The following is a 44,882-nucleotide window of genomic DNA, read 5'->3' on the forward strand; positions in this document are numbered from 1 at the left end:
TGCAGGCTTATTTTTCCCAAACTGTTGTGTAAACAACGCGGTTGATTTCTACACCGCTTAATTTTGAAGACGTAGTAAAGGCACAATATGCAAAATAATCTTGTTCCGTTTATCGAATTTCGCGGCGCAGGCAAGCACTATGACGGCAAATATGCCGTGCGCGATTTGGATTTGACCATTTACCAAGGCGAGTTTTTCGTGTTGGTGGGCGGCTCGGGCAGCGGCAAATCCACCACGCTGCGCATGATTAACGCACTGATTGAACCGACCGACGGCAACGTTTATCTGCACGGCAAGCGGATTAAAAACTACGACATCCGCCAGCTTCGCCACCAAATTGGTTACGTATTGCAGCAAATCGCCCTGTTCCCCACCATGACCGTGGCGGAAAACATCGCGCTCATGCCCGATATTTTGGGCTGGCCGAAAGCAGAACGTAAAACGCGTGTGAATGAATTATTGGAGCTGGTGGAACTTGACCCCGCGCACTACCGCGACCGCTATCCGCACGAACTTTCCGGCGGCGAACAGCAGCGCATCGGCATTTTGCGCGCCATTGCCGCCAAACCCCAAGTACTGCTGATGGACGAACCGTTTTCCGCGCTTGACCCGCTGGTGCGCACCGTGCTGCAAGACCAAATCGCCATGATTCACCAGAAATTCGGCACCACCATTGTGTTTGTGACCCACGATATGCAGGAAGCCCTGAAACTCGCCTGCCGCATCGGCGTGATGCACAACGGCAAACTCGTGCAAATCGGCACGCCCGAGGAAATCAAAAAGCAGCCTGCCAACGATTATGTGCAATCGCTGTTTTCCACCGCCGACGTACCCGATGCCGAACGCATCATCCACCAATTCCTGTGGCTGGACCCAAAGGGGCAGGAGGCGGTGAGACGGGCAGTGTTATGATGGTGAAGGCCGTCTGAAACCTCTTTCAAGGCGCTAACACCTTGCTGTAAAGCAAACATAAACATCTATTATTCAACATACTAACCATAACAATTAAAACTATGTTCTCATCCCTAAACGTTACCCCCACCGAACTCTGGCAAATGCTGCTCACACATTTATGGCTTTCCGGACTGGCTTTGCTCGCGGCCGTGGCCATTGCCGTGCCCGCCGCCGTGTTGTTTGCGCGCAGACAGCGTGCGGCCGAAGCGGTATTGCAGTTCACCAATATATTGCAAACCATCCCGTCTTTGGCGCTGCTGGGATTGCTGATTCCGTTTGTCGGCATCGGTTCGCCGCCCGTCTTGATTGCGCTCACGCTATACGCGCTGTTGCCGATTTTTCAAAATACCTATCTGGGGCTGACCCAAATCGACCAATCGATTCAAGATGCGTACACCGCATTCGGGCTGTCGCGTTGGCAGTCGCTATGGCGGATTGAGCTGCCGATGGCACTGCCTGCCATGATTTCTGGCATCCGCACGGCGGCGGTGCTGATTGTCGGCACGGCAACGCTGGCGGCGTTAATCGGCGCAGGCGGCTTGGGTAACCTGATTCTGCTCGGCATCGACCGCAACAACATGACGATGACGTTTACCGGCGCATTGCTCTCCGCGCTGCTGGCTGTCGGCGTAAGTGGCATTATCGGACTGTTGCAGAAATCGCGGCGCAAGTTGCCGATTATTTTGGCATTGACTGTGGGCTTCGGCGCACTCGGTCTGTCGCAGATTTCATTTACGCCTGCCACGCAAAACGTGGTGATTGCCGGCAAAATGGGGAGCGAGCCTGATATTCTGATTAACATGTATAAATCATTGATTGAACGTGAAAATCCGAATATCAAAGTTACAGTCAAACCCAATTTCGGCAAAACCACCTTCCTGTTTAACGCGCTGAACAGCGGCGAAATCGACATTTACCCCGAATTCACCGGCACCGTGCTGGAAGCCTTAGTACAAGTACCAACTGAACAGAAGAACCGCCATTTATCGCCAGATGAAACCTATCGACTGGGCAAACAATTATTGGCGGAACAATATCAGCTAGAGTTTCTACCACCGATGTCTTATCAGAACACTTATGCGTTGGCCGTCAAAGAAAGCTACGGCGCGGCCCACCAACTGAAGACAATCAGCGACTTAAAGCAGGTTGCGCCCGATATCCGAGCAGGTTTCTCACTGGAGTTTACCGACCGAGCAGACGGCTACAAAGGCATGCAGGCAGCCGGTATCACGCTAAAACATATTGTTAGCTTGGAACCTGCCTTACGCTATACGGCATTGTTGAATGACAAAATCGACTTGGTGGAAGCCTTCTCCACCGACGCCGAATTGAAGCAATACCAGCTGCGCCTGCTAAAAGACGATATCGCCCTGTTCCCCGCCTATCAGGGCGCGCCGCTGATGAAAGCAGAATTTGCCGCAAAAAATCCGCAAATTGTGGCCGCGCTTAACCGACTGGCCGGCAAAATCAGCGAAGCGGAAATGAGCGAGATGAACTACCGCGTAAAAGTGCAAGGTGAAAGCGCGGAAAACGTGGCGCGGGATTATTTAGAGAAACATGGGTTGTTAGGAAAGTGAAATTGGCAGCAGGCTACCTGAAAGCATCAGAAGCAGCCTGCAAGCTCTCTCACAATAAAAACAACTTCTTAGGAAACTTCATGAAAGCCGTAAAAATCTACCAAGCCGGCGGCTTGGAGCAACTGATTTATCAAGACGTGCCAACACCTGATATCAAAGAGGGTTGGTCACTGGTGAAAATCAAAGGCTTCGGCATCAACCATTCCGAGATTTTCACACGTGAAGGCAAATCGCCGTCTGTCCAATTTCCGCGCATTTTGGGCATTGAATGTGTGGGCGAAGTGGCGCAAAGTTCCACGCCCGCGCTGCCGGTCGGACAAAAGGTCGTCTCTATTATGGGCGAAATGGGGCGCGCCTTTAACGGCAGCTACGCCGAATATGTGTTGCTGCCCAACGAGCAAATTTACCCCGTTCATACCGATTTGGATTGGACAACCCTTGCCGCAATTCCCGAAACCTACTACACCGCATTCGGCTCATTGCAGCAGCTTCGTATCGCGCCGCAAGATCGTGTGCTGGTGCGTGGTGCAGGCAGCGGCGTGGGCATAGCCTTTGCACAGCTGCTTAAAGCGCAGTTTCCGCACATTGTGCTGCACGGTTCAACGCGTAATCCTGCCAAAGCTACCCGTTTGCAGGCGGTTGGATTTGACGAAGTGATTACTGAAGCCGATGGCAAAATACAAACCGACCAAAGCTATGACAAAATTCTGGAATTGGTAGGGCCGGCAACTTTGCGTGATTCTTTCTCCCACATCAACGAACACGGCATCGTCTGCAATACAGGGCAGCTTGGCAACGTCTGGGGCGTGAACGATTTTGATCCGATTATCGAACTCAAAAACAACAGCTATCTCACCGCCTTTTATTCGGGCAATGTGTCGCAAGCCAAGCTGGATGAGATGTTTGACTATATCCGGCAGTTTAATGTGAAAATCTTAATTGAACGCGTGTTTGCATTGGAACAAGTTCCCGAAGCACACCGCTTTTTGCAAAGCGCGGACGGATTTGGGAAAGTGGTGGTGGTAAACGAATAGGCTGCCTGAAACCCATCACCGCATCACATTCGCCCAATCCTGCTCAAAATACGCCACCAATTTCTGATTATTCAAATAATTCGGCTCTACTTCGCGTCGCGCCATATCGGCGGGGAAGCGGAACATTTGCGCCATTTCCGCCGCGTTCAAAAAGCGAGTGGGCACATCCACGCGATTCGGCAGCCTGAAATCGGCTGCTGCGCCCGCCAACACATAGCCCCATTCGCCGAAGCTGGGCACATACACATGATACGGCGCGGTTTTCAGCCCCGCCGCTTCCAGCGTCGCCACCACCGACCAATAAGCGTTGGGCGCAAAATAAGGCGACGTGGATTGCACCACCACCCTGCCGCCCGCCGCCAAATGTCGCGCCACAAGACGATACATCGGCACAGAATACAGCTTGCCCAGCGAAAAATTGGACGGGTCGGGCAGGTCAATAATCATCACGTCAAACTGCTCCGCCGTGTGTTGCAGCCATTGCGCCGCGTCGTCGTTAATCACGCGCAGCTTGGGGTGGTTGAGCGCGTTTTGGTTTAGGGCGACGAGCTGGGCGGCGGTTTGAAAGGTGCGCGTCATGGTGGGGTCTAAATCCACCAGCGTAACCTGTTGAACTTTGGGGTATTTCAGCACTTCTCGCGCTGCCAAGCCATCGCCGCCGCCCAAAATCAACACGCGGCTGTGTTGTGCGGCGGCTTGCATGGCGGGGATAACCAAGGCTTCGTGATAACGGGCTTCGTCGCGCGATGAAAATTGCAAATTGCCGTTAATATACAATCGGGTATCGTCTTTCCATTGCGTTACCACCAGCCGCTGATAGGGCGAATGGCTTTCAAACACCACGGGGTCGCCAAAATAGCGTTGTTCGGCTTGGAACACCCAGCGGTTCGCAAAAATAAAGGCAATCAGCAACAGCAGCAAAACGGCTTGGCTGCGCCATTTCAGGCTGCGATAGCGTGGCAGATGCAGCCTGAAAACGCGGGCGGTGAGCAGGGCAACGGCGGCGTTGAGCAAGCCAAACAGCAGCGCGGAGCGTGCCATGCCGAGCTTGGGGGCAAGAATCAGCGGAAACAGCAGCGAAACGGCGAGCGCGCCCATGTAGTCAAAGGTGAGCACGCGGGCAACGGTGTCTTTAAATTCAAGCTGTTGCTCGTTGAGCACACGCATCACCAGTGGGATTTCCATACCTACGATGATGCCGATGATGGCAACCAGCGCATACAGCAGCGTGCGAAACGGCGCGGCGGCGATGCCAAACGCGATAAACAAAAACAGCGCGGAAATGCCGCCAATCAGCCCCACCAGCAGTTCAATTTCTATAAAGCGGTGCAGCACGTCTTTATCGGCGATGTAGCGCGTTAGGTGTGCGCCGATGCCCATGGCAAACAGGTACAGCCCGATGATGAGCGAATATTGGAAGATGCTGTCGCCAAGCAAATAGCTGGCGAGCGCGGCGGTGATGAGTTCATACGCCAAGCCGCAACTGGCAACGATGAATACGGAGATGATAAGGGTGCGATGGGGTTTCATGGGGCAGCCTGAAAAGGAATGGGTGCGTGATTAGGGTTTTAACGTTTCAGGCTGCCTTTGGGGCGATGGCGTAGCCAAAGGCAGTCTGAAATTTATGCGAAACTTGCAACCGATGGAGCGTCGGCGACTCGCCGACATTCTTCCAAGCAGTAACGCCCTGTTGAACAAAGCATTGGGCGACGAGCCGTCGCCGCTCCATTTTAAGTTTCAGGCTGCCTTTGGATGGACAACAAAGGCAGCCTGAAATCACTCGGGCAAACTATGCGCGTGCACGCCGTGTTCGTCTAGCAGCAAATAGCCACCTTTGCCGTCATACCAATCTTGCAGCACATAGCGGGCAATTTCGCGCTGGTTAAACGTGTGCACATGAACAGCGGGGCGGTGGGTGTGTCCGTGGATGATGATTTGCGCTTGCGGATGGCGATTTAAGGCAGCCTGAACGCCTTGCTCGGTTACATCAGCGATGGCGTAGTTTTCAGGCTGCCTTTTGCGCGCGCTGCTGGTGGTGCGCAGCTTGGCGGCGATGTTTTTGCGGGTGCGAAACGGCAGCGCGAGCAGGATTTTTTGCACGATGGGGTTGCGCATGATTTTGCGGTAGCGCAGATAGCCCACATCATCGGTGCACATTTCGTCGCCGTGGGTGAGCAAGATGGTTTTGCCAAAATATTCAACGATTTGGTTTTCGGGCAACAGCGTCATGCCGCATTGGGCGGCGTAGCGTTTGCCCAGCAGAAAATCGCGGTTGCCTGCGATGAAATACACGGGCGCGTGGGCGGCAAAGGCGGCAAGCTGCTGCGCCACTTCGACGGCGGTGGTGCTGTCGTCATCATCGCCTGTCCATGCGTCAAACAGGTCGCCCAAAATATACAGCGCGGCGGCTTTGCCCTGCCAATCGCGCAGAAACTGGGCAAACAGCGCGTTTAGGCTGGGGGTGTGGTCGGAGAGATGCAAATCGGCGATGAAGAGAATGGGCATAGTTTCAGGCTGCCTTTGGGGGGGATGAACTATTAGGCAGCCTGAAACAGCGTGGCATAAACATCCGCATCAAAGCCCACGTTTATCCGCTCGCCGTAAACCAACACGGGGCGTTTAATCACGCTGGGCTGCGCCATCATCAACGCGATTGCGCCGTCTTCGCTGTTGGCTTGGGCTTGCTGCTCCGGCGTGAGTTTGCGCCATGTGGTGCCGCGTTTGTTGAGCAGGGTGTTCAGTTCCACCTGTTTTAGGCAGCCTGAAAGCCAGTCGCGCGTGGGGGCTTGGGTTTTGAAATTGATAAATTGGTAGGCGATGTGGTGTTCATCCAGCCATGCGCGGGCTTTTTTGACGGTGGCGCAGTTGGGGATGCCGTAGAGTTGGATGGTCATGTTTACATTTCCTTGCAAATAATGCGACATTGTACGAAATCATGCCAATTTTGTCTTGTCGCAGGCGGGTTTTGCCGTTATCCTTGCTGCTTTCGCAAACTTTTGTAAACACGGAGTGAATTATGAAAAAAATATTGGTGTTGAGCAGCGTTTTGTTATTGGCGGCTTGCGGCGGTGGCGACAAATTGTCTAAATCTGCCGTGCAAAAAGCGGTGAATGCATCGGTAAAATTTCATTCGGTGTGCGTGCCGTTTCAGCTTACCGTGGATACGCGCAAAGAGGGCGATAACCCTGTGCTGGGCTCGCCCGAAGTGAAGCTGGTGAAACGCCAAGACAATGGCAAACGCGCCAATTTAACCGCGATTGGCCAAATGGAAGTGCTCACCGATGCGGGCTTGTATCGCCGCGATAAGGAACAACGCGAGGGCGAGGGCGATGCCGCCATTCGCTATATGGTTTACTCACTCACGGCAAAAGGCGAACAAGCATTCCAGCCCTTGCCCAACCAAGAAGCCTTGATGTGCATTGGCAACGAAAAAGTGGAAAAAATCAATTATTTCACCGCGCCCACGCCCAGCAACGGCATAACCGTTACCCAAGTGTCTTACGAAGCGAAAATCAACACAGAACGCTGGGCGAAAAAATTGCTCAAAGACAGCCCTTACTACAACGGGCTCAACCAAACGCAAACCAAACACGCCACGCTGATGAAAACCAACGATGGCTGGCGCGATATTATGGATTTGCGTAATCGTTAATTTAATCAATCTGTTAAGGCAGCCTGAAAACTGGATTACGGTTTCAGGCTGCATCTTTTGTTTTTATTCATCAGGCAGCCTGAAACAGAGTGCAACCGCCAACCCATTTTCAGGCTGCCTAATTGCTACCCCAAGGAACACCATGCTTGACTACACCCTTATCACCGTCCCGCTGCGCATCATCGGCATCCAACAACGCACCACGCTAGACAAAGCCCACGAAACGCTGGGCGAAATGTGGCAGCAATGGGAAGGCAACCACAAAGCCAACCGCCTGCCATCGTTCACCATGACCATTTACTGCGTGTACCAATATTTTGACGACGCGCCCGACGATGTAGTCATCACCATCGGGCGCATCACCGCCACCGATTTCCCGCTGCCCAGCTTCGCAGGCGAAACCCACATCCCGCCGCAAGACTACGCCCGCTTTATCGTGCCCGAGCCAAACGCGCAAAGCGTGTACCAAACATGGGGCGAAATTGAAGATAACAGCAGCCTGAACCGCACGTTTACCACCGATTTTGAAACCTATATGCTGGATGGCTTGCCGCGTATTTATGTCGGCTGCGAGCCGCCCAAGGCAGCCTGAAAATGAAGCTGGCTAAATTTCTGCGCCAAGCCGCATCCGTGTTGCGCCGCCTAGACGCATGGCTGCCGCCCGAAGCTATCGCCCCCGATTGGCAACACAGCATCGCCTATCGCTGGACAAAAGCAGGCACCGCAGGCGTGCTGCAAGGCTTGCCACGCCCGCACACCTTTCCGCTAGCCCGCCTTGCCGCCGTAAACAGCCAAATGGCGCGGCTGGTGCGCAATACCGAGCAATTTTTAGCAGGGCGACCCGCCAACAACGCCTTGCTCACAGGCGCGCGTGGCACAGGCAAATCATCGCTGGTAAAAGCCCTGCTGCACGAATACGCCGAACGCGGCTTGCGCCTGATAGAAGTAGATAAAAACGACTTGGCAACACTGCCCGCGCTGCTGATTTTGCTGGAAAGCCGTCCCGAAAAATTCATCGTGTTCTGCGACGATTTATCGTTTGAAGAAGGCGAAGACGGCTACAAAGCTCTGAAAACCGCGCTGGATGGCAGCTTATCGCGCCGCGCGGACAACGTGCTGGTGTACGCCACATCCAACCGCCGCCACCTGATGCCCGAATACATGGACGACAACGCCAACACGCACACAGGGCGCGGCGGCGAAATCCACGCCAAAGAAGCGGTGGAAGAAAAAATATCGCTGTCCGACCGCTTTGGCTTGTGGTTGAGCTTTTATCCGTTTGACCAAAACGAATATTTGGCGGCGGTAGAAAACTGGCTAACGGATTTCAGGCTGCCTTTGGATGAAACCGCGCGACACGCCGCCTTGAACTGGGCGCAAATGCGCGGCAGCCGCTCGGGGCGCACCGCGTATCAGTTTGCTTGCGATTGGGCGGGCAGGTTGCCTGATGAGCGGCGGGTGTTTGAGTAGATTGGGATGGTGGGGATGGAGAAAGGCAGCCTGAAAACGTGTTATGCGGTTTCAGGCTGCTTTTGCTGGTAGGGTGTGCCGCTTGGCTGCGCACGCGGTTGGGGATTTTTTGCTTTCAGGCTGCCTTGATGATTGCTGCAAATGGTTCATGCTACGGCGGGGTGCAGGGGCTTGCCCCTGCTCGTGGTAGGCGGCGAAACGCCTGCTCTGGCAAAAAATAAATAAAGGGAAAGGCAGCCTGAAACGCGGCATTAGGCATTGCTATACGGTGCATAAACAAGTTTGCACAACCTACACGCTGATGGACTACACGCTGATGGATGGGATGTTTCTTGATTTGTGCTGTTATGTTTTTCAGGCTGCCTTTAACGCTTCAAGGCAGCCTGAAATCGTTTGCCAGCCATGTGGTGGGTTTAAACCAGCCGCAGCCGTTGTAGTTCGCTTTCTATTTCGTGGCGTGTCCAGCCGTTGGCGGCGGCGAGCATCATTAGGGCGGTGGCGGTTTCTAGGTTGCAGTATCCGCCGTTGATTGCGCCTGATTGGCGCAGGGCGTTGCCTTGGGCGTAGCGTGCGGTGGCGTTGCCGTGTGGCACTTGGCTGATGTTGATGAGTGGTTTGCCTGCTTGGGTGTAGCGTTGGATGGCGGCAAGCAGCGCGGGGTGGGCGGGGGCGTTGCCGTGTCCGTAGCCGAGTAGGATGGCGGCATCGCTTTCGTTGGGGTTGAGTTGGGCGGCGGCGTTGTCCAGCATATTGCTGGGGGTTAGGATGATGGGAACAACGCGGGTGTGGGGGTTGAAGTGGCGTTTCAGGCTGCTGTTATAGGGGGCGGGGGTGGTTTCAGGCTGCCTATTTTCAATTTGCCATGTGCCGAAGTGTGGGTTGGCGAAGCCGTCGTGGTGTTCGGTGGTGGTTTTGCTGCTGCCGATGGGAGGGATGAGTTTGCCGTTGAAGGCGAGCAGTACGCCGTGTACATCGGGACGTTGGATGGCGGTAAGGGCGGTGTGTAGGTTGGCGGGAGCATCGCTGTGGGCTGCGCCGTAGGGTTGTTGCGAGCCGGTTAGGATGATGGGTTTGCCTTGTGGGTTGAGCGCAAGGGCGAGCAGGTTGGCGGTGTAGGCTAGGGTGTCGGTGCCGTGCAGGATGAGAATGGCATCGTGTTGGGCGATGGCGGTGTGCAGTAGGGCGAGCCAGTTTGCCCAGTCTGTTGGGGCGAGCGCGGAGCTGTCGATGAGTGGGTCGCAGATGTGCCATGTGAGTTTCAGGCTGCCTGTGTAGGGTTGCAGGGCGGTGGCGACGATTTGGCGGCTGGGTTGCAAGCCTTGCGGGGTGGGGGTCATGCCGATGGTTCCGCCTGTGTATAGGATGTAAAGGGATTTCATGGAGTGGGGTAAAAAGATGGGGTTGGGATGAATAAGGCAGCCTGAAACTATGCTTCACTCGTTTTCAGGCTGCCTTGATGGCGATGATGCTGATGCGCTGGTGAATAGGGGTGCTCACACCTTTCCCGCCAATTTGCGTTTGCGGCGGCGTTGCCATTCCCATGCGTAGCCGCCGATGATGGGCAAGGCAATCAGCACGGCTTTGAATGTCCATGTGGCGTACCACGGTTTGTTGAGCACGATGACGCTGGTGGCATCCACGGCAACGGTGTGGCGCAGGGCGAACCAGTCTAGCCACGGACACCAGCAGGCAACAAACAAGCCGAGCAACACGGGGTAGCACAAAAAGGCTTTTTCGTGTGCCCACAGCCAAAAGAAGGCTGCCAGCCAAAGCAGCTTGCCGCCTGTAATCATCAGCGTGTATTTGAGCGATGCGGCGGTTGCCCAGCCTGCGAGAAAGTAGGTGATGGCAAGGAATGCGATGCCAACTAGGATAAGGAGAATTTCTTCGGGGCGTTTGAACATGGGGATTCCTTTGTGGTGGGGGGGTGGTTAGGCAGCCTGAAAACTTTGCAAAACCTGTAACCAATGGAGCGTCGGCAGCTCGCCGACATTTTGTTAATCAATTAAACCATTTTGAATCAACCATTTGGCGACGAGCCGTCGCCGCTCCATTTTAGATTTCAGGCTGCCGTTAAGGTTTTGCAAAGGTTTCAGCCTGAAAGTGGGCGGGATGGTTGGTGGGCAACGAGTTGCCCACCCTACGGGTTGGGCGCGGGCATGAATATTAGGCAGCCTGAAAAGGGGTTGCGCGTGGGGTGCAGGGGCTTGCCCCTGCTCGTGGTAGGCGGCGAAACGCCTGCTCTGGCAAAAAATAGGTAATGCGCGGGCATGATGAAATAAACCACCGCCCTACTCTGCGCCTTGCCCAACGCCTGTTTCAGGCTGCCCCAAATCTCGCGCCAGCGTTTCCAGTTTCGCCAAATGCTCGGGGAACTCGCGTGCCAACTCGCGTTCGCTGCGCGTGGCGGACATGGCAAAGCGCACATCGCCATCGCGGTCAAACAGCAGCCAAGCGCGTTTTTCGCGCACATAAAACATAAAAATCGTGCCCAACACCAGCAGCACCGAGCCGATGTAAACCAAGCTTGCCCCTGGCGATTTGGTCATCTGCAAGCCCGACATATTCACCTGCTTAAATGTGTCCATTTGCAGCAGCACGGGCGATTGAAATTTGGTCAGCGCGGTGTAGCCATCCATGCTGTTCAAAATAAAGCGATTGCGCACCTCGCCCGCAGCCATAGTCGGCAGCCTGAAATCGTTTAACGCCTGCGTCAGCGCCACATCCATGCTGCTATACAAAATCTGATACATGATTTCGCCCGTTTTTTGCTGCGCTTCGGCGGGCACATTTTGCTGAATATGCTCGTTAATCGCCACATAGCCGCCCTCGGCAAACTGGCGCAGCAGGTTCTCCACCGCCAGCTTAAAATCGCCGCGCATATTTTCGTTCACATTCGCAACCGCCGTTTGCACAATCTGCGCGCGCTTTTCAGGCTGCATCAGCGTGGCGCGCAACGCCATAAAGCCATCCAGCTTGTTTTGCCCATCGGCAGGCAGCATCAGCCAGCGATACGGCGCGTTGATGTCGCTGCGCTCGCCTGTGGCAAAAAACTTCGCGCCTTCGCGCTCCAAGGGCAGCATATAGTTCACATATTCATGCGCTTGCCCCGCCGCATCGCGCAGTTTAAACATAATCGTTGGTCCGACATTTTGAAACTGCTTGGGCTGCGCCACGCTGCGCACATCGTGCTGGGCAGCTTCGCCCGCCGCCGTGTTTTCCACGTTAAACACGCGCAATTCGCCCAGCTCAAACTGATATTTTTCCTTACCCAAATCCAACGGAAACGTGCGTTGCGACACCACATCCAGCATCGCAGGCGGGTTTGCGCCGCGCAAATTCCAGCTTTGGAAACGCACATCCGAGCCGCCATCGCCATAGGTGGATTGGTAAATCGTGATGCCGTTGATGGTGAGCGGATGGTTCACGCGAATGGTCTGCGCCACGCGGTTGCCGCTGGCTTTATCGGTTACCACAATGTCGCTGGCAAAATCTTTGGGCATCCCCGTGTTGTAAAAATCAATGTGAAACTTTTTCAATTCCAGCGTAAACGGCAACTCTTGCAGCAGCAAGCCCTTGTCGGCATTGATAAACGCCGCTTCTATCGTTTGCCCTTCCACCACTTCGGCATTGGCGCGAAACGATAAATTGCTCGCCGACAAGCGCGATGCAGCCTGAAAATCACGCGCGTATTGGCTGCTGGTATCGGGCACAATTTTGCCCGTGAGCATGCCGATTTTCAGCAGCAGATTGCTGTCCACCAAGCCGCCCAAGCAAATCACGATAATCGCCGCGTGGGCAAAAATATAGCCCCATTTGTTCATCGCGCCTTTTTTTGCCGATAGCAACACGCTGCCATCTTCGCGCGGCGTGATGCGCGTTTGAAAGCCGTTTACCTGCCAATATTTTGCTGCGATTTCCGTTTTCAGGCTGCCTAAACTGCTGGGCAACAGCGCGGTGTGTTTCATGTGCGCGAGCGATTTGGCGGTGGTTTGCGTGCGAAACGAGCGCATTTCGCGCAAAAACGGCGGCACATTGCGCCACATACACAAGCCCGTGCTCAACACCAAAAACAGCATAATCAGCGTGAACCACGCCGAAGCATACACGTCAAACAAGCCCAAAAATTCAAAGATTTCCGTCCAAAACGCGCCAAATTTGACCACATAATTTTGCTTGGGCTGATTTTGCTGCAACACCGTGCCAACCACCGAAGCAATCGCCAGCACCGACAACAACGCCACCGCAAAACGCATGGAGCTGAAAAAAGCAAACCACGGGCGGCGGATTAACGGGATTTTTTGCGAAGACGATTGGGGCATGGCGGGGGGATGTTTACAAAGTTAAGATGGGGAAAACCAGATGAAAACGCGGATTATTAGGCAGCCTGAAATCCAAAATGGAGCGGCGACGGCTTGCCGCCGAATGGCTGGTTAAACATTGCATTGCTGATTTGCCATGATGTCGGCGAGCCGCCGACGCTCCATCGGTTGTAGATTTTGCAAAAATTTCAGCCTGAAAAGGCGTTGCAAAGCATAACAAAATACATTTCAGGCTGCCTAACTAAAACCACATTAGGCAGCCTGAAAGCCTTAATCGCCCTTACTTCAAGCCTTGAATATAAGTGCTCACCGCGCGGATGTCGTCTTCGCCCATGCGCGAAGCGATGTCTTCCATGATGCTGTTGGGCGATTTGCGCTCGCCTTTGGCATACAAGCGAAGCTGGTCGGCAACATAGCCTTCATGCTGCCCGCTCACGCGCGGAAAGCCTGAAAACGCTGTGCCACCCGCAGGATAGCCCGCGCCCGCAGGCCCGTGGCAAGACATACACGCAGGCACGCTTTTGCTTGGTAAGCCCGCGCGGAAAATGGTTTTGCCCAAATCGGGATTGGCTTTGGGGTTGGCTTCGCCCGCTTTGGCTTGCTGCGTGGCGTAATAAGCGGCGATGTTGCGCATATCTTCTTCGCTCATGTTTTGCACGATGGGTGCCATCACCGCCGAATTGCCCGTTTTGCGCTCGCCTTTTTTGATGTCTAGCATTTGTTTGAAAACATAATCGGCGTGCTGCCCTGCGATTTTGGGATACATGGCGATGGTGCTGTTGCCATCTACCATGTGGCAGCCTGAACAAACCATAGCCGCTTGCTTGCCTTTGCTTACATCAGGGGCTGCCGAAGCCAAGCCACAAGCAGCGAAAAGTGCCAACAGTGTTAAACGTTTCATGGATAAAGTGCTCCTGAATTTTTTAGTATTGTGTCTGCGGTTATAAAACCGAGTGTGCTTCAAACGTGGTATTCTATACCAAATTCACAAATCTTTACAGCCATGAACAATCTATTTCAAAACGCCAAATTTTTCACCACCGTAAACCAACTAAAAGACCTGCCCGACACCCCCGCCGAAATCGCCTTTGTGGGGCGCAGCAATGCGGGCAAATCCAGCGCAATCAACACCTTATGCAGCCATATGCGCTTGGCTTATGTGTCCAAAACCCCCGGCCGCACGCAGCACATCAATTTTTTTGAGCTGGCAAACGGCAATTTTATGGTGGATTTACCAGGCTACGGCTATGCACAAGTGCCCGAAGCCATCCGCGCCCATTGGGTGAAGCTGCTGGGCGATTATTTGCAAACGCGCCCGCAGCTGATTGGCTTGGTGCTGATTATGGATGTGCGCCATCCAATGAAGCCGTTGGACATTCAAATGCTGGATTTTTTCGCGCTCACGGGGCGACCTGTGCATATTCTGTTGTCCAAAGCCGATAAGCTCTCCAAAAACGAGCAAATCAAAGCCCTTGCGGCGGTGAAAAAAGCCTTAAAGCCGTTTATGGAACGGCAAACCGTGTCGGTGCAACTGTTTTCCAGCCTGAAAAAACAAGGTGTGGATGAAGTGAATAGCGTAGTATCGGGCTGGTTTGACGACTTTAGCTCCGCTCGTTTTCAGGCTGCCGATAATGGTGCGGATGATGCCGCAGACGATGCCGCCGCCGAATAATTCCCCCGCCCGCCAACGCGCGTATTTTGCCCAATAACCGAGCACGGCAGCTTTTAGGCAGCCTGAAAATGCTTTAAAATCCGCCCCGTCATTCAATCATTCAACCGCAGCCTGAACCCTTTTCAGGCTGCCTTTTATTGGAAACCTTAATGAACGCTTTATTACAAGACTTGCAAACACGCGGCCTAATCGCGCAAAGCACCGACCTAAACGAACTCTCCAAGCTGCTAGACAGCGAAAAAATCACCCTCTACTGCGGCTTTGACCCCACCGCCGACAGCCTACACATCGGGCATTTGCTGCCCGTGTTGGTGTTGCGCCGTTTTCAAAACGCGGGGCACACGCCCGTGGCACTCGTGGGTGGCGCAACAGGCATGATTGGCGACCCCAGCTTCAAAGCGGTAGAACGCAGCCTGAACACGCCCGAAACGGTAAAAGGCTGGGTGGAAAGCATCAAAAACCAGCTCACGCCGTTTCTTAAATTTGACGGCGCAAACCCCGCCATCATGGAAAACAACGCCAACTGGTTCGCCAACATGAATTGCTTGGATTTTCTGCGCGACATCGGCAAACATTTTTCCGTGAACGCCATGCTGGCAAAAGAATCAGTGCGCCAACGCATTGAGCGCGAAGACCAAGGCATCTCGTTCACCGAGTTTGCCTACGCGCTGCTGCAAGGCTACGACTTCGCCCAGCTCAACACGCGCCACAACGTGCAATTGGAAATCGGCGGTTCCGACCAATGGGGCAACATCACTTGGGGCACGGAAACCACGCGCCGCCTAAACGGCAAAACAGTACACGGCATGACCTTGCCGCTGGTTACCAAAGCCGACGGCACCAAATTCGGCAAAACCGAAGGCGGCGCAGTGTGGCTGGACGCGAAAAAAACCTCGCCCTACCAGTTCTACCAATTCTGGCTCAAAGTAGCCGATGCCGATGTGTATAAATTCTTGAAATATTTTACTTTCTTAACCCTAGAACAAATTGACGCGATTGAAGCGGCAGATAAAGCCAGCAGCACCAAGCCCGAAGCGCAACGCATCCTAGCCGAAGAAATGACGCGCTTGATTCACGGCGAAGCCGCGCTGGAAGCCGCGCAACGCATCACGCAAAGCCTGTTTTCGGGCGATGAAAGCGGCTTGACCGAGCAAGATTATGCCCAATTGGCGCTGGATGGTTTGCCTGCGCTGCACGTTGCGAATTCAGGCAGCCTGAATGTGGTGGAAGCCTTAGTGCAAGCGGGTTTAGCTAAATCCAACAAAGAAGCGCGCGGCTTTGTGCAAAGCAATGCGGTGTTGATTAACGGCAGCCCCGCCGAAGCCAACAACCCCAACCACACCGCCGAGAAGCCCGATGATGTGTATTTGCTTACCGATGCGCACAAACGCTTTGGTAAATACACGATTATCAAACGTGGCAAGCGCAATCATGCGCTGCTGGTGTGGGCGTAAACCGTTGTGAAGTCGGGATAATGCGCCCGACTTTTTGTTGCCGCCCAGTTTGAGAGACATAGGCAGCCTGAAAATAACAAACTATTGTTCATCAGTAGGTCGGGCATTTATGCCCGACAAACCCTGACCTATTTATCTTAATCCGCCATAAATTTCAGCCTGAAACGGTGTAACAGCCCAATGGCGCATTCCCCCCTTTTCAGGCTGCCCCAACCTTCCCCACCTTTATTTGCCCCCCATGAACCCACCCAAACTCCCGCCCCACATCATTCTCATCGCGCTCAACGTCGCCATCTTTCTGCTGCAAGCATCAGGCTTTGATTGGCGGCTAGAAGGCGCGTTATGGCAGCCTGAAAACCCCAATTACCATATCTGGCAATGGTTTACCCATCTGTTTCTGCACGAAAGCCTGATGCACTTGGGCTTTAATATGTTTGCGCTGGGCTCGTTTATGCCGCATCTGTTGCGCGTGTGGACAGCCAAGCGCGTGTGGGCGTTGTATTTTGCTTCGGGCTTGGCGGGCGCGGCGGCGTATTTGCCGTTTATGGCGAGCAACGGCTCTATGCTCGGCGCATCGGGCGCGGTGTTTGGCGTGCTGGCGGCGTTTTCGGCGGTGTATCCCAAAGCCCCGCTGTCGCTGATGTTTATCCCCGTGCCTGTGCAGGCGCGGTATCTGGTGGGCGGCTTGGTGTTATACGAAGTGTTTGCGCAGATTTCGGGCGTTTCGCTGTTTGGCGACAACATCGCCCACATGGCACACGGCGGTGGTGCGTTGATGGGCTGGGCGTTTGCTTGGCAATGGCAACGGCAGATGCAACGTTGAGATACTAAAAGGCAGCCTGAAACGAGAAAATGCCGTTTCAGGCTGCCTACACCCCGCCCCATCCCTCCGCCGCCAACTGTTAAATGCTGTAAAGCAGCCTGAAAACACGCTATAATCGCCCCCGTTTTTCAGCCCATCAAAAGAGATAAAACCATGAATCTGCTCATTATTGACCACCCCCTTGTGCGCCATAAACTCACCCTGATGCGCGAAGCCGATTGCAGCACAGGCAAATTTCGTACGCTCACCAAAGAACTCGCCCGCCTGATGACCTACGAAGCCACGCGCGATTTTGAAACCGAACAATGCGAGATTGACGGCTGGTGCGGCAAAATCCAAGGCGAGCGCATCAAAGGCAAAACCGTAACCGTGGTGCCCATTTTGCGCGCAGGCCTGGGCATGCTGGATGGCGTGTTAGACCTAATTCCGGGGGCAAAAGTGAGCGTAGTTGGCTTGCAGCGCGATGAAGAAACGCTGCAACCCGTGCCCTATTTTGAAAAACTGGTAGACAAAATGGACGAACGCCCCGCGTTGATTATTGACCCCATGCTGGCAACAGGCGGCTCTATGGTCGCCACGATAGACCTGCTCAAACAAAAAGGCTGCCGCAACATCAAAGCCTTGGTGCTGGTTGCCGCGCCCGAAGGCGTGCAAGCCGTGAACGCCGCCCATCCCGATGTGAAAATCTACACCGCCGCGCTCGATAGCCATCTCAACGAAAACGGCTACATCATTCCGGGGCTGGGCGATGCGGGCGATAAAATCTTCGGCACAAAGCATTAAATTCAACCGTGCAAAAGGCAGCCTGAAACCCCAACCCCGCTTTCAGGCTGCCTAAACCATCCCACTCTCACAAAGGAACAACCATGTCATTCCAACAAAATCTCGCCCAAATGCCCAGCATAGACCACTTAAGCGGCTTAAACGTTTGCGATGCCGCTGGCAACGTGGTGCATCACATCCCCGCCGTGGAAGGCAAATTAGGCAGCCTGAAACTGTACAACGCGCTGGCTGCCGAATTTAACGGCGAACTGAACCGCTACGCCGCCGAGCAAGGCTTGATTTGGTTTGACGAACACGTGTTAGACGCGCAAAAACACGCAGGCAAACATCCCAACATAGACCTGCTGTTTAAAGTGCAAGACGAAAATTTAAACTACACGCTCAAACCGCTTATCAAATAATCCGCCCATTATTCAGCACGTTAAGGCAGCCTGAAAACGCATCCACAGCCTTTCAGGCTGCCTGTCATCGCCCCAGCCGAAAGCGCAACCATGAACATCCTTTTTATCGCCGACCCGCTGCACACTTTTAAAACCTACAAAGACACCACCTACGCCATGATGCGCGAAGCCGCCGCGCGTGGGCATCAGCTTCATCACACCCTTGCCAGCGAATTATCCGTTCTAGGCAGCGTGGTTCACGCCCGCGCCACGCCCGTGCAATTTCTCGGCGAACAAACCAACGGCAGCGCATGGTATCAACAGGGCGATCCATTTCAGGCTGCCTTGCGCGATTTTGATGCCATCATCATGCGCACCGACCCGCCGTTTAATATGCAATATTTATACGCCACCCAACTGCTCACGCTTGCCGCCGAGCAAGGCGCAAACGTATTCAACAGCGGGCAAGCCATGCGCGACTACAATGAAAAACTCGCCATCTTAAACTACCCCCAATTCACATCGCCCACCATCGTGACCACCCGCGCCGCCGACGTGCGCGCCTTTCTAGCCGAGCACGGCGACATCATTGTCAAACCGCTCGACGGCATGGGCGGCATGGGCATTTTCCGCCTCACCGAGCGCGACCCGAACATCGGCAGCATCCTCGAAACCCTGATGCGGCTGGACACGCGCACCATCATGGCGCAACGCTACATCCCCGAAATCGTGCACGGCGACAAACGCATCCTCGTGATTGACGGCGAAGTCGTGCCCTTTGCCCTGGCCCGCATTCCGCAGCAGGGCGAAACGCGCGGCAATTTAGCCGCAGGCGGGCGCGGCGTGGCACAGGAATTGAGCGAACGCGACCGCGAAATCGCCGAAACCCTCGCCCCCGAACTGAAACGGCGCGGCATTTTGCTCGCCGGTTTGGACGTGATTGGCAGCTATTTAACCGAAGTGAACGTCACCAGCCCCACCGGTTTCCAAGAAATCACCAAACAAAAAGGCTTTGATGTGGCGGCGAAATTCATTGACGCAGTGGAACGGAACGCGGCATAGCGTTCAGGCAGCCTGCACATTCAATCGGACGGGAAGTATGTAGGGTGGGCGCTTGCTGCCCACGCGTTGCGCATCCGAAGGCAGCCTGAAAACGCGTGGGCAACGAGTGCCCACCCTACGGCAGCTTGCATCATCAGAAACAGAATCCAAATGGACCAATTATTGAGCTTCCTCGTAGTAAGCATTCTTTGAGTAATAAAAAACAACATCCATTTGGGAATCAAAAAGGAAAGGGTGTTGGATCTGGAAAAAATAGGCATGATTTTGATCTTTGGCGTGTAGAGTATTGGAAGTTTAGAGCAGAGGAAGAACTTGGTAAAAGAAATATTAAGCCTGGAAAGATATGCTGCAATTAACAATAGTAAGGAATAATAATGATTTATGGAAATTTTTTTAAAGAATTAACTGATTACTTTGATAATAATCCTATTCTAAGAGGTATTGCCACAACCGAACAAGAACTACACTTAATAGCTTAATAGAAAAAGAATTGAATGTAAGTATTGATGATGATTTTAAATTTTTCACTACAATATTTGGTGGCTGCTTAATAAAAAATTCACAAGTATATGGATTTCATAATAGTGTTTTTTAGGAGACGATAGCATTATTGATCTAAATATTGGATTTTCTTGTTTTTTAGAAAATTATAAAAATACTATAATTATCGGTACAGATGGATGGGGTAACCCAGTATTTATTAATCATGAATACAAAGTACTTGTACTCATGTTTGATCATGATGAAAATGAAGAAGTTCTGATAGCAGACTCTTTCTCACTATATTTGGAAAAATGTTTGCGTGGCGAAGGTTGTCAGACCTAAACCAACATAGCAAGCGTAGCCCGCTTGTGTAGTGTGTGTGCGTCCCGCACGCACGCGGTTTCAGCTTTCAGGTAGCCCATTCCCCCTTCAGGCTACCTGAAAAACACAGCCCCAACGCAGTCAAAAAAGTGTAGGCTGCTTTTCAACAGCTTCAACACCCCAACAGACAGCCTGCAAACCCAATCAACCCACCAATAGAAGGACGAAGCATGAAACTGGCCGAAGCCCTGATTGACCGCGCCGATTTGCAGAGGCATCTGGCGCAACAGCAAGCCCGCCTGCTGCAAAACGCGCAATACCAAGAAGGCGAAAGCCCCGCCGAAGACCCCGCCGCGCTGCTGGACGAATACCGCCGCGCCAACGAAGCCCTGTACCACCTGATTGTGCAAATCAACCTTGCCAACCAGCGCGCCGTGCTGGCGGACGGCACGGGCATGGTGGCCGCGCTGGCCGAACGCGAACGCCTGAAAGCCGAACACGCCGTGCTGACCAAGCTCGCCGATGCCGCCACGCCCGAACAGTCGCGTTACAGCCGCAGCGAAATCAAAATGCTCGCCGCCGTGGACATTAAAGAACTGCGCCGCCGTGCCGCCGCGCCGACGACACCGCCAAAGCCTGCCGCCTGCTCGACATCCAAATCCAGCAGGCCAACTGGGCGGAAGATTTGTAATCGCGGATGAAAAGGGCAACGATACGGCGTTGCCAACGCGCTTATGTACGCTCCGTACACGGCGCGCGTTGCTGCCTTGCCCCATTTTTATATTCATCCGCCATAACCACGTTCAGACAACGTTTCAGGCAGCCTGCACGTTTCAGGTAGCCGTGGTCAAAAGCGGGTGCGGCCTTGTTTTCCCTACAACGGAACAGATAGGCGGAGGGCAGCCTGCGGGAAACCCCGCGTGTACCGCCCAGCCCCGTAACGGGTAAAACATACTTTGTACACAGTACGACTCACCACCAACGCACCGGTTTGATACGGCGAGGGCGGGCGGATGCGGGAAACCGCAGGCTGCCTGAAACAGACAAAACCACCTGCAGGCTGCCTAAAAACCCAAAAAGCAGCCTGCAAAGAAAGGACATCATGAAACAATACTTAGATTTATTGCAGCACGTTTTGGACAACGGCACCGACAAATCCGACCGCACAGGCACAGGCACGCGCTCCGTATTCGGCTACCAAATGCGCTTTGATTTAGCCCAAGGCTTCCCCGCGCTCACCACCAAAAAACTGCATCTCAAATCCATTATCCACGAGCTATTGTGGTTTCTATCAGGCGACACCAACATCCGCTATCTCAAAGAAAACGGCGTGCGCATCTGGGACGAATGGGCAGACGAAAATGGCGACCTGGGGCGCGTATATGGCGCACAATGGCGCAGTTGGCGCGGCGCAAACGGCGAAACCATAGACCAAATCCGCAACCTTGTGCAGCAAATCCAAACCAACCCCAACAGCCGCCGCCTAATCGTCTCCGCATGGAATCCCGCCGAAATGGACAGCATGGCACTCCCCCCCTGCCACGCCCTATTCCAGTTCTACGTTGCCAACGGCAAACTCTCCTGCCAGCTTTACCAGCGCAGCGCCGATATTTTCCTTGGCGTGCCGTTCAACATCGCCAGCTACGCCCTGCTCACCATGATGCTCGCCCAAGTCTGCGACCTGCAAGCAGGCGAATTTATCCACACACTTGGCGACGCGCATTTGTATAACAACCATCTAGAACAAGCCCAGTTGCAGCTCACCCGCGAACCGCGCAAACTGCCTACCATGCGCATCAACCCCGCCGTGCGCGATATTTTCGCCTTTAAATTTGACGATTTTGAATTGCAAGACTACGACCCGCACCCGCATATTAAAGCGCAAGTGTCGGTATAATCGCCCCGCGCAACCCAAAGGCAGCCTGAAACAACGTTTGATAACCGTTTCAGGCTGCCTTTTAGCATGATTAACACCAGTACACGGCTTGCCAGCAAGCCGTAGGAGCGCGTGGACAGTTTTCAGGCTGCATCATCAACCATCACACCCGCGTTTAAGCATCGGGTGGGCATTTTCAGGCTGCCTTAACGTATATAGGGTGAGTAACTCGTTTGCCCACCACTGGTGGATAGCTTTAACGTTTTGGTGGCAAGTGAATTGCCCCCTACCATTTGGCGTTTTCAGGCTGCCCCAATCATCCCAAAGGCAGCCTGAAAATGGCGTGTCGGCAGTTCGCCGACATTTTGGCTGATGATGCAACATTGCTCTATTTCATCCGCCATTTGGCTACGAGCCGTCGCCGCTCCATTGGCTGCTTGGTTTTCCGTGCGTGTTTGTCGGGCATCAATGCCCGACCTACTTTGCTATAAATTGAACGCGGGCGCAGATGTTGGGCAGCCTGAAAACTGTCCCCGCGCTCCCTACGGCTTGCTTGCAAGCCGTGCGCTGGCTATGAGGGTGGTGGGCTATTTGGGGATTTCAGGCTGCTGCTATTATGCTTGGATGTTTCAAGGCAGCCTGAAACGGGTAAACGGTTTTCAGGCTGCCTTTGGTTTGGCGGGGTTGGGTTAAAAGCGGGGCTAGGTCAAATTGCCATTTTCAGGCTGCCATGCGGGGGGAAGTTGGGCGACGTTGAGCGCGGTTAGGATTTCGCGTTCTACAAGGCGCACGAGTGAATCCAGCGGTAGGTTGTTGTCTTGTCGCCCGAATGGGTCTTCTAACTGCCCGCTGAGCATATCTAGCCCGAGAAACATATACACCAGCCATGCCACCATCAGCGGTGTCCACAGCCCGAGCGCGGCTTCTAGCCCAAAGGGGAGCATGATGCAGAAGCTATGGATGGCGCGGTGCAGCAGCACGGAGTAGGCAAAGGGCACGGGGGTGCTGGCGATGCGGTCGCAGCCTGCTTGTATCATGCCGAGTGTGTTGAGATGTGTGGTGAGATGGGTGTAGGTGATGTCGCTGATTTCTTGTTGGCGGTGGGCTTGGATAAGGTCGTATTGGATGTGTTCTAAGGCGTATTGGGGTGGGTTGATGTGGGTGGCGAAGGCTTCTATTTGGTCGGCTTGCATTTGCCCGTATTCTAGGAATAGCTCGGGGTGGGCGGTTTGGTAGCGCAGGCGGTCGCGCAGTAGGTGGGTGAACACGATGATTTGGCGCAACACCAGTTCGCGGCGGGCGTTGGGCAGGATTTGGCTTTCGCGTATCAGGTGGCGTTGGGTGGCGATGAGTTGCCCCCAGAGTTTGCGCCCTTCCCACCATCGGTCGTAGCTGGCGTTGTTGCGAAAGCCGAGAAACAGCGACAGGATGATACCGAAGATGGTGAAGCCGAGCACGGGCGGGGTGGGCAGGTGAAACCAGTGGTAGTGCGCACCGATGCCCAGCAGCAGAGAGACGCTGGATAGCAGCAGCATGGCGGGCAGGACTTTGGGGAAAATGGTGCCGCGCCATGCGAATAGAAGGGCTAGGGTGTTGGATTTTTTGCGGATTATCATGGGGTGGGTTGTGGGATGGTTTTCAGGCTGCCTTGGCTGTTTGGTGGGCAGCGCGTAGGGGGGCAATGGGGTTGTCCGCCGTGGTTAATAATATTTGCGTTTCAGGCTGCCTTTGGGATAACGGCATCAAACTGTGTACGCAGCGAAACGGCACACGCTACACGCGCTATAAAAATGGGTTTCAGGCTGCCTTTACCGTTGCATTAAGGCAGCCTTGCCCCTTTGTCCAAATCTTTGATTTGGGTATTAAGTGAGCATCTAAATCTTTGATTTAGCTATGCGAACTTATGCAAAGCTCAGGGTATGCCGAAGTGCAACGCACAAGGCTGAAAACGTGTTTACACGCTTTGCATCAAGCCTAATCAATGGCGGCGGTTTTTATTATGATGCCGTTGGTCGGTTTGGTCGGAATAGCTGCCGTCTTTGGTGCGCCCGCGGGCGGTGCTGGGCGTGCTGCTGGCGTTGGGGGTAAGTTCTTTGCCGTAGTCGCGGAAGGCCTGCACTTTGCGGTCTATGTTTTCTTTGACCACTTCGCTGTCGTCGCGGTCGTCATAGCTGCCTTTTAGGCGGCGGATTTGCGCTTCGGGTGAGTTTTTGTCTATGTCTATGCCTTGCTTGGCGGCGGTGCGGTTCACCAGCGTGCGCACGGCGGGAATTTGGTACACGCCAAATAGGGCGATGGCGATTAACACGAGCCAGATTAGGGTTTTGATTTTTTGTGGGATGTACACTGGGTTTCCTTTTTGGGGGTGGGGGATGTTGTATAGGGTGGATAGGGTTTCAGGCTGCCTATTTCGCGCTATCCAAGGCAGCCTGAAACCATCCGCCGTTATATCGCCAAGCTGTGCCGCGTTGTTCGCTGTGTTATTGGGCGACGAGCCATCGCCACTCCATAGCGTTTTCAGGCTGCCTGAATGCGAATCGGCGGCTGTGGCGTTTGCCTTTGCGCGCGGTCTAGTTGGCGATGCAGCGCGGTGTAACACTCGGGCAGCAGTTCGCGCATCATGCTGAGCTGGCGGGTGAGCACTTGCGCTTGGGTGATGTGGCTGCTGGGGTCGCTTTGGCTTTGGGCTTCGGCTTGGGCGTGCAGTTGCGCTAATTGCTCATCCAGCGTGTTTAAGGCAGCCTGAAAATGGCTTTCGCTGCTGTCGGCGATGTGTTGCAGCAGTTGGGCGACTTGGCTGGCGGCGGGGTAAAACGTGGCGAGAAATTGTTGCTCGGCTTCGCTGTCGGCTTGGATTTTGTCGCGGTATGCGCCCAGCGCGGCGATGTAGCTAATCAGCGAGTAGTTGATTTTTAACAGCATAAAGCCGTCTTCCAGCTTATCGCGGTGCTTATCGGCTTCGCTGGACATATCGGACAACACGCTGGATAGCGCGGCGGCTTTGTCGTGGCTGGTGCGGCGGGCGGCGCGGTAGGCAATGTCTTCGCGGATGCCGTGTTGCAGCTCGTCTAACACGGCGGTTAGGTAGCCTGCGTTGCTTTGGATGGCTTCGGTGCTGGTTTTTTCCAGCGAGATGTATTTCCAGTCGGGCCACAGGTAATACACGGCGATGCCCGAAATCAACGCGCCCAGTATGGTGTCGATGATGCGCGGCACAAAAAAGCCCGCCACATCAAAGCCCATAATGGCAAAGTTCATCATGGCTTGGATGGTGATGAAAAAGATGGAATAGCTGTATTTGTTGGTACGCGAGTAGAAAAACAGGCTCACAAAAATCACCGCGATGGCGAGCTTGTCCACCAGCGTGAGCGCGAACACGGGCAAAATAGAACCCACCAACACGCCGCCGAGCGTGCCCACAATGCGATGCAGCAAGCGACTTTTGGTGGCGGAATAGTTGGGCTGGCACACAAACACGGCGGTGAGCAATATCCAATAGCCTAGGCTTAAATCGTTGTCGTTCAGGTGTTGGCTGTTGATGATGCGCACCACGATGCAGCACACGCAGGCAATTATCGCCATGCGCACGGCGTGGCGGAACACGGGCGATTTGAGCGTGAGCTGTTGCTTGAAAATTTGCCATGCGGTTTTGAAGTTGTTGTTATCAAGGGCTTGGATGCGGGTTTGCTCGCTGGGCGTGGTCAGGTTTTGAATATCGGGGTTGCCGAGCTGGGCAAATTGTTGGCTGATGCGGGCTAGGTTATCCAGCAGGCGTTGCACGCTGTATGGCGATGCGCCGTTGCCCGTATCGTGCGCGGCGTAGTAATCCAGCGATTGCATTACGCCTTGGGTGGCGCGGGCGAGCTTGGGAAAATCGGCGTATTCGGTGTTTTGGCGCAGGTTGTGGGCAAACTGGCGGCAGGCTTGCGCTTGCAGGCGAATCAGGCGTTGGATGCGGTAGATTAAATCGGTGTGGCTCATTTGCTGCGTGAAAGTTTGGTAGTGCATATGGCTGGCGGACATCCGCTCGTGGATGTCTTGGGCGATGAAGTAATAGCGCAGCATTTTGGCGGTGCGCGGGTGGCGATGTTGCCCGCGCATTCGGTAAAACAGGGCGTTGCGGCAAAGGTTGAAGCTGCTGATGACGCGGCTGTTGGTCATGGCAAGCTGGATTTGCTGTTGGTCGTGTTCGGCGATTTCATCGGGGTCAAAAAAGCTGGCTTTGCTGTTCAGATAATCGGCAAGGGCATCATAGGCTTGGGCGATGTTTTCTTGCACGGGGCGATGCGGGAACACGATGTGCGCCAGCAGAGTGAACAAGGTGTACAGCAGCGTGCCGATGATAATCAGTAGCGTGTTGAGATAGGGCGCGGCGTGCGGGTCGTGGGTGAGCGTGGTGTAGATGGCGACGGCGAGCGTGCCAAAGGATACGGTGCGATAGCGCGTGCCCGCCGCGCCCAATAGGGTGAACACAAAGGCGATGGCGGTAAACGCGATGGGCAGCGCGACAGGGTTGTTAAAGGTGAACTGCACGGCAAGCGAGCTGATGGCAAACGCCAGCACGGCAAACATCACGTTTTTAAACTTGCCCGTGAGCCCGTTGTCCAAATCCACCAAGCCGCCTGCGATGATGCCGAGAATGAGCGCGGCGAAGTATTGCTCCTTGTTGAACCGCCAAACAAAATAGGCGCACAGGCTGGCACTGATTAACACGGGCAGGGTGTTGATGATTTTTGTGTTAATAGCGGGGGTTTTCATGATGCGGATGCGTGTTAAGAAAGGTGAACATTTTAACGCTAAACAACGCAACTAGGCAGCCTGAAACGCGCAAAACAAACGCCGCGCCCTTGCACCGAGCCAAACCGCGTCAAGGCTTTTTCAGGCTGCCCGTTTGATTTAGCGCAGCGCAGGCGGTTTTAGGCAGCCTGAAAACCGCCGCTTCCTTTAAAATCAAATTTTTACTCCCAGCGCAAAGGAAACCCCATGCCCGACACTTCCACCCGCATCGCAGGACGCGCCTTTGATAACTGCATCATGAACGCGGCAGGCGTGTGCGACTACACCCGCGCCGATTTGGACGCGATGCAAAATTCATCCGCCGCCAGCTTCGTTACCAAATCCGCCACCGTGCAACCGCGCGAGGGCAACCCCGAACCGCGCTACCGCGACACCGCTTGGGCAGCATCAATTCCATGGGTCTGCCCAATTTCGGACTGCCCTATTATTTGAGCTACGTTTCGCAAGCGCAGCAAGAGCAGCCTGAAAAAACCTATTTCGTATCCATTTCGGGGTTTAGCGCGGAAGACGACGTGGCACTGCTAAACCAGATTTACCAATCCGACTTCAACGGCATCATCGAGCTGAACTTATCCTGTCCCAACGTGGTTGGCAAACCGCAAACGGCCTACGACTTTGAAACCGTGTCGCGCGTGCTGGACACCGTATTCGCCCAATTCACGCGCCTGCCTTTGGGCGTGAAGCTGCCGCCGTATTTTGATTTGGTGCATTTTGGCCAAATGGCGGCGATTTTGAACCGCTATCCGCTGGCGTATGTCAACTCGGTGAACAGCATCGGCAACGGCTTGCTGGTGAACCCGCACAGCGAAACGGTGTTGATTAAGCCCAAGCACGGCTTTGGCGGCATTGGCGGCGCGTATTTGAAGCCCACCGCGCTGGCGAATGTGTTTGCCTTTCGCCAACGGCTGAACGCCAGCATCCAAATCATCGGCACAGGCGGCGTGCAAAGCGGCGTGGACGTGTTTGAGCATATTTTGTGCGGCGCGGATATGGTGCAAGTGGGCACCATCTTGCATCAAGAAGGCGTGGCGGTGTTTGAGCGTTTGACCCGCGAGTTGCAAAACATTATGGCAAGCAAGGAGTACAACAAGATTGATGATTTTAAAGGGAAATTGAAAGTATTGGATTGATGTGGCGTGTATTTAGGCAGCCTGAAAGAGTATTTTCGTTTCAGGCTGCCTGCGTATTTTTAGAACCTGTATTCACTATTTCCATAGGCAGATTTGATGAAATAAAAGCGCGGATACAAGGCAAAAAGCGCAGTAAGGTTGGACACCTTGCGAGCATTTTTAACGCAGTAGCCGCGTTTTTAGGGCATAAAAGATGCCTATGAGAATAGTGAATACAGGTTCTTAGTCAGCGCACGGCTTGCCAGCAAGCCGTAAGGGCGCGGGGCAAGTGTTTCAGGCTGCCTAACCATCGCGCCCGCGTTTAGGCGTAGGGTGGGCAACTCGTTTGCCCACCATGGTTCGCGCACCACATTTTGGTGGGCAAGCCAATTGCCCACCCTACGATTTGACGTTTCAGGCTGCCTAACCCCTTGTCGCATGGTAAAATCGCGCCCTTTCGTTTAACCCTTTTTTGAACCCACTCGTTGCCCAAATGTCGCAAGTCACCATCACCCCCAGCCAAACCCAATTTGAAACCCAAGCCGATGAAACCATCCTAGAAGCCGCGCTGCGCCAAGGCTACAACCTGCCCAACGCCTGCCAAAGCGGGATGTGCGGCACCTGCATTGCCCAAGTGGTGTCGGGCGAAGTGGCGCTGGGCGATTATGACGACTGTGCGCTCACCGATGAAGACGCGGCGGCGGGCATGGTGCTGCTGTGCGCCTGCCAGCCCAAGGGCGATGTGGTGCTGGATTTGCCTGCCTACGAAGGCGCGAAAGCGATTGCGCCGCGTACCATGCACGCGCGGGTGGCGCACGTGGACATTCGCGGCAACATGGCTCTGCTGCGGCTGGCGTTGCCCAAATCGCCGCCGTTTAAATTCTACGCGGGGCAGTATGCCGACATTTTGTATAAAGGCACGGTGCGCAGCTATTCGCTTGCCAACGCGCCCAGCGACAACGGCGTGATGGAGTTTCATGTGCGCCTGCGCGAAGGCGGTGTGTTTTCGCCCGCGCTGTTTTCAGGCAGCCTGAAAGTGGGCGACGTGCTGCGCGTGCGTGCGCCGCTGGGCGCGTTTACGCTCCACAACAACAGCCATAAACCCTTGATTTTTATCGCCACAGGCACAGGCTTTGCGCCGATTAAATCGCTGCTGCACCACCTGCGCGACACCGACCCCAGCCGCAGCGTGCACATCTACCACGGCGCGCAAACCGCCGATGGTTTGTATGACGAAGCCGCCCTGCGCGAGCTGCTGTATCTGCTGCCCAATGCGCGTTATACGCCCGTGCTGTCCCGCGCCGATGACGCTTGGCAAGGCGCGCGCGGCTACATTACCGAACACGTTTTGCACGATTACGCCGATTTGTCGGGCTACGAAGTGTACGCTTGCGGTTCAATAGACATGATTCGCGCCAGCAAGCAAGCGTTTACCGCGCAACGCGGGCTGCCTGAAACGGCGTTTTACAGCGATGCGTTTACGCCGTATGTGGCACGAGCGGCAGCCTGAAAACGGTTGTTCCTGCTGGTTACTCGTTTTCAGGCTGCCTTGAATGTTGACGAGAATTTAAGCAGCCTGAAAACATCCGTAGGGTGTGTGGCTTTGCCACGCACGCGGTTTGCAAGTTTCCGCGTGCGTGCCTGCGGCACACACCCTACGCCATGTTGCAACACGTTTCAGGCTGCATAGGGTGGGCAACTCGTTTGCCCACCGTGGCAGATAACCTTAACGTTGGTGGGCAAGTCAATTGCCCACCCTACTGTTTGGCGTTTTCAGGCTGCCTTGTATCGCCCAAAGGCAGCCTGAAACAGCAAAAAACACCATTCCCCGCTTTCAGCCCAACTGAAAGCCTTTTTTATCCCCCCCTGCTCCACCCTATCCCCCAAGCCCATCACCCATGCTTACCAAAAAAACCGCCATCCACATCGCCTATCTGCGCGTGCTTGCCTTTGCCATCGCCGCCTTTGTGGTCAATACCACCGAGTTCATCCCCGTTGCCATGCTCACCGACATCGGCAAGGGCTTCAACCTGCCCGCATCGCAAACGGGCATCATGATTACCGTGTACGCATGGGTGGTGTCGCTCGCATCGCTGCCGCTGATGCTGCTGTTGGCAAAAATGGAACGGCGCAGGCTGCTGATGGGCTTGTTTACCCTTTTTATCGCGGGGCACGCACTGTCGGTGGCGGCGTGGAATTTCCCCGTGCTGCTGGTGTCGCGCGTGATGATTGCGCTCACCCACGCCGTGTTTTGGTCAATTACCGCCGTGCTGGTGATGCGCGTTGCGCCGCGTGGCAAACGCCAGCAAGCCTTGGGCTGGATGTCGCTTGGCTCGGCGATGGCAACGGTGTTGGGGCTGCCGCTGGGGCGCATCATTGGGCAGGCGTTGGGCTGGCGTGCCACTTTTGCGCTGATTGGCGTGCTGGCTATCGGCGTGATGCTGCTGTTGATGAAAATCCTGCCGCGCTTGGAAAGCAAAAATTCAGGCTCGCTCACCAGCCTGCCGCAGCTTGCCAAACGCCCGCGCCTGCTGGGTTTATACGCGCTCTGCATCATCATGGTAACCGCGCATTTCACCGCATACAGCTACATTGAACCCTACGCGCTCACCATCACGCAGCTTTCAGAGCAAATGACCACTTGGGTGCTGCTGGTGTTTGGCGTGTCGGGCATGGCGGCGAGTATGCTGTTTGCCCGCTTTTATCCGCGCCACCCCAACCCCACGCTGCTGATTTCGGGCGCGGTGGTGCTGCTGTCGCTGCTGTTGCTTAAACCGCTGGGGCAGCAGCCCGCCGCGCTGTTTGCGCTGATTTTTGCGTGGGGCATCGGCATCGCCTGCATCAGCCTGAGCATGATTGGACACGTGATGAGCTACGCGCCCGATGCCGCCGATGTCGCCAATGCCATCTATTCGGCGTGCTACAACATTGGCATTGGCGGCGGCGCGCTGCTCGGCGGCTTGGTGATGCGCGCGCCCGCGCTGGGGCTGGCGAATGTGGGCTGGGTGGGCGCGGCTTTGGCTGCGTTGGCATTGACGGTGTTTGTGTGGACGCAAAAGCGTTTTCAGGCTGCATCGGATGTTGAAAGCAGCAAGGCAGCCTGAAACGAAGTAACACAATGAAAATCATCAGCAAATTTAAAGATTTCTACGATTTCAACGTCGCCAAATACGGCACAGACCCGCTTTTAATATTTGACCGCCGCGCCCGCGCCGATTTGCCCGCGCCCAAGCATTTGCCCGCGCCGCATCCCGAGTGGACGCAGAAATTTGGCGCAAGCGTTGCCCTTTCGTGGCTGTATGTGGGCAACGCCAAAGTCGCGTTATTCAACAGCGGCGAGCGCGTGTACAGCGCGTTTGATATGGATGGCGAAGCATCCGCGTTAGACCATATCCGTTTTCACGACGGCAGCGAATTTCCGCTGGCAGGTTTTTACGACTATTACGGCGATGTTGATGATTTTCAGGTGCACGATGCCACGCCAGAAAGACGGCGCGACAAGCTGCGCCCGTATCACGACATCCCGCTGCTGCTGGCGTGCGAAACCGATGCCCTTGCAGGCGAGCGCGGGCAAACAAGCAGATGGGAAACCACCTATGCCGCCAACCCGCAACTCTCCGCGCTGGGCATCTACCTAGACCCCGATTTTGTGTGGCAGAAAATCGTGGAATATCTGTCGCAGCTCAAAAGCGAAAACGAAGCCCGCCCTCAGCCGATGCCTGACAACATCAAAATCGCCAGCAAAGGCTTTGATGCCAAGCATTCGTTTCGCCCGAAGATGAAAAAATAAGCCACAAGGCAGCCTGAAAGCCGCGTAAAAACTTTTCAGGCTGCCTATCCCACGCAACAATAGGCAGCCTGAAAAAAAAGCCGCCCATCACAGGCAGCTTTGTTTACCCCATCGCTCATTCGCAATTCAACTTCTGCGCGATATTTTTCACAAAATTCTTATCCGCATACACGCACATCTCATCGCGCTGCTTTTGCGTGGCATCGTGCAGCGAATGCTTCAACACCATCGTGTTGGTCGCATAAAACGAAGAAGCCGTCTCGCCCGCTTTGGCAAAACACGCATCCGCGCGTTTAAAATACGCCTCGCAGCTGGAGGGCAAATTGCTCAAATTATGCCCACCGTGTTCATGCTCATGCCCCTCGTGCGCCCAAGCCGCAGCCGTTGCCAAAGACAAAACAGCCGCCATTAAAGATAACGTTTTCATTGTGAACACTCCATTTGTCGTTAAAAAAATGCCAAACCTCAAACAAGCATCATCCAAAATTTAGCCGCACCATCATAAAGAAACCCACCCGTATTGTAAAGTAATCCCTTGATTACTATACAAAATAACTAGCAAACCTAAAACCGAGTGCTTACCCATGATAGACCTCCACACCCATTCCACCATATCCGATGGTGCGCTCACGCCTACGCAACTGGTGCAAGCTGCCGCGCAAAACGGCTGCCGCCTGCTCGCGCTCACCGACCACGACCACACAGGCGGACTAGCCGAAGCCCGCGCCGAAGCCGCGCGGCACGGCATCCAGTTCATCAACGGCGCAGAAATCTCGGTAACATGGCGGCATCGCACCATCCACATCGTTGCGCTGGATTTTGACGAACACTACAGCAGCCTGCAAACCCTGCTCGCCCAAGTACGGCAAGGGCGCATAGAACGCCTGCACCAAATCGCCGCCAAGCTCGCCAAACGCGGCATCGCAGGCGCAGCCGAAGGCGCGCTCGCGCTCGCTGCCAACCCCGAAATGGTCTCGCGCACGCACATTGCCGATTGGCTGGTGCAACAAGGGCACGCCCGCAACAAGCAACAAGCGTTTACCCGCTATCTGGGCGACGGCAAAAGCGCGTCCGTGCGCCACCAATGGGCAGAACTGCCCGCCGCCATCGCCGCCATCAACGAAGCAGGCGGCATCGCCATCATCGCCCACCCCATGCGCTACGACCTATCCGCCACCGCGCGGCACAACCTGTTTGACGAATTTCGCGCGTTAGGCGGGCGCGGCATGGAAGTGCACAGCGGCGCGTGCAGCCTGAACGACCGCCTAAACTACGTCCAAGCCGCCTCCCGCCACGGCTTGCTCGCCAGCGCAGGCAGCGACTTCCACCGCCCACACGATTACAGCGGCGGCGTGCTGGGCGCGTGCCCCGAATTGCCCAGCATCTGCCAACCCGTTTGGGCGCACTTCAAACAGCCGTTTAGGCAGCCTGAAAACGCAGAATAAAGAGACAACGGCTCATCGCCCAAAACCCAATCACGCATAAAACCAATCCTACACGCCAGCGCACGGCTTGCAAGCAAGCCGTAGGGAACGCGGGGCAACCATTTCAGGCTGCCCTATCAGCCGCCCCCGCACCCCAAGCCCCGCATCACGTTTCAGGCTGCCCCATCCAAAGGCAGCCTGAAAACCGTAAGGTGGGCAACTCGTTGCCCACGCTGTTCGCCCATCCCTTGCAAAAGCCCATAGGCAGCCTGAAACACAAGAAATGCCGTCATTCCCGCGTAGGCGGGAATCTTGTTTAACATTCAAAAAATTACAAAAAAACAAGCCATTGTGTAAATTTAACCAAGATTCCCGCCTACGCGGGAATGACGGAGAATTGACTATTTCTTGTGGTGTTTTAGGTTTTGCAAAGGTTTCAGGCTGCCTAACGCTTCACAAATGTTTAATGCTACTACTGCCCATTCCCCTACGTCCAGCCGAACGGAGCGTCCTTTTTTCGGGAAAAAGCGTGCGCTTGTTCGACGACGCACGAAGTGCGGCTAGTTCGCACGCGCCGCGATAAGGCGCAAAGCCAAACGCATCAGAAACATTAACCGAAGCACGCCGTTTGCCGAAACCCTTGCACAGCCCATAGGCAGCCTGAAACCCAAAATGGAGCGGCGGCGGCTCGCCACCAAATGGCTACAAACGGCATTTGCTGCGTTGTCAAAATGTCGGCGAGCCACTGACGCTCCATCGGTTGCGGGTTTTGCAAAGATTTCAGGCTGCCACCCTATCCCCATACCCACCGCATCCCCCACAAATAGGCAGCCTGAAACCCCCAAACACGCTAAAATCCCCCCCGTTCTCAACCCATCCCACAGAAAGCCCCACCATGTCCCCAACCCAAACCGTCAAACACCTAACCGATTACCGTCCCCTTGCCCACCGCATCCACGAAGTCCAACTCACCTTCACCCTATCGCCCACCGCCACCATCGTTGAAGCCGAGCTACACATCGTCCCCCAGCCCAACGCTCCGCAAAGTCTCACGCTAGACGGCAGCGCAACCCTGCTCGCCCTATCGCTCAACGGCGAAACGCAGCCTGAAACCGCCTACACCCAAACCGCCGAAAGTCTCACGCTCCACCGCGTGCCAGCCGAGCCGTTTGTTCTCCACATCACCACCCAAATCAACCCTGAAGCCAACCAAACGCTCAACGGCCTATACGCATCAGGCGGCAATCTCTACACCCAATGCGAGCCCGAAGGCTTTCGCACCATGACTTACTACCTAGACCGCCCCGACAACATGGCGGTGTTTACCACCAAAATCATCGCCGATGCCGCGCAATACCCCGTGTTGCTGTCCAACGGCAATCTGGTGGATTCAGGCAGACTGAAAAACGGGCAACACTACGCCGTGTGGCACGACCCCTTTGCCAAGCCATCCTATTTATTCGCGCTGGTGGCAGGCGATTTAGCCGTCAACCGCAGCAGCTTCACCACCCAAAGCGGGCGCAAAGTCGCCATCCAGTTCTACACCCGCGCCGAAGATGCCCACAAAGTCGCCCACGCTATGCAATCGCTCAAACACGCGATGCGATGGGACGAAACCCGCTTTGGCTTGGAATACGATTTAGACGTGTTTATGGTCGTTGCCGTGGGCGATTTCAACATGGGCGCAATGGAAAACAAAGGCTTAAACATCTTCAACACCAAATATGTGCTGGCAGACGCGCACACCGCCACCGATGCCGATTTTGAAGGCGTAGAAAGCGTGATTGGACACGAATACTTCCACAACTGGACAGGCAACCGCGTAACCTGCCGCGACTGGTTTCAGCTCTCGCTCAAAGAAGGCTTAACCGTGTTCCGCGACCAAGAATTTTCGGGCGACCGAGCCAGCAGAGCCGTGCGCCGCATAGAAAACGTGCAAACCCTGCGCCAATTCCAGTTTGCCGAAGATGCCAGCCCAATGGCACACCCCGTGCGCCCCGCCAGCTATGTGGAAATGAACAATTTTTACACCGCCACCGTGTATGAAAAAGGCGCAGAAGTGGTGCGGATGTATCACACCCTATTGGGCGAAGCAGGCTTCCAGCGCGGCATGAAGCTCTATTTTGCACGCCACGACGGGCAAGCCGTAACCTGCGATGATTTTCGCGCCGCAATGGCGGATGCCAACGGCGTAAACCTAGACCAATTTGCCCTGTGGTACAGCCAAGCAGGCACGCCCACGCTGGATGTTTCAAGCAGCCTGAAAACCAACGGCGACTACGTTCTCCACATCAAACAAACCCTGCCCGACACCCCCGATATGCCCGCCCACGCCAAACAGCCGATGATGATACCCATCAAAATCGCCCTGTTGAACGAACACGGCGAGCAAATCGCATTTAGGCAGCCTGAAAGCGGGTGTAACGAGCTTCCACCCAGCCAAACCGAAACCGTGTTGGTGCTCACCCAAGCCGAGCAAACCTTTACCCTGCAACCCGAAGCCCCCGCCCAAGCCATCACCCCATCGCTGCTGCGCGGCTTCTCCGCCCCCGTGCTCCTTAATTTTGACTACACCGACCCCCAACTTGCCCTGCTGCTCGCCCACGACACCGACCCCTACGCCCGCTGGGAAGCCGCGCAAACCCTATACCGCCGCGCCATTGCCGCCAACGAAACCGCGCTCGCCCACGGCGCAACCCCCGCGCAGCCCATCGCCCTAATCAACGCCCTGCGCCAAGCCATCAACGATGCCGCGCTAGACCCCGCGTTCAAAGCCCTGCTGCTCAAAGTCCCCGCCGAAAGCGAACTATGGAGCGAGCGCGACCACATCAACCCCGTGCAAACCACCGCCGCCCGCGAAGCCCTGCTAGACGCGCTTACCCAAGCCCTGCACGGCGAACTGTTCGCCGCCGCGCTCAACGCCCGCGAAGCCGAGCAAGCCGACAAACGCGGCAAGCAAATCCAAGTGTACGAATACTCCCCCGAAGATGCCGCCCAACGCACCCTGCAATACGCCAGCTTCAACCTTATCTGCCGCTATGACGAACAAGCCACCATAGAGCAAGTGTTTGAACATTATGACGAAATGGCACGCAAAAACATGACCCACGAATGGGGTATACTCTCCGCCATCAACCACAACCCTGACGACAAACGCAACCAACTGCTCGCCCGCTTCGCCGCCAAATTCGCCGACCAGCCCCTAGTGATGGACAAATATTTCAGCCTAATCGCATCCAGCCGCCGCAGCGACACGCTCGCCCAAGTTCAGGCTGCCCTGCACCACCCGCAATTTGCCCTAACCAACCCCAACAAAGTGCGCGCCCTAATCGGCACATTCGCCCGCAACACCCCGCATTTTCACGCCGCCGATGGTTCGGGCTACGCCTTTGTCGCGCAAAAAATCTGCGAAATCAACACTTTCAACCCACAAATCGCCGCAGGGCTCGCCCGCGCGTTTAACCTGATGAAACGCCTAGAACCGCACCGTCAAAGCCTGATGCGCAACGAGCTTACCCAACTCGCCGCGCTGAGCAGCCTATCCAAAGACGTGCGCGAGATTGTGGAAAAGATTTTGGGATAGGCAGCCTGAAACGCAATTCAGCGTAGCCAAAATGGAACGTTGGCAGCTTGCCAACAAATATAGTTGTTTCAATTAAGACTTAGAACCTGTATTCATTATTTGCATAGGTAGATTTTATGGCATAAAAGCGCGGATACAAGGCAAAAAGCGCAGCAAGGTTGGACACCTTGCGAGCATTTTTAACGCAGTAGCCGCGTTTTTAGGACATAAAAGATGCCTATGAAAATAGTGAATACAGGTTCTTATACAAGGCGGCGAGCCGCAGATAGTACAAGTAGTACAGCAAAACTGGCTTTGTCCAAATCTCTGATTTGGCAATAAACCATTTCGCCCGTGGTGGGCGAGCCAACGCCGTATAAGGTTTAATTGGGACGACTATACAAATAAAGGCAGCCTGAAAACCATCACAGCGTGTTAGCTTGCTTGTTTTCAGGCTGCCTTAAATGTAGAAATAAACCACCGCATCCTGTTCAAAATACCACCACTCAACAATACGCCCCCTTAAAAATGTCCACCCAAACCACCGCCCTTATCACCGCCCTTGTCCTAAGCAACATCGGCACAATTGCCTATTTTGCCGCACACAAGTAGGCAGCCTGAAACCTTTACAAAACCCCTAACAGCAGCCTGAAACACAAGAAATGTCGTCATTCCCGCGTAGGCGGGAATCTTGTTTGATATTCAAAAAATTACGCAAAAACAAACCATTGTGTAAATTTAACCAAGATTCCCACCTGCGCGGGAATGACGGAGAATTGACTATTTCTTGTTGTGTTTTGGGTTTTGCAAAGATTTCAGCCTGAAAACCATCCCCCAACAAAAAACCGTTTGGCTTCATACCAACCGGTTTTTGTTTTTCAGGCTGCCTAAACGCGGGCGGGATGCTTGGGCAGCCTGAAAATGTCCCCGCGCTTCTACGGCTTGCTTGCAAGCCGTGCGCTTGCATCAAAATTACACGCATTTTGGTTATGCCGAACTGGGTTTCAGGCTGCCTAATGCCGCGCTTTACGGCTCTGCTGCGCTCGCTCTCGTTTCGTCAAACTTGGGCGTGAACATCGCAGCGTTGCCTGTTTTCGGCTGCCATTTGCTTTCCACGCGCCATTTGCCTTGGGTGTCTTCCAGCCGCAGATACCAATGCACGGCGGGTGGCAGGGCGTTGAAGGTGGCGGTGTATTCGGTTTTGTCGCCCGATTGTGGCGCGTTGCTGGCTTTGAGCGGCACGGTTTGGTCGTAGGCTTTTTTGGCGGGGTGCAGCAGCAAAAGTTGTATCGGCGTGTTTTTGTCAAAATCGCCGCTGATGAAGATTTTGGCGGTGGTGCCTTCTGGGTTGAAAAACATTTGCGCTTGGATGTGGCGTTTTGCGGCGGCTTCGTCGCGCTCAATTTGCATATTGATGTATTTGCCTTCTTTGTAGTAGTCGTCGGTTACCATTTCGTCGGCGTGGGTTTTGGCAAGATAAAAGGTGTAAAACCCTGCCACGACTACGGCGGCAGGCCCGCTCATCAATATCCACGGCCAGCGGTGTTTGTACCACGGCACGGGTTTAGGGTTAGGCTGTGTGCTCATGTTATTCTCCGATAAAGATAGATTTTTCTTGCAGCTCGCGCGCTTCGTTTTCAGGCTGCCCTTCTACGCGGTATTTGAAGGTGAACTGGATGGGGTGGCTGCCTTTTTCGGCGTATTCGGGCTGGGTGGCAACTTGCACGGGCACGGTGATGATGTCGCCGCCTTTCACGCTGATGCCGTTTTCAGGCAGCCCTGTGAGACGGATGTCTTCCAGCCCCGACACGCTGGCTTGGATGATTTGCGTTTGTTCGCTGGCGTTGCTGATGCTTAGGTTGTAGGTGTTTTCCAGCAAGCCTTCTTTGTTTTCGCGCACCATCACGCCACGGTCTTTAATCACATCAATTTGCACGGTGGCGCGGGTGGCGAGCCCCACCAGCAGCCCCACCACCGCAATCAGCAGCACCACGCCATAGCCCACCACTTTGGGGCGCAACAGGCGTTTTTTTACATCGGCATCGGTGTATTCGTGTTTGAGCACGGCTTCGGTGGTGTAACGGATTAAGCCGCGCGGGTAGCCCATTTTGTCCATGATTTCATCGCATGCATCAATGCAGGCGGCGCAGCCAATGCATTGATATTGCAAGCCATCGCGGATGTCTATGCCTGTGGGGCAAACTTGCACGCACATGGTGCAGTTGATGCAATCGCCCAGTTGGGTTTCTTCTTTGTTGGCGTTTTTTTTGCGCGCACCGCGTGGTTCGCCACGTTCCACATCGTAGGAAATCACCAGCGTGTCGTGGTCAAACATCGCGCTTTGGAAGCGGGCATAGGGGCACATATGCAGGCACACTTTTTCGCGCAAAATATGCCCAAACAGCCATGTTACAAAGCCATAAAAAGCGGCGGTGCCCAGCGCAACGCTGCCCGCTGTGCCCATGAAAATGGCGGGCACAAATTGGCGAATCGGCACAAACCAGCCTGCAAAGGTAATCCCCGTCCACACGGCAACGATGAAGATAAGCAGATATTTCAAGGCTTTGATGCGGATTTTGTGAAAATGCCACGGCTCTTTGTCCAGTTTCAAGCGTTTGTTGCGGTCGCCTTCAACCAAGTGGTCAATCCACAGCATGATTTCGGTATAGACAGTTTGCGGGCAAGAATAGCCGCACCAAATGCGCCCTGCGATGGTTGTCCACCAAAACAGCCCAAAGGCGGAAACAATCATTAAACCTGCCAAATAAAGCATATCGGCAGGTTCTAGCACCATGCTGAACACATAAAAATGGCGTTCTTCAATATTGAACAACATGGCTTGCCGCCCGTGCCACATTATCCACGGCATCACATAGAAAAAAAGCTGGGTGGCGATAATCATCCAGATGCGCAGGTTGGCAAATTTGCCGATGGCGCGTTTGGGGTGGATGCGTTTGTTGCTGTGAAATTGGATGACTTGTTCTTTTACGGCGGGCTTGCTGGCGGGTTTGTTGGCAGATTGGGGCGCGGGTTGCGCGGCGGGTTGCGGGTTTTCAGGCTGCCCTTGCGATTGGGATGGCATGGTGTGTTCCTTTTGGCGTTTTTGGTGGTTTTATTTGGCTTTTGATTATACGGGGAAACGTGATTGATGGGGTTTGGGCGATAAATAGTTTTTGGCAAAAGGCGGGCTGAAATAAGGGGATGGATAAGGTTTCAGGCTGCCTTTGATGTTGGGGGATTAAGGCAGCCTGAAAAATAGAGTAAGCCGAAATAAAAACAGCACGCGTAGGGTGTGTGGTTTTGCCACGCACCATTACATTAAGCATTGCTAAACGGTGCGTGAACAAGTTCACATCCCCTACACGCTGGGCAGTTTACATAGCACAAACAGTTTTCAGGCTGCCTATGGGTAACTCCAATAGGCAGCCTGAAAAGATTGAGCGAATGGTTTACAGCATTTGCAGCCGTGCGATGCGGTTGTCTAGGCTGGGGTGGGTGCTGAGCAGCGAATCTTTGGCTTCGCTGGCGATGCCCATGGCGGTCATGTCTTTGGGCAGTTCGCTGGTGTAGCCTTTTAGGCGTTGCAGGGCGGCAATCATTTTGGGTGCGCCCACCAGTTTGGCTGCGCCTGCGTCAGCGCGGTATTCGCGTTGGCGGCTGAACCACATCACGATAAAGCTCGCCAAAAAGCCAAACAGCAGTTGCAACACAAAGTTTACTGCCAGATAGATGCCGTTGTTGCTGGATTCGCTGTCGCCGCGCCCTTGTGCCACCGCGCTGGCGATGATGCGGGCGAAGAATACGACAAAAGTGTTCACGACGCCTTGAATCAGCGTGAGCGTTACCATGTCGCCGTTGCCAACGTGTGCCATTTCGTGCGCCAACACGGCTTCCACTTCATCGCGCGTCATGCTGTTGAGCAAGCCTGTGGACACGGCTACCAGCGAGCTGTTGCGGGTTGCGCCTGTGGCGAAGGCGTTGGGCTCGGGCGAGTTGTAGATGGCAACTTCGGGGGTTTTCAAGTTCCATTGGTGGGCTTGGTTTTGCACGGTTTGCAGCAGCCATGCTTCTATTTCGCTGCTTGGACTGGTGATGACTTGCGCGCCTACGGAATGTTTGGCGATGGTTTTAGATAGCAACAGCGAGATGATGGAGCCTGTGAAGCCGACCACGGCGGCGTAGGCGAGCATTTGTCCCATGCCGCCGCTGCGGGAGTTGATGCCCAGCACGCTTAACACGATGCTGATAACGATGATAACGGCGAAGTTGGTAGCGAGAAAAAGGGCGATGCGTTTCATGTGTGTTCCTTTGTAGGTTGGGTTGTTTTCAGGCTGCCTTTGCAGGCAGTTGTGGCATGGCATGAAAGGGGCGGATAGTAATGGATATGTGGTGTTTATCAAAGTGGGGGGATGTGAAAAACTATGCAAAGGGCGGGGAGATTGATGCAGCCTGAAATGGTTGCCCCGCGCCCCTTACGGCTTGCTTGCAAGCCGTGCGCTGGCGAAAGCTGGGGGTGATTAGCTGCGTTGAATTTTGTTTCAGGCTGCCTGAAAGGTTTCCAGCCATGCGCTGTGCAGCATCGCGCCTTGTAAACAGGCATCGGAGCGGATGTTGGCAATGGCGATGCAGTGGTTTTGGCTGTTGGCGATAATCGCCCAATGGTGGCGCAATTCGGGCGGGATGCCGTGTTCTTGCAGCAGTTGGAACACGTTTTTATGCCCGCTGGCGATGGCGATGCGGTCGTGTTTGTTGGCGCATCGTAGGCAGCCTGAAAGCGTGCGCACGGCGTGGTTTTCAGGCTGCCATGTTAAGCCTGCTTGCTGGGCAAGGGTTTTCAGGCTGCCTATTTGCGCTTGCTGCCATGCAAGGCTGTTTAACGCGCGATTGGGCAGGGGGAACAGAATTTGGCGGTGCAACAGGGCTTTGCCGCGCGGCAGTTGCCATGTGGCGCGGTGGGCGGCTTGGTCTAGCACGCGGGCGAAGTCGGCAAGGTTGCGTTTGCTGGGCGTGCCCAATTCGTGCGCGTGGGCGAAGCGGTGCAGCATTTGGCGGCGGCGCAGCGGGCTCAGTTGCTGCCACGCGGGGCGCGAGAATTGGTTGCGCGGCGTGTGGATGCGTTGCCAGTCTTCAGCGATGATTTCGTTTAACAGCGCGTGTTCGTCTTGCAGCGTGGCAATGGTGGTTTGGATGTGCGCAGCGGCATCAGGCAGCCTGAAAACGAGTTGCGGCAGCATTTGATGGCGCAGCCAGTTGCGCAACAGGCTGGGGTCTTGGTTGCTGCTGTCGTGCACATGGTTTAAGCCGTGCGCGGCGGCGTAGGCTTCAATTTGGGCGCGGCTATAAGCCAGCAGCGGGCGCAGCAGGGTTTTGCCTTGCCACACGCGGCTAGGCGGCATGGCGGATAAGGCGCGGATGCCGCCACCGCGCAGCGCGGCAAGGAAAAAGGTTTCTATTTGGTCGTCTTGATGATGCGCCAGCGCGATGGCATCGCAGGGCTGCGCGGCGAACACGGCATAGCGGGCGGCGCGGGCGGCGGCTTCCACGCCCTGCCCTTTCGGCTCAACGCGCACGCGCTCGGCGGCAAAGGGGACGTTTAACCGAACGCAAGCATCGCGGCAAAAGTCTAGCCATTGGTCGGCATCGGGGTTTAAGCCGTGGTGAACATGAACCGCCGATAGCGTGAACGGATGACTGTGGCGCAGGCTGGCGAGCAGATGCAGCAGCACAATGGAATCCACGCCGCCGCTTAGAGCCAAGCAAATGCGTTGGTACGCGGGGATATGGGGGGTGATGGCTTGGGGGGTGAGTGGCATGGTTGATGGTTGGGTTGAATGGGGTTAGGCAGCCTGAAAACGGGTTGGCGATGGTTTTAGCTACGCTGAACTTCGTTTCAGGCTGCTTCTATGCTGTGTTCCAGCATCTGCGCAATCGCAGTCGCCTGCGCAGCATAAGGCTGCTGATATTTGATGACCACCGCGCTGGCGTAAACATGGTCAAAGCGCACCCAGCCACCGATAGCGTGCAGCGCGTATTGGAGTTGCGCTTCGCTGGCAAGCTGGGCATCGGGCGCATAGCGGGCAAGAAAGGCGGTTTGCAAGGCTGGCATGGTTTGCTGGCGGCGGCGGTTGCCTTGTATCCGCGCAGGGATTTCTAGGCTGTGCCACGCCGCTTGATGATGGCTGTCAAAATAAATCGGCGACAGCGCATAACATTGCACATAATAATCAAACAGTTGATTAAGCTGCGAAAACACAATGGGCTGGTTGTTGTGGCGCGGCAGCAACACGATGGGCGCGGGCGCGTGGGCAATGGCGAGAATAATATCGCCGTCTATGCTTTGGGCAAACTGTGTGCCAGCAAGGGCAACATCCGCGCTGATGGCGTGCCATTGCCACAAATCCATGTCGTCCGCAAAATTATTTGCCATGAAATCGGGTTCAGGTTCGCTGAATATGAGCAACCCGCAAAAATCGCCGTAGCCGTAGCATTGCAAAAATTGGGCGTAGTCGGGCGGCAGTTGCCACGCTTGGGTTTGCTTGGGCGATAGGGGGGGCGAGTGTGCCGATGGTGTCAAGGTGGTTTGGCATGGTAGGCAGCCTGAAAATGGTGTTAGGCGTAAAGTTGGCTAGGCGATGTTTAATTGTTTGCTTTAACAAGTTGGTAGTGTCCTAAAAAGTATGCTGCCTATTTTTTAATCATCACACATAACCATTAGGTGGTGTCCTAAAAAGTATGCTGGCTTAATTATTGTTGATAGAAAGCAGTATTGGTTAGAAATTCTGCAAAGTGCAGCATACTTTTTAGGACACCACCAACAAGTTCAACTTGCTGCGGTTGCAACACAGGCAAAATCAATGCTTTATCTTCATCAAATTCAATCATCAAGCCGAATTGGGGTTGATGGAAAATTTCCACCACCGTGCCCATCGTGCCCGCAGGCAAAATTTTCCCCGATAGGCTAATCGGTTCCAGCGTGCGGATGGTGTCAAACAGTTGGTAAGGGGTCATTTCAGGCTGCCTTATGATAAGAACCTGTATTCATTATTTTCATAGTCATCTTTTATGCCCTAAAAACGCGGCTACTGCGTTAAAAATGCTCGCAAGGTGTCCAACCTTGCTGTGCTTTTTGCCTTGTATCCACGCTTTTATATCATCAAATCTGCCTATGAAAATAGTGAATACAGGTTCTAAAAATATTTCGTTGAATTGTGCCAAACGTCAAACCCAGAACGCTAAAACAGTTGGCAGTTGCACAAATTTTCAGCAAGCAAAATTTATCGCGTGAGAACAAAAAATTACCCCAGTTATCCACACGTTGTACACGCAGTTTTCAGGCTGCCTTTGGTATAACTGGCAACCTAAGGCAGCCTGAAATCCCGTTCAACACAACCTCAATCAAGCCCCATTCAACGCCTGCCACACATTCAACGCATCGCGCGTTTCCTTCACATCGTGCACGCGCACAATCTTCGCCCCCTGTTGCACGGCAAACAGCGCAACAGCAATACTGCCCGCCACGCGCTCGGCAGGCACTTCGCGCCCCGTGATTGCGCCAATCATGCTCTTGCGCGACACGCCCACCAGCTGTGGCAAATCGTGCTGCAACGGCAAGCGGTTCAGCTGCTGCATCAGCGCGATATTGTGCGCCAGCGTTTTGCCAAAGCCAAAGCCCACGTCCAACACCAGCCGCTCGGCAGCGATGCCCGCCGCAAGGCAAGCCGCCGCTCGTGCATCCAAATACTGCGCCACTTCCGCCGCAATGTCGCCATATTGCGGATTATTTTGCATATTTTCAGGCAGCCCTTTCATGTGCATCAAGCACACGCCCGCCCGCGATTGCGCCACCGCTTCCACCGCGCCCGCATCTTCCAAGCCCTGTACATCGTTAATCACATCCGCCCAGCCGCGCTCCAACGCCGAGCGCATCACGCTGGCGCGGCGCGTGTCCAAGCTAATCGGCACGTCCCAACGCGCCAATTCCGCCAAAATCGGCTGCACGCGTTGCCATTCAGCTTCAGGCGAGACAAAATCCGCATTCGGACGCGTGGATTCGCCGCCAACGTCCAACATATCCGCGCCATCTTTCAGCAGCTGCTCGGCGTGCTTTAAGGCAGCCCGAAAACTGCGCGAATACGTCCCCCCATCCGAAAACGAATCAGGTGTCAGGTTAATAATGCCCATGATTTTGGGCGTGGATAAATCCAGCGCAAAACGCGCCGTTTGCCAAATGGTCTGCATAATTGTTCCTTAAAAAAACAGGAATGATAACTCAAGAAAGATAGTTTTTGGGGCTGTCCTAGATAACTCAGGAAATTCACATTAAGTTAGAATTTCCCC

Annotated in this window: 51 protein-coding genes and 2 pseudogenes; 30 read left to right on the top strand and 23 right to left on the bottom strand. The window is 54.6% G+C overall.

All coding sequences use genetic code 11. The features are described 5' to 3' along the window. The first annotated feature begins 87 nt into the window (after positions 1-87). From Q4A85_RS07870 to Q4A85_RS07880, 3 genes are all read left to right on the top strand, one after another. Positions 88-912 carry an ABC transporter ATP-binding protein gene (locus tag Q4A85_RS07870; protein ID WP_303109208.1) on the top strand — a complete coding sequence of 275 codons (825 nt, stop codon included), beginning with the start codon at positions 88-90 and terminating at the stop codon, positions 910-912. 101 nt (positions 913-1,013) lie between these two features. Further along, positions 1,014-2,531 carry an ABC transporter permease/substrate-binding protein gene (locus Q4A85_RS07875; RefSeq protein ID WP_303109210.1) on the top strand — a complete coding sequence of 506 codons (1,518 nt, stop codon included), beginning with the start codon at positions 1,014-1,016 and terminating at the stop codon, positions 2,529-2,531. Between the two features lie 80 nt (positions 2,532-2,611). Then, on the top strand, positions 2,612-3,565 hold the full coding sequence (locus Q4A85_RS07880) for a zinc-binding alcohol dehydrogenase family protein (RefSeq protein ID WP_303109212.1): 954 nt from the start codon (positions 2,612-2,614) through the stop codon (positions 3,563-3,565). A gap of 15 nt (positions 3,566-3,580) precedes the next feature. Here the strand turns inward: Q4A85_RS07880 and Q4A85_RS07885 are convergent, their stop codons facing one another. Then, on the bottom strand, positions 3,581-5,095 hold the full coding sequence (locus Q4A85_RS07885; protein WP_303109214.1) for a polyamine aminopropyltransferase: 1,515 nt from the start codon (positions 5,093-5,095) through the stop codon (positions 3,581-3,583). 112 nt (positions 5,096-5,207) lie between these two features. On the opposite strand from Q4A85_RS07885, the gene Q4A85_RS07890 reads away from it, so the two are divergent. Continuing rightward, complete coding sequence (locus Q4A85_RS07890; protein ID WP_303109216.1) at positions 5,208-5,339, top strand: hypothetical protein; 132 nt, start codon at positions 5,208-5,210, stop codon at positions 5,337-5,339. A 2-nt stretch (positions 5,340-5,341) separates the two neighbouring features. On the opposite strand, the gene Q4A85_RS07895 is transcribed toward Q4A85_RS07890, so the two are convergent. Together Q4A85_RS07895 and Q4A85_RS07900 are read right to left on the bottom strand one after the other, a co-directional pair. Continuing rightward, positions 5,342-6,070: a UDP-2,3-diacylglucosamine diphosphatase gene (locus Q4A85_RS07895; RefSeq protein ID WP_303109218.1), complete on the bottom strand. Its 729-nt coding sequence runs from the start codon at positions 6,068-6,070 to the stop codon at positions 5,342-5,344. A 32-nt stretch (positions 6,071-6,102) separates the two neighbouring features. Further along, on the bottom strand, positions 6,103-6,459 hold the full coding sequence (locus tag Q4A85_RS07900; RefSeq protein WP_303109220.1) for an arsenate reductase: 357 nt from the start codon (positions 6,457-6,459) through the stop codon (positions 6,103-6,105). 122 nt (positions 6,460-6,581) lie between these two features. Here Q4A85_RS07900 and Q4A85_RS07905 point away from each other — a divergent pair, with 122 nt between their 5' ends. Genes Q4A85_RS07905 through Q4A85_RS07915 form a run of 3 tightly spaced genes read left to right on the top strand, consistent with a single transcriptional unit; the run spans position 6,582 to position 8,687 of the window. Continuing rightward, complete coding sequence (locus Q4A85_RS07905; protein WP_303109222.1) at positions 6,582-7,217, top strand: hypothetical protein; 636 nt, start codon at positions 6,582-6,584, stop codon at positions 7,215-7,217. Continuing rightward, positions 7,180-7,809: a GyrI-like domain-containing protein gene (locus Q4A85_RS07910; protein ID WP_303109223.1), complete on the top strand. Its 630-nt coding sequence runs from the start codon at positions 7,180-7,182 to the stop codon at positions 7,807-7,809. The genes Q4A85_RS07905 and Q4A85_RS07910 overlap by 38 nt, the downstream gene beginning before the upstream one ends. A gap of 2 nt (positions 7,810-7,811) precedes the next feature. Further along, a complete protein-coding gene (locus Q4A85_RS07915; protein ID WP_303109225.1) occupies positions 7,812-8,687 on the top strand; it encodes an ATP-binding protein in 876 nt (291 codons plus the stop codon). Between the two features lie 413 nt (positions 8,688-9,100). Here the strand turns inward: Q4A85_RS07915 and Q4A85_RS07920 are convergent, their stop codons facing one another. Together Q4A85_RS07920 and Q4A85_RS07925 are read right to left on the bottom strand one after the other, a co-directional pair. Continuing rightward, positions 9,101-10,066, bottom strand: a complete 966-nt coding sequence (locus Q4A85_RS07920; RefSeq protein WP_303109227.1) for an asparaginase — start codon at positions 10,064-10,066, stop codon at positions 9,101-9,103. A 114-nt stretch (positions 10,067-10,180) separates the two neighbouring features. Next, positions 10,181-10,591, bottom strand: a complete 411-nt coding sequence (locus Q4A85_RS07925; protein ID WP_303109229.1) for a hypothetical protein — start codon at positions 10,589-10,591, stop codon at positions 10,181-10,183. 111 nt (positions 10,592-10,702) lie between these two features. Here Q4A85_RS07925 and Q4A85_RS07930 point away from each other — a divergent pair, with 111 nt between their 5' ends. Then, a complete protein-coding gene (locus Q4A85_RS07930) occupies positions 10,703-10,948 on the top strand; it encodes a hypothetical protein (RefSeq protein ID WP_303109231.1) in 246 nt (81 codons plus the stop codon). Positions 10,949-10,978: 30 nt separating this feature from the next. Here Q4A85_RS07930 and Q4A85_RS07935 read toward each other — a convergent pair whose 3' ends face one another. Both Q4A85_RS07935 and Q4A85_RS07940 read right to left on the bottom strand, forming a co-directional pair. Further along, the gene (locus Q4A85_RS07935; protein WP_303109232.1) at positions 10,979-13,009 is read right to left on the bottom strand and encodes a cytochrome c biogenesis protein ResB; all 2,031 of its coding nucleotides are present in this window, start codon (positions 13,007-13,009) and stop codon (positions 10,979-10,981) included. Between the two features lie 280 nt (positions 13,010-13,289). Beyond that, entirely contained in the window at positions 13,290-13,910 is a 621-nt protein-coding gene (locus Q4A85_RS07940) for a cytochrome c (protein ID WP_303109233.1), read from the bottom strand. Between the two features lie 102 nt (positions 13,911-14,012). On the opposite strand from Q4A85_RS07940, the gene yihA reads away from it, so the two are divergent. After that, positions 14,013-14,681 (top strand): ribosome biogenesis GTP-binding protein YihA/YsxC, encoded by a 669-nt coding sequence (gene yihA / locus Q4A85_RS07945; protein WP_303109235.1) that lies wholly within the window; start codon positions 14,013-14,015, stop codon positions 14,679-14,681. 149 nt (positions 14,682-14,830) lie between these two features. Further along, on the top strand, positions 14,831-16,135 hold the full coding sequence (tyrS, locus tag Q4A85_RS07950) for a tyrosine--tRNA ligase (protein WP_303109237.1): 1,305 nt from the start codon (positions 14,831-14,833) through the stop codon (positions 16,133-16,135). Here tyrS and Q4A85_RS07955 read toward each other — a convergent pair. After that, positions 16,111-16,242, bottom strand: a complete 132-nt coding sequence (locus Q4A85_RS07955) for a hypothetical protein (RefSeq protein ID WP_303109239.1) — start codon at positions 16,240-16,242, stop codon at positions 16,111-16,113. The two genes, tyrS and Q4A85_RS07955, sit on opposite strands and share 25 nt — an antisense overlap. 131 nt (positions 16,243-16,373) lie before the next feature. On the opposite strand from Q4A85_RS07955, the gene Q4A85_RS07960 reads away from it, so the two are divergent. The 11 genes and pseudogenes from Q4A85_RS07960 to Q4A85_RS08005 all read left to right on the top strand — a co-directional run bounded on the left by Q4A85_RS07960 (position 16,374) and on the right by Q4A85_RS08005 (position 22,556). Continuing rightward, positions 16,374-16,958, top strand: coding sequence for a rhomboid family intramembrane serine protease (locus tag Q4A85_RS07960; RefSeq protein ID WP_303109240.1), 585 nt, complete (start codon positions 16,374-16,376; stop codon positions 16,956-16,958). Positions 16,959-17,111: 153 nt separating this feature from the next. Further along, positions 17,112-17,741 carry a uracil phosphoribosyltransferase gene (upp, locus tag Q4A85_RS07965; RefSeq protein WP_303109241.1) on the top strand — a complete coding sequence of 210 codons (630 nt, stop codon included), beginning with the start codon at positions 17,112-17,114 and terminating at the stop codon, positions 17,739-17,741. Positions 17,742-17,824: 83 nt separating this feature from the next. Continuing rightward, on the top strand, positions 17,825-18,142 hold the full coding sequence (locus tag Q4A85_RS07970) for a DUF2322 family protein (protein WP_303109243.1): 318 nt from the start codon (positions 17,825-17,827) through the stop codon (positions 18,140-18,142). Between the two features lie 90 nt (positions 18,143-18,232). Then, positions 18,233-19,183 carry a glutathione synthase gene (gene gshB, locus Q4A85_RS07975; RefSeq protein WP_303109245.1) on the top strand — a complete coding sequence of 317 codons (951 nt, stop codon included), beginning with the start codon at positions 18,233-18,235 and terminating at the stop codon, positions 19,181-19,183. Positions 19,184-19,308: 125 nt separating this feature from the next. After that, positions 19,309-19,539, top strand: coding sequence for an HNH/ENDO VII family nuclease (locus Q4A85_RS07980; protein ID WP_303109247.1), 231 nt, complete (start codon positions 19,309-19,311; stop codon positions 19,537-19,539). Between the two features lie 678 nt (positions 19,540-20,217). After that, positions 20,218-20,538 (top strand): annotated as a pseudogene (locus Q4A85_RS07985) (DIP1984 family protein); the annotation flags it as partial. A gap of 92 nt (positions 20,539-20,630) precedes the next feature. Next, positions 20,631-20,678 carry a hypothetical protein gene (locus tag Q4A85_RS13245; protein ID WP_368500200.1) on the top strand — a complete coding sequence of 16 codons (48 nt, stop codon included), beginning with the start codon at positions 20,631-20,633 and terminating at the stop codon, positions 20,676-20,678. Between the two features lie 411 nt (positions 20,679-21,089). Further along, positions 21,090-21,884, top strand: a complete 795-nt coding sequence (locus Q4A85_RS07990) for a thymidylate synthase (RefSeq protein ID WP_303109251.1) — start codon at positions 21,090-21,092, stop codon at positions 21,882-21,884. A gap of 88 nt (positions 21,885-21,972) precedes the next feature. Further along, complete coding sequence (locus Q4A85_RS07995) at positions 21,973-22,236, top strand: hypothetical protein (protein WP_303109253.1); 264 nt, start codon at positions 21,973-21,975, stop codon at positions 22,234-22,236. Further along, a complete protein-coding gene (locus Q4A85_RS08000; protein WP_303109255.1) occupies positions 22,202-22,354 on the top strand; it encodes a hypothetical protein in 153 nt (50 codons plus the stop codon). The genes Q4A85_RS07995 and Q4A85_RS08000 overlap by 35 nt, the downstream gene beginning before the upstream one ends. Beyond that, positions 22,332-22,556: a hypothetical protein gene (locus tag Q4A85_RS08005; protein WP_303109257.1), complete on the top strand. Its 225-nt coding sequence runs from the start codon at positions 22,332-22,334 to the stop codon at positions 22,554-22,556. Before Q4A85_RS08000 ends, Q4A85_RS08005 begins: the two co-directional genes overlap by 23 nt. An 8-nt stretch (positions 22,557-22,564) precedes the next feature. Here Q4A85_RS08005 and Q4A85_RS08010 read toward each other — a convergent pair whose 3' ends face one another. Continuing rightward, entirely contained in the window at positions 22,565-23,479 is a 915-nt protein-coding gene (locus tag Q4A85_RS08010) for a bestrophin family protein (protein WP_368500201.1), read from the bottom strand. A 65-nt stretch (positions 23,480-23,544) separates the two neighbouring features. On the opposite strand from Q4A85_RS08010, the gene Q4A85_RS08015 reads away from it, so the two are divergent. Continuing rightward, positions 23,545-23,733: a hypothetical protein gene (locus tag Q4A85_RS08015; RefSeq protein ID WP_303109260.1), complete on the top strand. Its 189-nt coding sequence runs from the start codon at positions 23,545-23,547 to the stop codon at positions 23,731-23,733. A gap of 108 nt (positions 23,734-23,841) precedes the next feature. Here the strand turns inward: Q4A85_RS08015 and Q4A85_RS08020 are convergent, their stop codons facing one another. Together Q4A85_RS08020 and yccS are read right to left on the bottom strand one after the other, a co-directional pair. Further along, positions 23,842-24,462 (bottom strand): hypothetical protein, encoded by a 621-nt coding sequence (locus tag Q4A85_RS08020; RefSeq protein ID WP_303109262.1) that lies wholly within the window; start codon positions 24,460-24,462, stop codon positions 23,842-23,844. Further along, on the bottom strand, positions 24,381-26,621 hold the full coding sequence (gene yccS / locus Q4A85_RS08025) for a YccS family putative transporter (protein ID WP_303109263.1): 2,241 nt from the start codon (positions 26,619-26,621) through the stop codon (positions 24,381-24,383). Before yccS ends, Q4A85_RS08020 begins: the two co-directional genes overlap by 82 nt. 276 nt (positions 26,622-26,897) lie before the next feature. On the opposite strand from yccS, the pseudogene Q4A85_RS08030 reads away from it, so the two are divergent. Continuing rightward, positions 26,898-27,790, top strand: a pseudogene (locus Q4A85_RS08030) (dihydroorotate oxidase). Between the two features lie 197 nt (positions 27,791-27,987). Here the strand turns inward: Q4A85_RS08030 and Q4A85_RS08035 are convergent. Then, positions 27,988-28,209 (bottom strand): hypothetical protein, encoded by a 222-nt coding sequence (locus Q4A85_RS08035; RefSeq protein ID WP_303109264.1) that lies wholly within the window; start codon positions 28,207-28,209, stop codon positions 27,988-27,990. Positions 28,210-28,262: 53 nt separating this feature from the next. Between Q4A85_RS08035 and Q4A85_RS08040 the strand changes: the two genes are divergently transcribed. The 4 genes from Q4A85_RS08040 to Q4A85_RS08055 all read left to right on the top strand — a co-directional run bounded on the left by Q4A85_RS08040 (position 28,263) and on the right by Q4A85_RS08055 (position 31,559). Next, a complete protein-coding gene (locus Q4A85_RS08040; RefSeq protein ID WP_303109265.1) occupies positions 28,263-29,279 on the top strand; it encodes a 2Fe-2S iron-sulfur cluster-binding protein in 1,017 nt (338 codons plus the stop codon). A gap of 6 nt (positions 29,280-29,285) precedes the next feature. Then, entirely contained in the window at positions 29,286-29,459 is a 174-nt protein-coding gene (locus Q4A85_RS08045; RefSeq protein WP_303109267.1) for a hypothetical protein, read from the top strand. Between the two features lie 208 nt (positions 29,460-29,667). Beyond that, a complete protein-coding gene (locus Q4A85_RS08050) occupies positions 29,668-30,873 on the top strand; it encodes a sugar transporter (protein WP_303109268.1) in 1,206 nt (401 codons plus the stop codon). A 14-nt stretch (positions 30,874-30,887) separates the two neighbouring features. Next, positions 30,888-31,559, top strand: coding sequence for a hypothetical protein (locus tag Q4A85_RS08055; RefSeq protein WP_303109269.1), 672 nt, complete (start codon positions 30,888-30,890; stop codon positions 31,557-31,559). Between the two features lie 115 nt (positions 31,560-31,674). Here Q4A85_RS08055 and Q4A85_RS08060 read toward each other — a convergent pair whose 3' ends face one another. Beyond that, positions 31,675-31,986: a hypothetical protein gene (locus tag Q4A85_RS08060; protein ID WP_303109270.1), complete on the bottom strand. Its 312-nt coding sequence runs from the start codon at positions 31,984-31,986 to the stop codon at positions 31,675-31,677. 157 nt (positions 31,987-32,143) lie between these two features. Between Q4A85_RS08060 and Q4A85_RS08065 the strand changes: the two genes are divergently transcribed. Continuing rightward, positions 32,144-33,004: a PHP domain-containing protein gene (locus Q4A85_RS08065; RefSeq protein ID WP_303109272.1), complete on the top strand. Its 861-nt coding sequence runs from the start codon at positions 32,144-32,146 to the stop codon at positions 33,002-33,004. Positions 33,005-33,384: 380 nt separating this feature from the next. Here the strand turns inward: Q4A85_RS08065 and Q4A85_RS08070 are convergent, their stop codons facing one another. Next, positions 33,385-33,534: a hypothetical protein gene (locus Q4A85_RS08070; RefSeq protein WP_303109273.1), complete on the bottom strand. Its 150-nt coding sequence runs from the start codon at positions 33,532-33,534 to the stop codon at positions 33,385-33,387. A gap of 59 nt (positions 33,535-33,593) precedes the next feature. Beyond that, the gene (locus Q4A85_RS08075; protein WP_303109274.1) at positions 33,594-33,740 is read right to left on the bottom strand and encodes a hypothetical protein; all 147 of its coding nucleotides are present in this window, start codon (positions 33,738-33,740) and stop codon (positions 33,594-33,596) included. Positions 33,741-33,878: 138 nt separating this feature from the next. On the opposite strand from Q4A85_RS08075, the gene pepN reads away from it, so the two are divergent. Together pepN and Q4A85_RS08085 are read left to right on the top strand one after the other, a co-directional pair. Next, positions 33,879-36,566, top strand: a complete 2,688-nt coding sequence (pepN, locus tag Q4A85_RS08080; protein ID WP_303109275.1) for an aminopeptidase N — start codon at positions 33,879-33,881, stop codon at positions 36,564-36,566. A 411-nt stretch (positions 36,567-36,977) separates the two neighbouring features. Beyond that, positions 36,978-37,157 (top strand): hypothetical protein, encoded by a 180-nt coding sequence (locus tag Q4A85_RS08085; RefSeq protein ID WP_303109277.1) that lies wholly within the window; start codon positions 36,978-36,980, stop codon positions 37,155-37,157. 25 nt (positions 37,158-37,182) lie between these two features. Here the strand turns inward: Q4A85_RS08085 and Q4A85_RS08090 are convergent, their stop codons facing one another. From Q4A85_RS08090 to folP, 8 genes are all read right to left on the bottom strand, one after another. After that, positions 37,183-37,527, bottom strand: coding sequence for a hypothetical protein (locus tag Q4A85_RS08090; RefSeq protein ID WP_303109279.1), 345 nt, complete (start codon positions 37,525-37,527; stop codon positions 37,183-37,185). Positions 37,528-37,571: 44 nt separating this feature from the next. After that, positions 37,572-38,132, bottom strand: coding sequence for a FixH family protein (locus Q4A85_RS08095; RefSeq protein WP_303109281.1), 561 nt, complete (start codon positions 38,130-38,132; stop codon positions 37,572-37,574). Between the two features lies 1 nt (position 38,133). Next, positions 38,134-39,627 carry a cytochrome c oxidase accessory protein CcoG gene (ccoG, locus tag Q4A85_RS08100; protein ID WP_303109283.1) on the bottom strand — a complete coding sequence of 498 codons (1,494 nt, stop codon included), beginning with the start codon at positions 39,625-39,627 and terminating at the stop codon, positions 38,134-38,136. Between the two features lie 367 nt (positions 39,628-39,994). Beyond that, positions 39,995-40,843 carry a protease HtpX gene (gene htpX / locus Q4A85_RS08105; RefSeq protein ID WP_303109291.1) on the bottom strand — a complete coding sequence of 283 codons (849 nt, stop codon included), beginning with the start codon at positions 40,841-40,843 and terminating at the stop codon, positions 39,995-39,997. A gap of 240 nt (positions 40,844-41,083) precedes the next feature. Beyond that, complete coding sequence (tilS, locus tag Q4A85_RS08110) at positions 41,084-42,358, bottom strand: tRNA lysidine(34) synthetase TilS (protein ID WP_303109285.1); 1,275 nt, start codon at positions 42,356-42,358, stop codon at positions 41,084-41,086. Positions 42,359-42,435: 77 nt separating this feature from the next. Beyond that, the gene (locus Q4A85_RS08115; protein WP_303109287.1) at positions 42,436-43,119 is read right to left on the bottom strand and encodes a hypothetical protein; all 684 of its coding nucleotides are present in this window, start codon (positions 43,117-43,119) and stop codon (positions 42,436-42,438) included. A 170-nt stretch (positions 43,120-43,289) separates the two neighbouring features. Continuing rightward, positions 43,290-43,553, bottom strand: a complete 264-nt coding sequence (locus Q4A85_RS08120) for a hypothetical protein (RefSeq protein ID WP_303109289.1) — start codon at positions 43,551-43,553, stop codon at positions 43,290-43,292. A gap of 387 nt (positions 43,554-43,940) precedes the next feature. Next, positions 43,941-44,786 (bottom strand): dihydropteroate synthase, encoded by an 846-nt coding sequence (gene folP / locus Q4A85_RS08125; RefSeq protein WP_303109293.1) that lies wholly within the window; start codon positions 44,784-44,786, stop codon positions 43,941-43,943. Between the last annotated feature and the right edge of the window lie 96 nt (positions 44,787-44,882).

This window comes from Kingella sp. (in: b-proteobacteria) (assembly GCF_030527935.1).
Taxonomy (GTDB): domain Bacteria; phylum Pseudomonadota; class Gammaproteobacteria; order Burkholderiales; family Neisseriaceae; genus Kingella_B.

Coding starts and splice junctions, on each gene's coding strand:
- tilS (WP_303109285.1), bottom strand. CDS start 42,358: ATGCCACTCACCCCCCAAGCCATCACCCCCCATATCCCCGCGTACCAA.
- gshB (WP_303109245.1), top strand. CDS start 18,233: ATGAACATCCTTTTTATCGCCGACCCGCTGCACACTTTTAAAACCTAC.
- yccS (WP_303109263.1), bottom strand. CDS start 26,621: ATGAAAACCCCCGCTATTAACACAAAAATCATCAACACCCTGCCCGTG.
- Q4A85_RS07885 (WP_303109214.1), bottom strand. CDS start 5,095: ATGAAACCCCATCGCACCCTTATCATCTCCGTATTCATCGTTGCCAGT.
- Q4A85_RS07990 (WP_303109251.1), top strand. CDS start 21,090: ATGAAACAATACTTAGATTTATTGCAGCACGTTTTGGACAACGGCACC.
- Q4A85_RS07900 (WP_303109220.1), bottom strand. CDS start 6,459: ATGACCATCCAACTCTACGGCATCCCCAACTGCGCCACCGTCAAAAAA.
- Q4A85_RS07920 (WP_303109227.1), bottom strand. CDS start 10,066: ATGAAATCCCTTTACATCCTATACACAGGCGGAACCATCGGCATGACC.
- Q4A85_RS08095 (WP_303109281.1), bottom strand. CDS start 38,132: ATGAGCACACAGCCTAACCCTAAACCCGTGCCGTGGTACAAACACCGC.
- htpX (WP_303109291.1), bottom strand. CDS start 40,843: ATGAAACGCATCGCCCTTTTTCTCGCTACCAACTTCGCCGTTATCATC.
- Q4A85_RS08035 (WP_303109264.1), bottom strand. CDS start 28,209: ATGCGACAAGGGGTTAGGCAGCCTGAAACGTCAAATCGTAGGGTGGGC.
- yihA (WP_303109235.1), top strand. CDS start 14,013: ATGAACAATCTATTTCAAAACGCCAAATTTTTCACCACCGTAAACCAA.
- Q4A85_RS08075 (WP_303109274.1), bottom strand. CDS start 33,740: ATGGAGCGTCAGTGGCTCGCCGACATTTTGACAACGCAGCAAATGCCG.
- Q4A85_RS08120 (WP_303109289.1), bottom strand. CDS start 43,553: ATGACCCCTTACCAACTGTTTGACACCATCCGCACGCTGGAACCGATT.
- ccoG (WP_303109283.1), bottom strand. CDS start 39,627: ATGCCATCCCAATCGCAAGGGCAGCCTGAAAACCCGCAACCCGCCGCG.
- tyrS (WP_303109237.1), top strand. CDS start 14,831: ATGAACGCTTTATTACAAGACTTGCAAACACGCGGCCTAATCGCGCAA.
- Q4A85_RS07905 (WP_303109222.1), top strand. CDS start 6,582: ATGAAAAAAATATTGGTGTTGAGCAGCGTTTTGTTATTGGCGGCTTGC.
- Q4A85_RS07910 (WP_303109223.1), top strand. CDS start 7,180: ATGGCTGGCGCGATATTATGGATTTGCGTAATCGTTAATTTAATCAAT.
- Q4A85_RS07915 (WP_303109225.1), top strand. CDS start 7,812: ATGAAGCTGGCTAAATTTCTGCGCCAAGCCGCATCCGTGTTGCGCCGC.
- Q4A85_RS07925 (WP_303109229.1), bottom strand. CDS start 10,591: ATGTTCAAACGCCCCGAAGAAATTCTCCTTATCCTAGTTGGCATCGCA.
- Q4A85_RS07970 (WP_303109243.1), top strand. CDS start 17,825: ATGTCATTCCAACAAAATCTCGCCCAAATGCCCAGCATAGACCACTTA.
- Q4A85_RS08060 (WP_303109270.1), bottom strand. CDS start 31,986: ATGAAAACGTTATCTTTAATGGCGGCTGTTTTGTCTTTGGCAACGGCT.
- Q4A85_RS08005 (WP_303109257.1), top strand. CDS start 22,332: ATGCCCGACCTACTTTGCTATAAATTGAACGCGGGCGCAGATGTTGGG.
- Q4A85_RS08050 (WP_303109268.1), top strand. CDS start 29,668: ATGCTTACCAAAAAAACCGCCATCCACATCGCCTATCTGCGCGTGCTT.
- Q4A85_RS07935 (WP_303109232.1), bottom strand. CDS start 13,009: ATGCCCCAATCGTCTTCGCAAAAAATCCCGTTAATCCGCCGCCCGTGG.
- pepN (WP_303109275.1), top strand. CDS start 33,879: ATGTCCCCAACCCAAACCGTCAAACACCTAACCGATTACCGTCCCCTT.
- Q4A85_RS07940 (WP_303109233.1), bottom strand. CDS start 13,910: ATGAAACGTTTAACACTGTTGGCACTTTTCGCTGCTTGTGGCTTGGCT.
- Q4A85_RS08040 (WP_303109265.1), top strand. CDS start 28,263: ATGTCGCAAGTCACCATCACCCCCAGCCAAACCCAATTTGAAACCCAA.
- Q4A85_RS08010 (WP_368500201.1), bottom strand. CDS start 23,479: ATGATAATCCGCAAAAAATCCAACACCCTAGCCCTTCTATTCGCATGG.
- upp (WP_303109241.1), top strand. CDS start 17,112: ATGAATCTGCTCATTATTGACCACCCCCTTGTGCGCCATAAACTCACC.
- Q4A85_RS07875 (WP_303109210.1), top strand. CDS start 1,014: ATGTTCTCATCCCTAAACGTTACCCCCACCGAACTCTGGCAAATGCTG.
- Q4A85_RS07960 (WP_303109240.1), top strand. CDS start 16,374: ATGAACCCACCCAAACTCCCGCCCCACATCATTCTCATCGCGCTCAAC.
- Q4A85_RS08015 (WP_303109260.1), top strand. CDS start 23,545: ATGGGGTTGTCCGCCGTGGTTAATAATATTTGCGTTTCAGGCTGCCTT.
- Q4A85_RS08000 (WP_303109255.1), top strand. CDS start 22,202: ATGGCGTGTCGGCAGTTCGCCGACATTTTGGCTGATGATGCAACATTG.
- Q4A85_RS08090 (WP_303109279.1), bottom strand. CDS start 37,527: ATGCGTGTAATTTTGATGCAAGCGCACGGCTTGCAAGCAAGCCGTAGA.
- Q4A85_RS07870 (WP_303109208.1), top strand. CDS start 88: ATGCAAAATAATCTTGTTCCGTTTATCGAATTTCGCGGCGCAGGCAAG.
- Q4A85_RS07895 (WP_303109218.1), bottom strand. CDS start 6,070: ATGCCCATTCTCTTCATCGCCGATTTGCATCTCTCCGACCACACCCCC.
- Q4A85_RS08055 (WP_303109269.1), top strand. CDS start 30,888: ATGAAAATCATCAGCAAATTTAAAGATTTCTACGATTTCAACGTCGCC.
- Q4A85_RS07955 (WP_303109239.1), bottom strand. CDS start 16,242: ATGCCCGACCTACTGATGAACAATAGTTTGTTATTTTCAGGCTGCCTA.
- Q4A85_RS07880 (WP_303109212.1), top strand. CDS start 2,612: ATGAAAGCCGTAAAAATCTACCAAGCCGGCGGCTTGGAGCAACTGATT.
- Q4A85_RS08065 (WP_303109272.1), top strand. CDS start 32,144: ATGATAGACCTCCACACCCATTCCACCATATCCGATGGTGCGCTCACG.
- Q4A85_RS07890 (WP_303109216.1), top strand. CDS start 5,208: ATGGAGCGTCGGCGACTCGCCGACATTCTTCCAAGCAGTAACGCCCTG.